General features: G+C 62.2%; 52 protein-coding genes (1 of these 52 running past the window's edge). 30 read left to right on the top strand and 22 right to left on the bottom strand.

What is annotated here, in order from left to right:
• Both ACFPTO_RS02045 and hrpA read right to left on the bottom strand, forming a co-directional pair.
• On the bottom strand, positions 1-115 hold the 5' end (the start) of the coding sequence (locus ACFPTO_RS02045; RefSeq protein ID WP_377709111.1) for a YVTN family beta-propeller repeat protein. Its footprint begins 899 nt before the window's first position; 115 of the gene's 1014 nt are visible here — the first part of the coding sequence; the start codon lies at positions 113-115; its stop codon lies beyond the left edge, outside the window.
• A gap of 160 nt (positions 116-275) precedes the next feature.
• Entirely contained in the window at positions 276-5039 is a 4764-nt protein-coding gene (hrpA, locus tag ACFPTO_RS02040; protein WP_377709109.1) for an ATP-dependent RNA helicase HrpA, read from the bottom strand.
• Positions 5040-5062: 23 nt separating this feature from the next.
• Here hrpA and argA point away from each other — a divergent pair, with 23 nt between their 5' ends.
• Entirely contained in the window at positions 5063-6442 is a 1380-nt protein-coding gene (gene argA / locus ACFPTO_RS02035; RefSeq protein ID WP_377709108.1) for an amino-acid N-acetyltransferase, read from the top strand.
• 63 nt (positions 6443-6505) lie between these two features.
• Complete coding sequence (locus tag ACFPTO_RS02030) at positions 6506-6781, top strand: oxidative damage protection protein (RefSeq protein ID WP_293034265.1); 276 nt, start codon at positions 6506-6508, stop codon at positions 6779-6781.
• 119 nt (positions 6782-6900) lie between these two features.
• Here the strand turns inward: ACFPTO_RS02030 and ACFPTO_RS02025 are convergent, their stop codons facing one another.
• The 5 genes from ACFPTO_RS02025 to ACFPTO_RS02005 all read right to left on the bottom strand — a co-directional run bounded on the left by ACFPTO_RS02025 (position 6901) and on the right by ACFPTO_RS02005 (position 10207).
• A complete protein-coding gene (locus ACFPTO_RS02025; RefSeq protein ID WP_377709106.1) occupies positions 6901-7380 on the bottom strand; it encodes a metallophosphoesterase family protein in 480 nt (159 codons plus the stop codon).
• 112 nt (positions 7381-7492) lie between these two features.
• Positions 7493-7867, bottom strand: coding sequence for a cupin domain-containing protein (locus ACFPTO_RS02020; RefSeq protein ID WP_377709105.1), 375 nt, complete (start codon positions 7865-7867; stop codon positions 7493-7495).
• Positions 7864-9249 (bottom strand): FAD-containing oxidoreductase, encoded by a 1386-nt coding sequence (locus ACFPTO_RS02015; protein WP_377709103.1) that lies wholly within the window; start codon positions 9247-9249, stop codon positions 7864-7866. Before ACFPTO_RS02015 ends, ACFPTO_RS02020 begins: the two co-directional genes overlap by 4 nt.
• Before the next feature lie 271 nt (positions 9250-9520).
• A complete protein-coding gene (locus ACFPTO_RS02010; RefSeq protein WP_377709101.1) occupies positions 9521-9715 on the bottom strand; it encodes a hypothetical protein in 195 nt (64 codons plus the stop codon).
• 357 nt (positions 9716-10072) lie between these two features.
• Positions 10073-10207: a hypothetical protein gene (locus ACFPTO_RS02005; RefSeq protein WP_377709099.1), complete on the bottom strand. Its 135-nt coding sequence runs from the start codon at positions 10205-10207 to the stop codon at positions 10073-10075.
• 381 nt (positions 10208-10588) lie between these two features.
• Between ACFPTO_RS02005 and ACFPTO_RS02000 the strand changes: the two genes are divergently transcribed.
• The 12 genes from ACFPTO_RS02000 (at position 10589) to ACFPTO_RS01945 (ending at position 24671) form a co-directional block, all read left to right on the top strand.
• Positions 10589-10861 (top strand): hypothetical protein, encoded by a 273-nt coding sequence (locus ACFPTO_RS02000; protein ID WP_293034270.1) that lies wholly within the window; start codon positions 10589-10591, stop codon positions 10859-10861.
• A 1308-nt stretch (positions 10862-12169) separates the two neighbouring features.
• On the top strand, positions 12170-13243 hold the full coding sequence (locus tag ACFPTO_RS01995) for a substrate-binding domain-containing protein (protein ID WP_377709097.1): 1074 nt from the start codon (positions 12170-12172) through the stop codon (positions 13241-13243).
• 105 nt (positions 13244-13348) lie between these two features.
• Positions 13349-14458, top strand: a complete 1110-nt coding sequence (locus ACFPTO_RS01990) for an ABC transporter substrate-binding protein (RefSeq protein ID WP_377709095.1) — start codon at positions 13349-13351, stop codon at positions 14456-14458.
• A 39-nt stretch (positions 14459-14497) separates the two neighbouring features.
• Positions 14498-15322 carry an ABC transporter permease gene (locus ACFPTO_RS01985; protein WP_377709093.1) on the top strand — a complete coding sequence of 275 codons (825 nt, stop codon included), beginning with the start codon at positions 14498-14500 and terminating at the stop codon, positions 15320-15322.
• Between the two features lie 20 nt (positions 15323-15342).
• Positions 15343-16233 (top strand): ABC transporter permease, encoded by an 891-nt coding sequence (locus tag ACFPTO_RS01980; protein ID WP_377709092.1) that lies wholly within the window; start codon positions 15343-15345, stop codon positions 16231-16233.
• A complete protein-coding gene (locus ACFPTO_RS01975) occupies positions 16230-17270 on the top strand; it encodes an ABC transporter ATP-binding protein (RefSeq protein WP_377709090.1) in 1041 nt (346 codons plus the stop codon). The genes ACFPTO_RS01980 and ACFPTO_RS01975 overlap by 4 nt, the downstream gene beginning before the upstream one ends.
• Positions 17271-17324: 54 nt before the next feature.
• Complete coding sequence (locus ACFPTO_RS01970) at positions 17325-18152, top strand: phosphodiesterase (protein WP_377709089.1); 828 nt, start codon at positions 17325-17327, stop codon at positions 18150-18152.
• A 174-nt stretch (positions 18153-18326) separates the two neighbouring features.
• Positions 18327-19538 (top strand): MFS transporter, encoded by a 1212-nt coding sequence (locus tag ACFPTO_RS01965; protein ID WP_377709088.1) that lies wholly within the window; start codon positions 18327-18329, stop codon positions 19536-19538.
• A 78-nt stretch (positions 19539-19616) separates the two neighbouring features.
• The gene (locus tag ACFPTO_RS01960; protein WP_377709086.1) at positions 19617-19754 is read left to right on the top strand and encodes an entericidin A/B family lipoprotein; all 138 of its coding nucleotides are present in this window, start codon (positions 19617-19619) and stop codon (positions 19752-19754) included.
• Positions 19755-20247: 493 nt separating this feature from the next.
• The gene (gene thiC / locus ACFPTO_RS01955) at positions 20248-22179 is read left to right on the top strand and encodes a phosphomethylpyrimidine synthase ThiC (protein WP_377709084.1); all 1932 of its coding nucleotides are present in this window, start codon (positions 20248-20250) and stop codon (positions 22177-22179) included.
• Positions 22180-22397: 218 nt separating this feature from the next.
• Positions 22398-22619 carry a glycine zipper 2TM domain-containing protein gene (locus tag ACFPTO_RS01950; RefSeq protein ID WP_377709082.1) on the top strand — a complete coding sequence of 74 codons (222 nt, stop codon included), beginning with the start codon at positions 22398-22400 and terminating at the stop codon, positions 22617-22619.
• A gap of 450 nt (positions 22620-23069) precedes the next feature.
• Positions 23070-24671 (top strand): L-lactate permease, encoded by a 1602-nt coding sequence (locus tag ACFPTO_RS01945; RefSeq protein ID WP_377709081.1) that lies wholly within the window; start codon positions 23070-23072, stop codon positions 24669-24671.
• 91 nt (positions 24672-24762) lie between these two features.
• Here ACFPTO_RS01945 and bamC read toward each other — a convergent pair whose 3' ends face one another.
• The 8 genes from bamC to xylA all read right to left on the bottom strand — a co-directional run bounded on the left by bamC (position 24763) and on the right by xylA (position 33939).
• Positions 24763-26022: an outer membrane protein assembly factor BamC gene (bamC, locus tag ACFPTO_RS01940; protein ID WP_377709080.1), complete on the bottom strand. Its 1260-nt coding sequence runs from the start codon at positions 26020-26022 to the stop codon at positions 24763-24765.
• Between the two features lie 118 nt (positions 26023-26140).
• Positions 26141-26311, bottom strand: a complete 171-nt coding sequence (locus tag ACFPTO_RS01935) for a hypothetical protein (RefSeq protein WP_377709078.1) — start codon at positions 26309-26311, stop codon at positions 26141-26143.
• A gap of 75 nt (positions 26312-26386) precedes the next feature.
• Positions 26387-26905: a hypothetical protein gene (locus tag ACFPTO_RS01930; RefSeq protein WP_377709076.1), complete on the bottom strand. Its 519-nt coding sequence runs from the start codon at positions 26903-26905 to the stop codon at positions 26387-26389.
• A gap of 151 nt (positions 26906-27056) precedes the next feature.
• On the bottom strand, positions 27057-28256 hold the full coding sequence (locus tag ACFPTO_RS01925; RefSeq protein ID WP_377709074.1) for a sugar ABC transporter permease: 1200 nt from the start codon (positions 28254-28256) through the stop codon (positions 27057-27059).
• On the bottom strand, positions 28253-29806 hold the full coding sequence (gene xylG / locus ACFPTO_RS01920) for a D-xylose ABC transporter ATP-binding protein (RefSeq protein WP_417629188.1): 1554 nt from the start codon (positions 29804-29806) through the stop codon (positions 28253-28255). The genes ACFPTO_RS01925 and xylG overlap by 4 nt, the downstream gene beginning before the upstream one ends.
• An 80-nt stretch (positions 29807-29886) precedes the next feature.
• The gene (gene xylF, locus ACFPTO_RS01915) at positions 29887-30915 is read right to left on the bottom strand and encodes a D-xylose ABC transporter substrate-binding protein (RefSeq protein WP_377709070.1); all 1029 of its coding nucleotides are present in this window, start codon (positions 30913-30915) and stop codon (positions 29887-29889) included.
• Positions 30916-31096: 181 nt separating this feature from the next.
• Complete coding sequence (gene xylB / locus ACFPTO_RS01910; RefSeq protein WP_377709069.1) at positions 31097-32587, bottom strand: xylulokinase; 1491 nt, start codon at positions 32585-32587, stop codon at positions 31097-31099.
• Between the two features lie 29 nt (positions 32588-32616).
• Complete coding sequence (gene xylA, locus ACFPTO_RS01905) at positions 32617-33939, bottom strand: xylose isomerase (RefSeq protein ID WP_377709067.1); 1323 nt, start codon at positions 33937-33939, stop codon at positions 32617-32619.
• Positions 33940-34267: 328 nt separating this feature from the next.
• Here xylA and ACFPTO_RS01900 point away from each other — a divergent pair, with 328 nt between their 5' ends.
• Together ACFPTO_RS01900 and ACFPTO_RS01895 are read left to right on the top strand one after the other, a co-directional pair.
• Positions 34268-35509 carry a XylR family transcriptional regulator gene (locus ACFPTO_RS01900; RefSeq protein ID WP_377709066.1) on the top strand — a complete coding sequence of 414 codons (1242 nt, stop codon included), beginning with the start codon at positions 34268-34270 and terminating at the stop codon, positions 35507-35509.
• Positions 35510-35529: 20 nt separating this feature from the next.
• On the top strand, positions 35530-36609 hold the full coding sequence (locus ACFPTO_RS01895; protein ID WP_377709064.1) for an aldose epimerase family protein: 1080 nt from the start codon (positions 35530-35532) through the stop codon (positions 36607-36609).
• A gap of 26 nt (positions 36610-36635) precedes the next feature.
• On the opposite strand, the gene ACFPTO_RS01890 is transcribed toward ACFPTO_RS01895, so the two are convergent.
• The 4 genes from ACFPTO_RS01890 to ACFPTO_RS01875 all read right to left on the bottom strand — a co-directional run bounded on the left by ACFPTO_RS01890 (position 36636) and on the right by ACFPTO_RS01875 (position 41143).
• Entirely contained in the window at positions 36636-37490 is an 855-nt protein-coding gene (locus ACFPTO_RS01890) for a 3-hydroxybutyryl-CoA dehydrogenase (RefSeq protein WP_377709063.1), read from the bottom strand.
• A 255-nt stretch (positions 37491-37745) separates the two neighbouring features.
• Complete coding sequence (locus tag ACFPTO_RS01885; protein WP_377709061.1) at positions 37746-38312, bottom strand: acyloxyacyl hydrolase; 567 nt, start codon at positions 38310-38312, stop codon at positions 37746-37748.
• 940 nt (positions 38313-39252) lie between these two features.
• Positions 39253-40191, bottom strand: coding sequence for a DMT family transporter (locus ACFPTO_RS01880; RefSeq protein WP_377709060.1), 939 nt, complete (start codon positions 40189-40191; stop codon positions 39253-39255).
• Between the two features lie 466 nt (positions 40192-40657).
• The gene (locus ACFPTO_RS01875) at positions 40658-41143 is read right to left on the bottom strand and encodes a hypothetical protein (protein WP_377709059.1); all 486 of its coding nucleotides are present in this window, start codon (positions 41141-41143) and stop codon (positions 40658-40660) included.
• Between the two features lie 903 nt (positions 41144-42046).
• Here ACFPTO_RS01875 and ACFPTO_RS01870 point away from each other — a divergent pair.
• Together ACFPTO_RS01870 and ACFPTO_RS01865 are read left to right on the top strand one after the other, a co-directional pair.
• Positions 42047-42709, top strand: a complete 663-nt coding sequence (locus ACFPTO_RS01870) for a recombinase family protein (RefSeq protein ID WP_377709058.1) — start codon at positions 42047-42049, stop codon at positions 42707-42709.
• A 239-nt stretch (positions 42710-42948) separates the two neighbouring features.
• Positions 42949-43512, top strand: coding sequence for a hypothetical protein (locus ACFPTO_RS01865; protein ID WP_377709057.1), 564 nt, complete (start codon positions 42949-42951; stop codon positions 43510-43512).
• On the opposite strand, the gene ACFPTO_RS01860 is transcribed toward ACFPTO_RS01865, so the two are convergent.
• Positions 43506-43838 carry a hypothetical protein gene (locus ACFPTO_RS01860; RefSeq protein ID WP_377709055.1) on the bottom strand — a complete coding sequence of 111 codons (333 nt, stop codon included), beginning with the start codon at positions 43836-43838 and terminating at the stop codon, positions 43506-43508. The genes ACFPTO_RS01865 and ACFPTO_RS01860 overlap by 7 nt on opposite strands.
• A 200-nt stretch (positions 43839-44038) precedes the next feature.
• Here ACFPTO_RS01860 and ACFPTO_RS01855 point away from each other — a divergent pair, with 200 nt between their 5' ends.
• The 3 genes from ACFPTO_RS01855 to ACFPTO_RS01845 all read left to right on the top strand — a co-directional run bounded on the left by ACFPTO_RS01855 (position 44039) and on the right by ACFPTO_RS01845 (position 45616).
• Complete coding sequence (locus ACFPTO_RS01855; RefSeq protein ID WP_377709053.1) at positions 44039-44293, top strand: hypothetical protein; 255 nt, start codon at positions 44039-44041, stop codon at positions 44291-44293.
• On the top strand, positions 44290-44568 hold the full coding sequence (locus ACFPTO_RS01850) for a hypothetical protein (protein WP_377709051.1): 279 nt from the start codon (positions 44290-44292) through the stop codon (positions 44566-44568). The genes ACFPTO_RS01855 and ACFPTO_RS01850 overlap by 4 nt, the downstream gene beginning before the upstream one ends.
• Before the next feature lie 142 nt (positions 44569-44710).
• On the top strand, positions 44711-45616 hold the full coding sequence (locus ACFPTO_RS01845; RefSeq protein ID WP_377709050.1) for a hypothetical protein: 906 nt from the start codon (positions 44711-44713) through the stop codon (positions 45614-45616).
• 112 nt (positions 45617-45728) lie between these two features.
• Here the strand turns inward: ACFPTO_RS01845 and ACFPTO_RS01840 are convergent, their stop codons facing one another.
• Positions 45729-47144: a DUF6538 domain-containing protein gene (locus ACFPTO_RS01840; protein ID WP_377709049.1), complete on the bottom strand. Its 1416-nt coding sequence runs from the start codon at positions 47142-47144 to the stop codon at positions 45729-45731.
• A gap of 336 nt (positions 47145-47480) precedes the next feature.
• Between ACFPTO_RS01840 and ACFPTO_RS01835 the strand changes: the two genes are divergently transcribed.
• Positions 47481-48914 (top strand): tyrosine-type recombinase/integrase, encoded by a 1434-nt coding sequence (locus ACFPTO_RS01835; RefSeq protein ID WP_377709048.1) that lies wholly within the window; start codon positions 47481-47483, stop codon positions 48912-48914.
• A 113-nt stretch (positions 48915-49027) separates the two neighbouring features.
• On the opposite strand, the gene ACFPTO_RS01830 is transcribed toward ACFPTO_RS01835, so the two are convergent.
• Entirely contained in the window at positions 49028-49924 is an 897-nt protein-coding gene (locus ACFPTO_RS01830) for a hypothetical protein (RefSeq protein WP_377709046.1), read from the bottom strand.
• A gap of 321 nt (positions 49925-50245) precedes the next feature.
• On the opposite strand from ACFPTO_RS01830, the gene ACFPTO_RS01825 reads away from it, so the two are divergent.
• The 8 genes from ACFPTO_RS01825 to ACFPTO_RS01790 all read left to right on the top strand — a co-directional run.
• Entirely contained in the window at positions 50246-50431 is a 186-nt protein-coding gene (locus ACFPTO_RS01825) for a helix-turn-helix transcriptional regulator (protein ID WP_377709045.1), read from the top strand.
• A 436-nt stretch (positions 50432-50867) separates the two neighbouring features.
• On the top strand, positions 50868-51497 hold the full coding sequence (locus tag ACFPTO_RS01820; protein ID WP_377709043.1) for a hypothetical protein: 630 nt from the start codon (positions 50868-50870) through the stop codon (positions 51495-51497).
• A gap of 174 nt (positions 51498-51671) precedes the next feature.
• The gene (locus ACFPTO_RS01815) at positions 51672-51860 is read left to right on the top strand and encodes a topoisomerase DNA-binding C4 zinc finger domain-containing protein (RefSeq protein WP_377709042.1); all 189 of its coding nucleotides are present in this window, start codon (positions 51672-51674) and stop codon (positions 51858-51860) included.
• 954 nt (positions 51861-52814) lie between these two features.
• Positions 52815-53549, top strand: coding sequence for a hypothetical protein (locus ACFPTO_RS01810; RefSeq protein WP_377709041.1), 735 nt, complete (start codon positions 52815-52817; stop codon positions 53547-53549).
• A gap of 498 nt (positions 53550-54047) precedes the next feature.
• Entirely contained in the window at positions 54048-54779 is a 732-nt protein-coding gene (locus tag ACFPTO_RS01805) for a hypothetical protein (RefSeq protein ID WP_377709039.1), read from the top strand.
• 116 nt (positions 54780-54895) lie between these two features.
• A complete protein-coding gene (locus ACFPTO_RS01800; RefSeq protein ID WP_377709037.1) occupies positions 54896-55672 on the top strand; it encodes an FRG domain-containing protein in 777 nt (258 codons plus the stop codon).
• A gap of 438 nt (positions 55673-56110) precedes the next feature.
• The gene (locus ACFPTO_RS01795; protein ID WP_377709035.1) at positions 56111-57274 is read left to right on the top strand and encodes a DUF4238 domain-containing protein; all 1164 of its coding nucleotides are present in this window, start codon (positions 56111-56113) and stop codon (positions 57272-57274) included.
• 174 nt (positions 57275-57448) lie between these two features.
• Positions 57449-57671, top strand: a 223-nt coding sequence (locus tag ACFPTO_RS01790; RefSeq protein ID WP_377709033.1) for a hypothetical protein, incomplete at its 3' end; no start/stop codon positions are given.

Raw genomic sequence — 57671 nt, 5'->3', positions numbered from 1 at the left:
AATTGAGCACGATGATGTTGTTCGCATGCGCGGCCAGCGAGACGAACGATGCGCAGACCAATGCGCCCGCAGCGGCAAGACGGCCGGCGGCGCGGCGAAATTCGGAGTTACGCATGGGAATTCACGAGGCGGGAGGAGCGTGATTGTAGAACGGCCGGTTTGTCGCAGGATGGCCGCGCTACGGTGAAACGCACCTTATGCGGCAAACCGTCGCGCGTCCGCGACACGGACGTTCTTACCCCCATTGAACATCCGCCCCGCGCACGCGCTCGTCATCAGCGCTGCATCGATTCCCAGACCTTGTAGAGCCGCTTGACCGACACGGGCATCGGCGTGCGCAGCTCCTGCGCGAAGAGCGAAATGCGCAGTTCCTCCAGCAGCCAGCGGAACTCCGAAAGACGCGGATCGAACACGCCGCCGCGCTGCGACAGCGCGCGCTGATACTGCTGCATGAGCGGCTGGAATTCGGCGAACTGGCGGGCGTCGCGTACGGCGTCGGCGCGCAGCTTGTCGATGCGCAGCGCAATACCCTTCAGATAGCGCGGAAAGTGCACAAGCTGCGCATAAGGCGTATCGACGATAAAGCGCTTGCCGGTCAGCGCATCGAGCTGGGCCTGCATGTCGGCGGCGGCCTGGCCGAACGCCTTGGCCTGCACGAGTTTCTTCGCCACGCTCGCGTATTCGGCAAGAATCTGGCCCACGAGCCGCGCGATCTCCTGCGCGAGCAGCGAGAGGCGTCCGCGGCCCTCGTCGCGGCGCGCGTGGAAAGCCGCGTCGTCAGCGGGAAGCGGATCCTGAAGGCAGGCACGGTCGAGCGCGAGTTCGATCAATTGATCGCGTAACTCTTCCTGCGTCGCGCGCGCCATGAAGTGCATCGCCATCTCGCGCAGTCCGGGCAGGTTCTTCTCCAGATAGCGGATCGGCTCGCGTAGCTGAAGCGCGAAAAGACGTCGCAAGCCCGCGCGATGAATGCGCGCCGCTTCCTCGGGCGAATCGAACACCTCCACGTCGCAATGCGTGCCGCGATCCACGAGCGCCGGATAGCCGAACAGCGTCTGTCCGCCCCGGCGGATTTCCAGCAGTTCAGGCAGCTTGCCGAAATTCCAGGTCGTGAGGTTCTCGTAGAGCGCCGTGGCCGTGGCCACCGGTTCCGCCGCATCGGACGGCGCGCTCGTGCGCGGCGCCGCGCCCAGCTGCACGCGTGGCTCGGGCGGGCTCTCACCTGGCTGCGCAACCTGGGCCGTTGCGCTCGCAGCCAGTTTCTGGAACTGCTGCTGTGCCTGCGCGCCCAGTTCGGCGCGCAGTTGCGCGAGATTGCGGCCCATCGCGAGCTGGCGCCCGTGCTCGTCGATCACCTTGAAGTTCATGAACAGGTGCGCGGGCAACGTTTCCAGCTTGAAGTCCGCGAGCTTCAGCGCGATCTGCTTCTGCTCGCGCACATCCTCGATTAGCGCTTCCAGCAGACCGCGTGCGCCGAAGCGCTCGCCTGACACGCGCTCGGCGAAACCCGCCGCGTAGTCGGGCAGCGGCACGCAATGGCGGCGCAATTTCTGCGGCAGCGACTTCAGCAGCAGTTGGGCCTTCTCCTTGAGCATGCCCTGCACGAGCCACTCGCAACGCCGCGCATCGACCTGATTGAGCGCGTAGAGCGGCACCGCGAGCGTCACGCCGTCGCGCGGCGAGCCCGGCTCGAAGTGATACGTGAGCGCCATGGCGACGCCCGACATCGTCATGCGCTTCGGGAACAGATCGGTCGTGACGCCCGCCGCCTCGTGGCGCATGAGGTCGTCGCGCGAGAGATACAGCAGGCGCTGCTTGTCTTCGGGCTGGCCGCTCTTTTTGACTTCATCGCGATACCAGCGCTCGAACGATGCGCCCGAATAGATGCCTTCGGGAATCGCCTGATCGTAGAAGCCGTAGATCAGTTCGTCGTCCACCAGCACGTCCTGGCGGCGCGACTTGTGCTCGAGTTGCTCGATATCGGCGAGCAGCTTGCGGTTGTGCGCAAAGAACGCGAGCTTCGTGTCGAACTCGCCTTCCACGAGCGCGCCGCGAATAAAGAGTTCGCGCGCGCGGGCCGGATCCTGCCTGCCGAACGCCACGCGACGGCGCTGATACACGGACAGGCCGTAAAGCACGCCGCGCTCGAAGGCGCTCACCTGGGCCGCGCGTTTTTCCCAATGCGGCTCGGAAAGCGATTTCTTCAGCAGATGCGCGCCGACCTTTTCGAGCCATTCGGGCTCGATCTTCGCGATACAGCGCGCGTAGAGGCGGCTCGTTTCGACGAGTTCGGCGGCGACCACCCAGCGCCCCGCCTTCTTCACGAGCGCCGAGCCCGGCCACAGATGGAACTTGATGCCGCGCGCGCCGAGGAAATGCGGCTCGTCGTCGGCTTTCAGGCCGATATTGCCGAGCAGGCCCGTCAGCAGCGCGTGGTGGATCTGCTCGTAAGTCGCCACCGATTCGTTGATCCGCCAGCCATGCTCGCGTACGACCGTCAGCAGTTGTGAGTGAACGTCGCGCCATTCGCGCAGCCGCAAATGCGAGAGGAAGTTCGCACGGCACGCATCGATCAGTTGCCGGTTCGACTTCTTGTGCGCGACGGCCTCCTCGAACCAGGCCCAGATCTTGAGCCACTGCAGGAATTCGGAGCGCTCGTCGGCGAAACGGCGGTGCGCCTGGTCGGCCTGCTCCTGCGCTTCGATTGGCCGGTCGCGCGGATCCTGCACCGATAGCGCGCTCGCGATGATGAGGACTTCGCGCAGCGACTGCTCGTCGCGCGCGCCGAGAATCATGCGGCCCACGCGCGGATCGAGCGGCAGGCGCGCGAGTTCGCGCCCGAGCGGCGTCAGCGCGTTGTCGTCGTCGACGGCGCCGAGTTCGCCCAGCAGCTGATAGCCATCCGCAATCGCGCGGCCCGGCGGCGGCTCGATGAACGGAAAGGTTTCGATCGCCGTGAGATGCAGCGATTTCATGCGCAGGATCACCGCCGCGAGCGACGAACGCAAAATTTCCGGATCGGAAAATTTTGGACGCGAAAGGAAATCCTGTTCTTCGTACAGGCGGATGCAGATACCGTCCGCGACGCGGCCGCAGCGGCCCGCGCGCTGGTTGGCGGCCGCCTGCGCAATCGATTCGATCTGAAGCTGCTCGACCTTGTTGCGGTACGAGTAGCGCTTCACGCGCGCGAGCCCCGTATCGACCACATAACGGATGCCCGGCACCGTGAGCGACGTTTCCGCGACGTTGGTGGCGAGCACGATGCGGCGCGCGTTCGACGGCTTGAATACGCGCTCCTGCTCCTGGGCCGAAAGCCGCGCGAAGAGCGGCAGGATTTCCGTGTGCGGCGGATGATGCTTGCGCAGCGCCTCGGCGGCGTCGCGAATTTCGCGCTCGCCCGGCAGGAACACGAGCACGTCGCCCGAACCTTCGCGGCACAGTTCGTCGACGGCGTCGACAATCGCGTCCATCAGATCGCGGTCGCGCGCCGAGTCGCGCTGCGGCCTGCCTTTTTCGCGCCCCGTCGTGCCCTGGGCGGCCTTCACCGCCGGACTGTCCTCGACCACGGGCCGGTAGCGCACCTCGACCGGATACAGCCGCCCGCTCACCTCGATCACGGGCGCGGGCGTCTCCTCGCCGCCGAAATGGCGCGCAAAACGGTCGGCGTCGATGGTCGCCGACGTCACGATGAGCTTCAGGTCCGGCCTGCGCGGCAAGATCTCTTTCAGATAGCCGAGCAGGAAGTCGATGTTGAGACTGCGCTCGTGCGCCTCGTCGATGATGATCGTGTCGTAGGCCTTGAGCAGCGGATCGGTCTGCGTCTCGGCGAGCAGGATGCCGTCGGTCATCAGCTTGACCGAGGCGCCCGGCGAGAGGTTGTCCGTGAAGCGCACCTTGTAGCCCACCACCTCGCCGAATGGCGTGGCGAGTTCGTCGGCGATCCGGCGCGCCGTGGCCGACGCCGCGATCCGGCGCGGCTGCGTGTGGCCGATGAGCCCCGTGCCGCCCGCGCCCAGGCCGCGCCCGAGCGCCAGCGCGATCTTCGGCAACTGCGTGGTCTTGCCCGAGCCGGTCTCGCCGCTCACGATCACGACCTGGTTTTCGGCGATGGCGCGCGCGATTTCCTCGCGGCGGCCGCTGACCGGCAGCGCCTCGGGGAATGTGATCGGCGGAATAGGATTTGGCTCGACGACGCGGCGTGCGGGGCGCTCGGTGCGCTCCTTGTGTTCTTTGCGCTCCTTGCTTTCCCTGCGTTCGCCGTTTGCGGCGGGCGCAGGCACAGGGATGTCCGCCTGTGGCTGTGCTTCGCGCGCACCGCGCGCTTCGGCCGGTTTAGGCGCGCGCGCTGCCGTGTCCTGCGGCTGGCGAGGCCTGGCGTCGCGCGATCCTGGCGAAGACGCGCGCGGCGCCTGCTGTTGCGCGCGCGGTGCGGCTGGCCGGTCGCCCGACGGCTTCAGCGGCTGCGCGTCGCGCCGCTCGGTGTGCGCTCCGCGTGCGGGCGACGGATTGTCGTTACGCGGCTTCGCGGATTGCTCGCGACGCGGTTTATGTTGTTGAGGCTGTGACTGCGGTTTTGATTGCGGTTGCGACTGCGGCTGCGGCTGCGGCTGCGGCTGCGGCTGCGGTTGTGACTGCGACTGCGGCTGGGATTTCGCCTGCGCATCGCCCTGTTGCCGCGCCTGCCGCTCGCGCGGGTGCGCCGGTTGCACGCGCTCGCTTACGGATTTCGCTTGCGGCTGCATTTGGCGCTGCGTTTCAGGCTGCTTTTCGCCCGTCGCGGGCTGCTTCTCGCGCGCCGCAGGCTGCGGCTGCGACTCCGGCTGACCAAGCGGTTTATCCGCCCGCTTTTGCTGGTTGCGCGCGCCGCCAGGCGGTCCGCCACGCACGAGTTCCGCGAGCCGTTGCGCCGACGCGGGCTTCGGCGCCTCGGCATAGCGCTGCGCGCCGCGTTTTTCGTGCGCACCATCGCGCGCCGCGCCGGTCTCGTCGCGGCTGTTGCCGCCCTGCCCGCCGACAGGTCTTTTGGGTACATTCGACATGGGGGCGCATTATAATCCCGGGCATGAATTCCCAAACCGACCTCGTCCCCGCGTCCGCAGGCTCGCCGGCTTCCTCCGGCGCCGCGGAGTCCATCTCGCAGCACGCGCAGTTCGTCGACTGGATGCGATCGGTCGCACCCTACATTCACGCGTTCCATAACAAGACGTTCGTCGTCGGTTTTGGCGGCGAGGTCGTGCACCAGAATCTGCTCAACGCGCTCGTCGCCGACATTGCGCTGTTGCAGGCCATGGGCATCCAGATCGTGCTCGTGCACGGTTCGCGTCCGCAGGTCGAGGAGCAGATGAGCCTGCACGGCGTCGAATCGGAGTTCTCGCACGGCATGCGCATTACCGACGCGCGGGCGCTCGAATCGGCGAAGGAAGCCGCGGGCGAAGTGCGTCTCGACATCGAGGCCGCGATCAGCCAGGGTCTGCCGAACACGCCGATGGCGCACGCGCACATCAGCGTCGTCTCGGGCAATTTCGTGACGGCACGGCCCGTGGGCATTCTCGACGGGGTCGACTTCCAGCACACGGGGCTCGTGCGCAAGATCGACGCCGATTCGATCAGACATTCGCTGGCGAGCCGCAAGCTCGTGCTGCTCTCGCCGCTCGGTTTCTCGCCGACCGGCGAGGCGTTCAATCTGTCGATGGAAGATGTTGCCTCGGCTGCGGCCATCGGGCTGCGCGCCGACAAGATTATTTTCCTTACGGAAACACCGGGCCTCATCGACGCGGAAGGCGAGCTGATCCGCGAATTGTCGCTCGACGACGCCTACAAGCTGCACGAAAGCGGCACCGTGCTCGGCGACGCGGCCTTCTATCTGAAGCACTCGATTCGCGCGTGCCGCGGCGGCGTCGGCCGTGCGCACATCATTCCATACGCGCTCGACGGCAGTGTCCTGCTCGAACTGTTCCTGCACGACGGCGTGGGCACCATGATCTCGTACGAGAACCTGGAGAGCCTGCGCGAAGCGACGCCCGACGACGTCGGCGGCATTCTCACGCTGATCGAGCCGCTCGAAATGGACGGCACCCTCGTGCGCCGCGGCCGTCACCAGATCGAGCGCGACATCGACCATTTCTCGGTGATCGAGCACGACGGCGTGCTGTTCGGCTGCGCGGCGCTGTATGCCTACCCGCAGGAGCGCATCGGCGAGATGGCGTGCCTGACCGTGTCGCCCGAGGCGCAAGGCGTGGGCGACGGCGAGCGCCTCCTGCGCCGCATCGAGCAGCGCGCGCGGGCGCGCGGCCTCACGCGCATCTTCGTGCTGACGACGCGCACCGAACACTGGTTCCTCAAACGCGGCTTCGTGAAGGCAACGGTCGACGACCTGCCCGAAGATCGCCGCCGGCTCTACAACTGGCAGCGCAAGTCGCTCGTGCTGATGAAACAGCTTTGAGCGTCCTCATCTACCGATGAAGCGCGACACCCCCCACACAAACGACTACAGGAGTAGCACAGCATGGCCCGTATGATCCAATGCGCAAAGCTCGGCAAGGAAGCCGAGGGTCTCGACTTTCCGCCGCTGCCCGGCGAACTCGGCAAGCGCATCTATGAGAGCGTTTCGAAGGAAGCCTGGCAGATGTGGCTCAAGCACCAGACCATGCTGATCAACGAAAACCGCCTGAACATGGCCGACCCGCGCGCGCGTCAGTACCTGATCAAGCAGACCGAGAAGTTCTTCTTCGGCGACGGCGCCGACCAGGCAGCGGGCTACGTGCCGCCGACCGAGGGCTGATCCGCGCCTCGGCCTCGCGCAATCGCGACAAGCCGCCCACCGGCATGAAGCAATCCGCGCCCCCGAGCGCGGATTTTTATTTGTGCACTCTTATTGCACTGGTTTGCGGCGGTAGCGCGTTACGCGACCAGCCGCGCATGCTCGACGCTCAGTTCGCCCGATTTTCCGATGGTCAACATCGCAGCCGTAACGGGCAATCTGAAACGGCGTGGCCCCGCGCTGCCGGGATTCACATAGAGCACGCCGTCGCGAGCCTCTAGCGAAGGCTTGTGCGAATGACCGCTCACGACCACCGCAATACCGCTGCTCGCAGGGTCGTCACGCAGATCAGGTAATTCGTGCACGACCGCGATCTTCACCCCGCCGACTTCCAGCACCGTTTGCACCGGTAGCGCTTCGGCCCATTCGCCGCGATCGTTGTTGCCGCACACGGCGGTCAGCGGTGCAATCGCGCCGAGTGCCGCAAGCACGGACGAATCGCAAATGTCCCCTGCGTGAACGATCGCATCACAGCCGGCAAGAAAACGCAGCAGTTCGGGCCGCACCAGATTGTGCGTATCGGAAACCAGGGCGACGCGAAGCGTGTTTTGTGCGGGCATGGGTAGCGCAGAGGCGGTCTGGCACGCGAAGCGCGCGCAAATAGGGCTCAGGCGCGATTATCGTCGACGGTGTTCCGCGCCTGGGTACGATCGGAAACCCGCGGCCCCGGTTTCAGGCCTCACCCTCAGCCTCGCCCTCATCCGCACTGAAGTAAACGGTGAGCCAGACAGTCGGCACCGTCTCATCGGTCCACGCCACGCGATGCCGGCAATGCGCCGGAATATGCACGTAGTCGCCCGGCAGCAACTGCCGCCGCACGGGCACGTCGGCTTCGAATTGCAGGGCCGCGGCGCCAGTCAGCACCACCACCCATTCGTCGCGCGGATCGTCGTACCAGAATCCATCCGGGCTCGCCTGACCTGTCGATATGATCCGTTCGATCACCAAACCGCGCCGCGTCACCAGCCGGTCGAGGCGCTCGCCTGTCGCTTCGTGGTCGATGCCCACAAACAGGTTGCCGGACCCACCCGGCGAGATCGCGCTCATTTCAGTGGCCTCAGCCCGTCGAGCAGCGTCGGCACCAGTTCGCTCACGGTCGGGTGGATATGCATTGCAAACTGCAGCGTCGTGTACGGCGCATCGGCGGTCATGATGTCGATGAACGTGTGGATCGCTTCGTCGCCCTCGATGCCGAAGATCGACGCACCCAGTATTCGCTTCGTCTGCGCATCCACCAGCGCCTTCATGAAACCATCCGTCTCGCCGCGCTCGCGGGCTCGGCCCACGCGCGACATCGGCATGGTCGAAACAAGCGCAGGCCGCCCGCTCTCGCGCACCGCGCGTTCGCTCATGCCCACGCGTGCGAGCGGCGGATCGACGAACACCGCATAGGCCGGAATACGCGCGTCGGCGCTGCGATTGCCGCCATCGAGCAGATTGGCCGCGATGATCTGGTAGTCGTCGTACGAGCTATGTGTAAACGCGCCACGCCCGTTCACGTCGCCCAGCGCCCAGACGCCTTCGACCTTCGTGCGCAACTGCCCGTCGACCGGAATGATGCCGTGCGCGTCGCGTGCGATGCCCGCCGCGTCCAGCCCCAGATCATCCGTGTTCGGGATGCGCCCCGTCGCGAACAGCAGGTGCGAGACGTCGAGCACCCCATCGTCGAGGGCAATGCGTGTGCCGCCGTCACCGAGCGGCTCAACGGCGTGCGGGGCCGTTCCGAAGCGAAACTCGACGCCCTCGCGCACCATCACCTCCTGTACCGCAAGGGCGACGTCTTCGTCTTCGCGCGCGAGCACGCGCGCACCGCGCACGAGCACCGTGACGCGACTGCCGAAACGCCGGAAAATCTGCGCGAATTCGAGCGCGATATAGCTGCCGCCGACGATCGCCAGATGCGACGGCAGTGCCTCGAGCGCAAGGATCGAGGAATTGGTTTCGTATCGGATACGTTCGAGGCCGGGAATCGACGGCACCGAGGCGCGCGTGCCGGTATTGAGGAAAATTTCCGGGGCGTCGAGCGCGAGCGACTCCCCTCCGGCTACCTCGACGCTCACCGCATGCGGCCCCGTGAAGCGCGCGTGTCCCTGAAACACGGTGACGTTCGGCGTCGCACGCAGCCAGCGCTCGACGCCATCGCGTGAAGCACCGATGATGCGGTCCTTGCGCGCCTTCACGAAAGCGAGATCGACGCGCACATCACCGTCCACCTGCACACCAAAGTCCGCTGCATGGCGTGCGACATGCGCGGCGCGCGCGCACGCGACATAAGCCTTGGTCGGCGTACATCCGACGTTCACACAGGTGCCGCCGAACGCAGCGCGCTCGACCACCGCGGTCTTGCGGCCGCTCTTGCCGAGGCACACGGCAAGCGCAGGCCCGCTCTGCCCCGTGCCGATCACGATTGCGTCGAAATGTTGTGACATGCCGCCTCTCCTTCGTGAGTTTGCGAGAACGCAGTGCCCTGACCGCAGTGCCCTAACGACTCGCGGCATCTTACGCCTGTCGTTTTAACGGCGGCGCCCGAGCGTACATGCACCGCCAGGCGGTATCCAGAGGCGCATTTTCCGTAAGGAAATCAACAAAAAAAGAGCCGCCGCGCAGCGCGGGACGGCTCGCGGACTCACGCTACGACACTGAACAAACAGTGCCGGCGCGTGTCGGGGGATCGGGGTTTCGTATCGGCAATCCGGAGCTTTAGTGAACGCACTCGCCGTGCGCGGCGCACAACAGTTTGCGCGAACGTTGCAGCGCGGCACGCGCACTGCGCGTGGCGACGATCAACCCGACCTGGCTCAGATTGAAGTCGGTCGAAACCATCATCTGCATCAGGTCCACCATGGGTAAAACCAGTGCAGGTTGAAATAGCTGGCGTTCGATAAAGGATTTCATGATGGCTCCCGCTTCGCCATCGCCTCCTGCGGGATGCCATGGCCTTTCCATGTGTGCCATTCTAGAAACCCGCCATTCCCCGATAAATGGGCCGTATACGAAGTCACTTGTCGAGCAAGACGAACAATCGACGCAGAACAGCCGCTCGTGTCCGGCAGCACAACGTTTTCCCGAACCAGATTCCCTTTCGCATGCAGCAAACGTAAATTCGTTTGCTGACGTTCTACGTGATGCGATGCAGCGTACGGCTTCACCAAACGCCACCACATTGTCGTGACAACAGCACGTCGCGTCACTCAGCGCGCAGCGGTGAAGCGGTCACAAACCCGGCCCGACGAAGCATGAGTATGCGCACGCTCAGCAACGTTTTTCGTGCAGCACCTGCTGCACCGCATCACCACAAAACACGTCAATTCGGGCGATGAATTCCTGAGTCGCACGAGCAGCACCGGGAAACGGAATCTGGCGGCGGGCATTCGACGTCCGCGTCATGATCGTCTTCGCACTTCGTCTCGCGAACCGCGCCGTGACACGTGTGCAGACTCACGAAGGCGGCTCGCACAAGGTCTCACGGACCTCGGCGCGCGCAGCCACGGCGGACTCTTCAGTTCGTCCTACCTGGTTTCCAGGTCGGCGCCAGATCGGCAACCGTGTCGCTCACAACCAATCTGCCGCGCTGTCCCGGTTGCAAACGCAACCGTTATCACCCGGTTGATAACGTTCGGCACGTGACTCTGCGGGCTGATTGACACAGAGTCACAGAGTCGTCGCAATGCGGCGCAGCATGAGTGCGGCACATCGCGTCATCCCGATTCTTTTGGGTTGCAATCACTGCCATGACGCGGCGACAATGCACCGGTATCTGGAGGATCTATGAGAGGACTCGTCCTGCTAGCCGGAGTCAGCGTGCTGGCAGCGTGCACATCGGTAACCGATGTGCACTCGCAACAAGATGGGCATTTGATCGTGACGAGCCGCGCACGCTGGAACATCGTGTCCTGGAATCGCGTGCGCAACGCCGGCATCGGCGAGGCACAGGCCTACTGCAAAAAATTCAGGAAGGAAATGCACACCGTCGAAATGCACACCGAGGGGCTGCGCGACGTAACGGCGCAGTCGGTTGTATTGATCTTCGACTGCATCTGAACCGGTACGTCCACTGCCTGGCGCTGCGGGTCGCCAGGTTCGGCTGGCCGAGCATGCCATCCGATCCGCAACCCTTTCCGATCGCGACATCTTTCTCATTATCGAAATAAATTATTGTCGTTCTCCCTAATATTCAGACAGCATTCCTGGGATACACTGGCGACACATTTCGTTACGCCTCGTCGCAGGTGGTTACATGGTGACCGCATTTCTGATTGTGTGTCCGATCGGGATTCTTGCCCTGTTTGGTTTCGCCCGGATGATCGATCCGCGCACGGGTCGATTCCGACACCGATAATCCCTGCCGCTTCAGCCGTTGTTCGCATCAGCCTCCCGAATCCTCGGCCACATCGGTCATTCGGCACGACGCGATCAACCGGGTTCGCCGCATCGGGTTCGCCGCATCGCCGCGGCGGAAACCTTCGCGCGGCAGCGCCCGTCTCCTTCCCCGTAGTTGCACGCAAGCGCAATGCGCTCGGCCCGTTGGCCCGCTCGCGCTGGAGCAGCTGCCATGGGCTGCGCGCCCTTCCCGACGTAACTCTCGCGCGAGCGGCACCGGTACAGCACCGGCTTTGTCCTCCGCACAACCCGCACCGTCCATCTGAATCTCACAGGTCGCCTCTTGCGATCTGTGTCCTCAACATGCACCTGAGTAGCGCTCGATACCCGCCGCAAACAATAAATTTGCATCACTAATGATTTGACTGACACTTAAACGAAGCACGTCTTGAACCGGTCGCTGAAAAAGCAAAACCCGCGAAGCCTCGGGCTTTCGCGGGTTTGCTGGATCTCCCCGATCGGGCGGGAGAATTCGGTGGTGCCGGGGACCGGACTTGAACCGGCAAGCCGTAAGGCGGCGGATTTTCGTCACACCACGTCTTTCGACGCCGCGCGCATCGCTTTGCGCGCGTTCGTGCGCTGGACTATGCCTTCGCCCTAGCCACGCACAGCGTCTTGCACGCTGCGCACCGCCTTAGGCGCCCCCCGTCTAGTCTCTACACCTTCCGCGCCGCCGCGCATGCGCGGCAACCGGCTTGGCTCGGCGTTGCCTCGGTGCCGTTCGCGCTCTCGCGCCGTACGGCCCAGGGGGTTCGCCGAATTTGAGGGGTTCTGCACCGGCCGTTTCTGGCCGGGCACTCAAATTTCATTTAAGTCCGCTATGTTTACCAATTTCATCACCCCGGCAAGGGCGGACGCGATTCTACCATTGCCCCACGCCGCCCCCAAACTCGGCGCGTCATCTGCACGTCACACGCCATTTCCATAATCCACCTCACTGAAAACGTTTACAACGTCCGGACCGCACCCATGACGTCAACCATCAAGGATGTCGCCGCACATGCGGGATTTTCAATCGCCACCGTTTCGCGAGCGATCAACGCCCCTCACACCGTCAATCCGGTCACGCTCGCCAAGGTGCGCGAGGCCATCCAGGCGCTGAAGTTTCATCCGAGCCCGCTCGGCCGCCAGTTGCGCGGCGAGCGCACGCGCCTGATCGGCATCGTGCTGCCCACGCTCGCGAACCCCGTGTTCGCCGAGTGCCTGCAGGGCATCGACGAACTCGCCGCCGAGCAGGGCTTCCGGCTCATGCTGATGACCACGCAGTATGACGAACAGCGCGAGCGCCATGCGATCGAGACGTTGCGCGCACAACGCGTCGAGGGCCTCATTCTGACTGTCGCCGACGCGGACACGCATCCCCTGCTCGACGAACTCGACGCCGACGGTCCGCTCTACGTGCTGATGCACAACGACACGAAGCGACGCCCGTCGGTATCGGTCGACAATCATCGGGCCGCCAGCGACGGCGTGCGCATGCTGATCGCGCACGGCCATCGCCGCATCCTGATGCTCGCCGGCACGCTCGCAGCATCCGACCGCGCACGCCAGCGCCATGCGGGCTACACGCACGCGATGCAACAGGCCGGCCTCACGCCCGCGCCCGCACTGGAAATCGACTTCAACGCCGACGAACTCGCGCCCGAGGTGCTCGCGCACCTGACGGACGTCCAGCAGTCTCCCACCGCCCTCTTCTGCAGCAACGATTTGCTTGCCATGGTCGTGATGCGCGGTCTACGCGGTGCACGCATGCGCGTGCCGCAGGACGTGTCGATCCTCGGCTTCGACGGTCTCTCGATGGGCGAACTGCTGGCGCCAGCGCTCGCGAGCATCGGAACGCCGAACCGCGAGATCGGCCGGGCGGCATGGCAGAAGCTGATGGCGCGCATCGTCGGCGAATACGCCGACGCGCCGCTCGCCCTCACGTTGCCGCATACGCTGCGCGAGGGCGGCACGATCGCCGCCATCGCGAACACGCCACTCGCCCGCGCCGGTCAGGCGCCGCACGCATCGCGCGAAAGCGACGGCGCGCTGCTTCCCTGATGCTCCCCTGATCCTTTCGCCGTGCCGTGTTGCGCGCAGCCCGGCGGCACAGTGCCAGCAACACGCAGTACCAACAACGTTTCTCACCCGACCCGGACATCCGACATGACTCGCCGATCCGCCTCAGCTATTTCGTTATCCTGTTTTTCTGTGCGCGCAGCCGTCCATGCACTTGCCGCGCCGCTCAAGCGCGCTTCACGCGCACTTCCGGCCGCAGCCGCCGCTGCATCGATCGCCCTCGCCGCAGGCATCGCGACGAGCGGCGCCGCCCACGCCGAGCCAACCGCGATCTGCTACAACTGCCCGCCCGAATGGGCCGACTGGGCGAGCCAGATCAAGGCGATCCAGAAGGAAACCGGCATCCGCGTGCCGTTCGACAACAAGAACTCCGGCCAGGCCATCGCGCAGCTGATGGCCGAAGCAAAGAGCCCGGTTGCGGACGTGGTGTATCTGGGCATCTCGTCGGCAGTCCAGGCGAAGGACAAGGGTCTGGTCGCGCCGTACAAGCCCGCGCACTGGGACGATATCCCGGCGAACCAGAAGGATCCGCAGGGCTACTGGTTCGCGATCCATTCCGGCACGCTCGGTTTTCTCGTGAACAAGGACGCACTCGAAGGCAAGCCGGTCCCGGCTTCGTGGGGCGATCTGCTCAAGCCCGAATACAAAGGCATGATCGGCTACCTCGATCCGTCGAGTGCGTTCGTGGGCTATGCGGGCGCAGTGGCCGTGAATCTCGCGCTGGGCGGCACGCTCGACAATTTCCAGCCCGCTTTCGACTGGTTCGGCAAGCTCAAGGCCAACCAGCCCATCGTGCCGAAGCAAACGGCCTACGCGCGCGTGCTCTCCGGCGAGATTCCAATCCTGCTCGCCTACGATTTCGACGCCTATCGCGCGAAGTACAAGGATCACGCGAACGTCGAATTCGTGATCCCGAAGGAAGGCACGATTTCGGTGCCGTACGTGATGAGCCTCGTGAAGAACGGCCCGCATGCCGACAACGGCAAGAAAGTGCTCGATTTCGTGCTCTCCGACGAAGGCCAGAAGCTGTGGGCCAATGCCTATTTGCGTCCGGTGCGCGCGAGCGCGATGTCGCCGCAGATCGCCGCGAAATTCCTGCCCGCGAGCGAGTACGCACGCGCAAAACCGGTTGACTTCGCAAAGATGGCGGCACAACAGCAGGCGTTCGGCGAGCGTTATCTGCAGCTCACGCACTGATCCCGCCACGCATCGATACGCACCGATACGCCCACAGACATGCACGACATCACCTTTCCCCTGCGCTGGCGCGCGGCGCTCGTCGCACCGGCGCTCGTGATCTTCCTCGCGTTCTGGCTGCTGCCGATGGCCGCGCTCGTCCAGGTGAGCGCGGACGGTCATTTCGTCGAGACTTATCGCGCGCTTCTCACGAATAGCCGCTACATGGAAAGTCTCGCCGCGACGATCGCGCTGTCCGCAGCCGTCACGGCGGCAACGCTCGTGCTCTCGACGATCTGCGGCATGCTGCTCGTGCGGCACCAGTTTCCGGGGCGCCCCGCGCTCGTGGCATTGCTCACGTTTCCGCTCGCGTTTCCGGGCGTCGTCGTGGGCTTCATGGTGATCATGCTCGCGGGACGTCAGGGGCTGATCGGTGCGCTCACATTGCGTCTCACCGGCGAGCGCTGGGTATTCGCCTATTCGATGGCCGGGCTCTTCGCGGGTTATCTGTACTTTTCGATCCCGCGCGTGATCGTGACGGTGATGGCCTGCGCGACGAAGCTCGATACGTCGCTCGAAGAAGCCGCGCGCTCGCTCGGCGCCACGCCGTGGCACATCGTGCGCGACGTGATCCTGCCCGCGCTCGCGCCGGGCCTGATCGCGGCGGGCGCCGTGTGCTTCGCGACGGCCATGGGCGCATTCGGCACGGCGTTCACACTCGCCACCGACATCAACGTCCTGCCGATGACCATCTACACCGCGTTCACCCTCAACGCGAACATGGTGACGGCCGCGGGCCTGTCGATCCTGCTCGGGCTGGTGACCTGGGCCGTGCTCACCGTCGCGCGCAGCCTGACCGGCTCGGCTGTCGCGGCCACCGCATAAGCGATATCGGGGAACCGCACATGAACTCAGTCGTCACGCCTGCCGCAGCCGCCGCACGGAGGCGGCTCGCGCCGCCCTCCGCCCGCACATGGCTCGCGTTCGCGCAATGGTGCGTCACGCTCGCCACCTGTGCATTTCTGATCGTGCCCGTCGTGATGTCGATCGTCGCTGGCCTCACGGTCAACTACTTTCGCGGCATCTCAAGCGGCTTCACCTTGCGCTGGCTCGATCAGGTCTGGACGCAGTATCACGAGTCGGTGTTCCTCTCGCTCGAAATCGCCGCCGCGACGCTCGTCATCACGCTCCTGGCAGGCGTGCCCGCCGGCTACGCGCTCGCGCGCAGCCGCACGCGCCTCTCGCGGCTGATCGAGGAACTGCTCGTCATGCCCATCGCACTGCCGGGCCTCGCCTCGGCGCTCGCGCTGCTCGTGGTGTACGGCAGCTTCACCGCGTTTCGTTCGAGCACCGCGTTTATCGTGGTCGGCCACGTGGTGTTCACGCTGCCGTTCATGGTGCGGCCCGTCGCGGCCGTGTGCGCTTCGGCGGACCTGCGCACGCTCGAAGAAGGCGCCGCAAGCCTCGGCGCAACTTTCATCCAGCGCTTTGTCACGATCGTGCTGCCCAATGCGCGGGCCGGCATCGTTGCGGGTGCGCTCGCCGTGCTCACGCTCTCGATCGGCGAATTCAATCTCACCTGGATGCTGCACACGCCCGACACAAGGACGCTGCCGGTCGGTCTCGCCGACGCCTACGCATCGCTGCGCATCGAAGTGGGCAGCGCCTACACGATCCTCTTCCTCATGATGACGCTGCCGTTGCTCGTGGCCATGCAATGGCTCGGCGTGGACGCATCGGGCGGCCAGATCAACCGCAAAGCCCGCAAGCACCGCACCAACAAGGATTCCCGATGAAACTCGATTCCATACCGATCACCCTCACGCGTTGCGCGAAGACGTTTCGCGGCGCGCGCGTGCTGGAGCCGCTCGATCTGGCGATCGGCGCGGGCGAAACGCTCGTGCTGCTCGGGCCCTCCGGCTGCGGCAAAACGACGACGCTGCGCCTGATCGCGGGACTCGAATCGCCCGACGCGGGCGGCAGCGTATATTTCGGCGACGACGACGTAACAGCCCTGCCCATCGAGCGCCGCAAGGTCGGCATGGTGTTCCAGAACTACGCGCTCTTTCCGAATCTCACGGTGCGCGAGAACATTGGTTACGGCCTCAAGATCCAGAAAGTTCCGACCCATACCGCACGCGAGCGCGTAGACGAACTGCTTTCAATGATGCGTCTCGAAACGCACGCCGATAAAAACATCGGCCAGCTTTCGGGTGGTCAGCGCCAGCGCGTCGCGCTCGCCCGTGCGCTCGCGCCGCGTCCGCGCGTGCTGCTGCTCGACGAACCGCTCACGGCCCTCGATGCGCGCCTGCGCGATGCGCTGCGCAGCGACATGAACGCGCTGCTGCGCGAACTCGGCGTGACGACCGTCTACGTTACGCACGATCAGGCCGAAGCGATGGAGCTTGGCGACCGCATCGTCGTGATGAGCGCGGGCCGCATCGAGCAGATCGGCACGCCGCGCGACATCTACTATCGTCCGGCGAGCCGCGCGGTCGCGCAGTTTGTCGGCACGCTTAACCGGCTCGCGGGACAATGGCAGGACGGCCTGCTGCGCACGACCGGCGGCGCCGTGCCGGCCGCCGCGCCGCACATGGCGGGTGCGAGCGAGCTGTATTTCCGCCCCGAGGATGCCACGCTCGCCGATCCCGCCACCGCGCACCTGCGGGGCGTGATCGGGCGCACGACGTTTCTCGGTGAACGCACCCGCCTGACGATCGAGGGCGCGACGCACGACGCGCTCGTCATCGACGTCGCCGGGCGCGTCGAACTCGCTCCCGGTACGCCGGTCGGACTTTCAATCGCAGCCGACGCACTGATCGCGCTCGCATAAATTCTGGCGACAATTGCATTTACGACAATTGCGCCGTACCCGGAGAGAACACCCATGCTGCTCGCCCAGATCAGCGACCTTCATATCAAGCAACCCGGCGCACTGGCCTACCGGCGCGTCGATACAGCCGCGGGCCTCTCGCGCACGATCGCGCGGCTGAACGCACTCGCGCCGCGCCCGGACGCGGTCGTCATAACCGGCGACCTTGTCGACCGCGGCTCGACCGAAGAGTACCTGCACCTCAAGGCGCTGCTCGCCCCGCTGGAAATACCGTACTGGCTCATGGTCGGCAACCACGACGCTCGCGAGGCGCTGCGCGAAGTCTTTCCCGAGCGCGCCGAACTGCGTGCGGGCGGCGAATTCGTGCAATACGCCGCCGACATCGGCGAGATGCGCCTGATCGCGCTCGATTCCATGCAGCCCGGGCAAAGCGCGGGCACGCTGTGCGCACAGCGGCTCGCATGGCTCGCGGAGCAGCTCGACGCCGCGCGCGAGCGTCCCGTGATCGTCGCACTGCATCACCCCCCGTTCGATTGCGGCATCGGCCACATGGACGCGATCCGGCTCGATGACGCAGCGGCGCAGGCACTGGAAGCGCTGATCGCGCAGCATCCGAACGTCGAGCGCGTGATCTGCGGCCACGTCCATCGGCCGATGTTCGTGCGTTTCGGCGGCACGATCGCTTCGACCGTGCCCGCACCCGCGCATCAGGTGACACTCGATCTCGCACCCGGCGCGCCCTCCTCGTTCACGCTCGAACCATCCGCGTTCGCACTGCATCGCTACGATCCGCGCGGCGGCGTCGTTACCCACCACGCGTACGTCGATGAATCTGAGGGTCCTTATCCGTTTTACGAACCCTCGGGCGGCCTGATCCCCTGAGCGCAGCGCGCGGGATGCACGCGGGTATGTACAACCGGTGCGCCTCCCGCGTGCAACCCGCCGGTATCCGCGCCGGTATCAGCTATTCACCGGCGCGATCCTGCTCGCTCCGGTATGATCGGCACCCTTGATTCCAGCCTTTCGTTTCGCCGGGTGCCGCCCGCTCCTGACCCCATGTCCACTTCCGTTTCCGCACCCGCTGGCGACAACCCGTCATTGCGCAGCCTCCTGCTCCTGCTGGCGACCATCGCGGGCGTCTCGGTCGCGAGCATTTACTACAACCAGCCGCTGCTCGACGACTTCCGCCGATCCTTCCCCGAGAGTTCCAGCTGGATTGGCGCAGTGCCCGCCGCGACGCAGCTCGGCTATGCCGGCGGGATGCTGCTGCTCGCGCCGCTTGGCGACCGCTTCGACCGCCGCCGCCTGATCCTGCTGCAGATTGCGGGCGTCTGCATCGCGCTGCTCGTCGCGGCGACGGCGCCGAACCTTGCCGTGCTGATCGGCGCGAGCCTCGCAATCGGTGTGCTCGCAACCATTGCGCAACAGGCCGTCCCCTTCGCCGCCGAACTCGCGCCGCCCGAGGCGCGCGGCCACGCCGTGGGCACCGTCATGAGCGGCCTGTTGATCGGCATCCTGCTCGCGCGCACGGTGGCAGGCTTCGTCGGCCAGTATTTCGGCTGGCGCGCCATGTTCGGCGTTTCCGTCGTCATGCTGCTTGCGCTCGCGGTTGTCGTCGTTCTGAAGCTGCCGCGCAGCCAGCCCACGTCCACGCTCGGCTACGGCAAGCTGCTCGCCTCGATGTGGCATCTCACCGTCGAATTGCGCGGACTGCGCGAAGCCGCCACCACGGGCGCGTTCCTGTTCGGCGCATTCAGCATGTTCTGGCCCGTGCTCACGCTGCTGCTCGCGGGCGAGCCGTTCCACCTCGGGCCGGAGGCGGCCGGACTCTTCGGCGTGGTCGGCGCGGCAGGCGCCATGGCCGCGCCGGTTGCGGGCCGCTTCGCCGACAAGCGCGGCTCGCGCGCGATCATCACGATGTCGCTCTGGCTCATGGCGCTCGCCTTCGTGATCTTCGCGTTTTCCGGCAAGAGCCTCCTCGGGCTCGTGATCGGCGTAATCGTGCTCGACATCGGCGTGCAGGCCGCACAGATTTCGAACCAGTCGCGCGTCTACGCGCTGCGCCCCGAAGCGCGCAGCCGGGTCAATACGGTCTACATGGTCGCGTACTTCATCGGCGGCGCAGCCGGATCCGCGGTCGGCGTGACGACCTGGCACCTGTTCGGCTGGGTCGGTGTGTGCATCGCCGGGCTCGTGTTCACGGCGCTCGCGGGCTGGGTTCACATGGCCATGCGCCCTCGCCCCGGGCAACGCGCCCAGGCGTCGTGACGAGCCGGGATTCGAGCGCCCGGGCACGCCGCATGCTGCACAGCGCGTGACCTGATCTGATGCGCCGGAGGAACGCTCATGAAACGCCTGATTGCATTGATACTCATCGCCGCCTCGGCGGGCACGATCGCCGCCTGCAATACGGTTGCGGGTGCCGGGCAGGACTTGTCCGCAGGCGGCCACGCCATCACGAACAGCGCGGAAAAGGCGAAATAACCGGAGAAGTAACCGCCGACGTCCCGGAAAATCGCGCAAAAGCGATCGCGACCTGTTTCGGCCCGCAGCATCCGGCACAATTCACTTTGCCAGCGCGCCGCCATCGGCACCACGGACAGGGGCAAGCGTCACTTGCCAGATTGTCGCAACGCGGTGTATCGTTTGCCCTGCTTACGCGGGGGTCCTGCGTCATGCGCCGTGACGAACGAAAGTCGAGCGGCGTATTGCGCGGGTGAGAAATACCCTTTGAACCTGATCTGGATAATGCCAGCGCAGGGATGCGTCCGGATTTCGCAGCAGCACCGGCCTCACCTCTTCATCGCGAAATTCGTCCACGTTCCGTCTCGCCTCCTGCTAAGCCGTAGTTTTCACATCGCTTTGCATGAGACCAGCGTAAGGCGCTACAGCGCCGACTCTGGTCGACCGCCGTACCGGCATGGGACCAGAGCAAGGCGCTAAAGCGCCAACTCTGGTCGACACAGGAGAGAGAGTCATGAACGCGAACCCGAAGTTCGTTTCCGCCAACGCGCACGTCGACGAAGCCGCGGTAGCCCCGCTGCCCAATTCCCGCAAAATCTACGTGACTGGTTCGCAGCCGGACATTCGCGTGCCGATGCGCGAGATCACGCAGTCGGATACGCCCACCGCCTTCGGCGGCGAGAAAAACCCGCCGATCTATGTCTACGACACCTCAGGTCCTTACACCGATCCCGAAGCCAGAATCGACATTCGCACCGGCCTGCCCGCACTGCGAGAGCGCTGGATCGAGTCGCGCGGCGACACCGAAGCGCTGCCGGGCCTGACTTCGGAATACGGCCGCGAGCGCGCCGCCGATGCGGCCACCGCCGAACTGCGCTTCCCCGGCCTGCACCGCACGCCGCGCCGCGCAAAGGCCGGCAAGAACGTCTCGCAGATGCACTACGCGCGCCAGGGCATCGTCACCCCGGAAATGGAGTTCGTCGCGATCCGCGAGAACCAGCGCCGCGCCGAATACCTTGAAAGCCTCAAGGCGAGCGGCACGAACGGCGCGAAGCTCGCCGCGATGATGGGCCGCCAGCACGCGGGCCAGGCGTTCGGCGCAGCCGCATACGGCGCCAACCCGCTGCAGGAAATCACGCCCGAATTCGTGCGCGAGGAAATCGCGCGCGGCCGCGCGATCATCCCGTCGAACATCAACCACCCGGAAAGCGAGCCGATGATCATCGGCCGCAACTTCCTCGTGAAGATCAATGCGAACATCGGCAATTCGGCCGTGACGTCGTCGATCGGCGAGGAAGTCGACAAGATGACGTGGTCGATCCGCTGGGGCGGCGACACGGTCATGGATCTGTCCACGGGCAAGCACATTCACGAAACGCGCGAGTGGATCATCCGCAATTCGCCGGTGCCGATCGGCACGGTGCCGATCTATCAGGCGCTCGAAAAGGTCGACGGCAAAGCCGAAGACCTCACGTGGGAGATCTTCCGCGACACGCTGATCGAGCAGGCCGAGCAAGGCGTCGACTACTTCACGATCCACGCGGGCGTGCTCCTGCGGTACGTGCCGCTCACCGCCAACCGCATGACGGGCATCGTCTCGCGCGGCGGGTCGATCATGGCCAAGTGGTGCCTCGCCCATCACAAGGAATCCTTCCTGTACGAGCACTTCGAAGAGATCTGCGAAATCATGAAGGCCTACGACGTCGCCTTCTCGCTCGGTGACGGCCTGCGTCCGGGCTCGATCTACGACGCCAACGACGAAGCGCAGCTCGGCGAACTGAAGACGCTCGGCGAACTCACGCAGATCGCGTGGAAGCACGACGTGCAGGTCATGATCGAAGGTCCGGGCCACGTGCCGATGCAGCTCATCAAGGAGAACATGGACCTGCAGCTCGACTGGTGCGACGAAGCGCCGTTCTACACGCTCGGGCCGCTCACGACCGACATCGCGCCGGGCTACGACCACATCACCTCGGGCATCGGTGCCGCGATGATCGGCTGGTTCGGCACCGCGATGCTCTGCTACGTGACGCCGAAGGAGCACCTTGGCCTGCCGAACAAGAACGACGTGAAGGAAGGCATCATCACGTACAAGCTCGCGGCGCACGCGGCCGATCTCGCGAAGGGTCATCCGGGCGCGCAGGTGCGCGACAACGCGCTTTCGAAGGCGCGTTTCGAGTTCCGCTGGGAGGATCAGTTCAACATCGGCCTCGACCCGGACAAGGCACGCGAATTCCACGACGAGACGCTGCCGAAGGACTCGGCGAAGGTCGCGCATTTCTGCTCGATGTGCGGTCCGCATTTCTGCTCGATGAAGATCACGCAGGACGTGCGCGATTTCGCGGCCAAGCAGGGCGTGAGCGACGAAGAAGCCCTGAAGAAAGGCATGGAAGTGAAGGCAGTCGAGTTCATCAAGCAAGGCGGCGAGATCTATCGGCGCCAGTAACGGCTGAAACGCGCTCGAAGCCCCGGCAGACTCGGCACACCCGGCAAAAGGGCGGGCCTGCCGGGGCTTAAATGCGCGAAACACTCTTTTACGACTCCAACGGCTCTCTGACAAACGCGCACATCCAGATACGGGTTCGCTGGATACGATGGGTGTAGTAGCCGCGCAGCCTGCGTCCCACACACGCCGCGCCGCTCGAAACTACCCCGGAGTCAATCATGAAAACCCTTGGACGCGCACGCACCCTTCTCACCCTCACCGCGCTCGTGACGGCCATCTCCAGCCTTTCCGCCTGTGACAACATGTCAAGACGCGACCGGGACACCATAATCGGTGCGGGCGTTGGCGGCGTGGCCGGTGCGGCGCTCGCAGGCGGCGCGCTCGCGACAGTCGGCGGTGCGGCGGTCGGCGGCATCATCGGCAACCAGGTCGGCAAGTAAGCGCACGCACGCTGGCACAGCGAACGGCAAAACATCACAACCAGACGCACCTATAACGACAGGCAAAAACGCAAAGATCAGAGAGGCTGAGCGGCGCATTCCCGGTTCACGGGATGCGCCGCTTCTCTTTTCGGGCACGGCAACCGCGCGAAACGCTCCTGCGCGTTTCGTCCGCTCCACCTTCGCAAACACGTAGCGCGCGCCCCGCGCCCCGCGTCGAATCGCCGTCCGTGCCCGGCCGCAACGTCGTTGCGTCCGCAAATATGCCGCACCCCGATCGGGGCTTGACGGTAGTTTCCCTGCTTGACGCCGGTTCCGGCTTTTATATGCTGCTAGGGGGCATCGGGGAGTGAAGCAATATCTTAATTACACACCCGTCTTCACCAGCGCCCCCGCGTACCGGAGAGCATCTTTCGCGCCGAATCGAAGACGCATAAAACAGGAGACGTCATGTTCCACCAGTTGTTAACTCCAATCGGCAACTCGCTATTCCTGTCCTTCTTAATCGCAGCCTTGCCGATCATCACCGTGCTCGCCCTGCTGGGCTGGGCGCGCCGACCCGCGTGGCAGGCTTCGCTCGCCGGCCTGATCGTCGGCCTGCTCGTCGCGATCCTCGGCTGGCAATTCCCGGTCGGGCTCGCGTTCAATTCCGTCTTCGCGGGTGCCGTGTTCGCGCTGTGGCCTGTCATGTGGATCGTCGTCACGGCAATTCTGCTTTACAACATCGCGCTGCGCTCAGGCCGGTTCGCCGCGTTTCGCATGTGGCTGCTCGATCACCTGCCGAACGACCGGCGCATCGTGCTCGTCGTGGTCGGCTTTTCGTTCGGCGCGCTGTTCGAAGGCATTTCCGGCTTCGGCACGCCGATCGCGATCACGAGCTCGCTGCTGATCATGCTCGGCTTCCCGGCACTCGAAGCACTGACGTTCACGCTGATCTTCAACACCGCGCCGGTGGCATTCGGTGCGCTCGGCGTGCCGATCACCGTGCTTGGCGCCGTCACCCACCTGCCCGCCGAAGCGCTCGGTAAAATGGTCGGCCGCCAGCTGCCGTTCTTCGCGCTGGCACTGCCGTTCTACGTAATCGGCATCTACGCGGGCTTTCGCAACATGCTGCGCGTGTGGCCGGTCCTGCTCGTCGCGGGCGGCAGCTTCGCGCTCACGCAGTTCGTCACCGCGAACTTCATTAACTACAGCCTGACCGACGTTCTCTCGTCGCTCGTTTCGCTGATCCTCACGATTGCATTCGTGCACGTGTGGAAACCCGCTCCCGATCCGAAGTTCGAGATCAAGGTCGACCGCTCGAAGGAAGTGCGCGCCGACGTGCCGGGCGTGCAAGGCTGGTATCCGTGGCTGATCGTCTCCGTGGTCGTGATTCTCTGGACGATCCTGAAGGTGTTCACGCACGGCGAGGCGAAGATCCCCTGGCCGGGCCTCGACAAGGCCGTGTTCATCACGCTCTATAACACGCCCTATGGCGCGATCTGGGACTTCCAGCCGCTCGCCACCGGTACGGCCATTCTCGTCGCCGCGCTGATCACAGCGTTCATCGTGCGTCTGAAGTTCTCGGACTTCTGCTGCGCGATCTCCGACACGTGGGTCCAGACGCGCATCGCCATCCTGACCGTGGCGACCATCGTCGGTCTCGCCTATCTGATGAACTACTCGGGGCTCACCTACACGCTCGGTCTCGGCGCGGCTTCGGTGGGTGCGTTCTTCCCGCTCGTCTCGGCATTCCTCGGCTGGGTGGCGGTGTTCCTCTCGGGCAGCGACACCTCGGGCAACGCGCTCTTCGGCAACCTGCAGGTGGTCGCCGCGAAGCAGCTGAACCTGAACCCCGTGCTGATGGCGGCAACCAATTCGTCGGGCGGCGTGATGGGCAAGATGATTTCGCCGCAGAACATCTCGACCGGCGTCGCCACCACCGACCTCAAGGGCAAGGAAGGTCACGTGTTCGCGAAGACCTTCAAGCACTCGATCCTGCTGACCATCCTGCTCGGCATCCTCGTGTGGCTGCAGCAAAACGTGTTCACATGGATGATTCCTCCGCACTGAGCGCCGTTGCGCACAGCGTAAAAAAAACCCGCCTGCGTGTTGCGCCAGGCGGGTTTTTTAATGGAGGCCCGGCGTGCGGGCCGCAAATGCGTTACTGCAGTTGCGAGACGACGAGGTTCATGATCTCGCGAGCCGGGGCCGACGTGTCGATCTTGCCCGCGTCGTCGACGATCGCCACGCGCGTCTGGGTCTCGGTAATGGCGCGGACGTTCAGCTTGTACAGCTTCGCGACCTTCTCCTTGCGGCCATGGAACACCTGGTCCCAGAAGCCCTGCGAGTCGGAAGTCATGTCCTTCGGGTCGACGTAGCGCACGTAGTAGATACCCTTCGTGCGGTCGCGCTCGTCCACGGTGAAGCTCGCGCGGTCGAGCGCGATGCCCACACGCAGCCATGCGCGGTCATACGACTCGCCGAGCGTGAGTTCCGTCGACGTGTACTGGCCGCCCGACGGCGACACGCCGCTTCCCGACTGCTGCGCGGAAGCAGCGGCGTTCTGCGCAGCGAAGTTGGCGTTCTGCGCGGCGACGGCAGCAGCAGCCGGGTCCGCCTTCGACTTCGCCTTGTCGGCCTTGGCATCCGGCTTCGCGTCCGCCTCGGCGACGGCCTGCACGTCGGGCACGCCCGGCTTCGCATTCGCAAGCGTCACCATCAGGCGCTTCAGGTATTCGGTTTCGAGCGCGGGATCGTTGGGCTTCGGCGCCCACTTCGTGCTGTCGTTGTTGACGCCACCAACCTGCTCGCTCAAACCCTTCTGGCTGATGAAGATATAGGTGCCGCCGGCCGGCGACGTTTCGAGACGTGTGCGGTACTTGTTGCGCTCGGCCCCGACGTACGAATTGCCCATCGCCCACGACAGCGTGTTGCGGATCAGGCCGTCGCTGATCTTCTGGTGCGTTTCGTTCCAGTCGGTCTCCATGACGCCCTTGTCGCGCTGGTCGACCACCAGCAGGAAACCCTGCTCCTGCCAGAAGCGGCGCACCTGCGGCCAGACCTCGTCGGGCTTCCTGTTGTCGATGACGAGCCAGCTTTCCGTACCGTCACGCTGGATATGCATGCCCGCCACCTGCGGGAGCACGCGCGTATCGTCGGCCGACGACGGCGGCGCTGCGGTCTCGACGCGCTGGAGCGCGGAGAGCGAAGTCTCGCCGCCCACCGGCGGCAGCGAACGCTGGTCGGACGTTTCGTCGAGCATGTTCGGCGGAATCGCCAGCGTCGACTCCTTGGCCTTCGTTTTGATGTCGCTGCGGTAATCGATCTTGGGAGCCGACGGCGAGCTGCAGCCGGCGACCAGCCCGCCTGCCATCAGGAACGCGACAGCACGGATGGCAAGACGTTGATGAAAATCACTCATGTTCGGGTAATCCCTCGGCTACGCCACGGCCAGTTTGCGTGGATCAACCAATTATTTTACCGGTCCAGGGAGTCCCTGTGCAAAATCCGCGCCCCGTCACTGATCGACGCACCGGCAATTACGCCGCTGTCGCGTTCTTCTTGATGCCTGAGCAGGTTCGCGCGAAACCCGAAATCCGGATTTTTACTTTGCTATCAACGCACTGGCGATCGCTTTTGCGTCCGGATGCGATCTGCGCGTCATGGTCGCGGCCGTCCGATGCGAGTCCGCGAAACACGCCGTTGACCATAAAAAGGTTCGGAGCGCTTTATGGGCACGCGCAAATCGGGACGGAAGCCGCCTCGCGTGGTTCGTCCGTGCGGTGTCAGTCGGACGGGGCGCCCGGGTCGGGCGTGGTCTTCGCGAGCGACGCCGGCGCGAGCCAGCGAAACGACTTGAGGCCCGACTCGTCGAACGTGCATTCGGCGGCGGCGGGCGTTTGCCGCGGCTTTTTGATGCCGAGTTTCTGCGTCAGCACGTCGACCGGCGTAGTGGGTTTGGTTTCGGCCTTGGTCGCCGAAGCCTCTACTGCCGCCGATTCCTCTACAACCGCCGAAGCCTCCGAGGGCCCCGAGGCCGCAAGCGCCGCCTTTGCGTCCGAAGCGCCAGAAGCGGCGTCCGCAACGGCGTGATGCGTCGCTTCGAGGTGACCTTCGACCACGACGCGGCTACCGCGATACGCGACTGAAGTGTGCGCGACAGAAAGCTTGCCGTGCGACGCATCTGCGAGGCGGCTGCGCATTTCCTGTTGGCACGCGCTGGAATTGCGGTACTGCGCCGCGCATCCTGCAAGCAAGGTGGCAGTGGCCGCGAGGCCGACGAGACATGCTTTCCGAGTAATCATTGCTGCTCCATTTTCAGGCTGCAGCAAGTGTAGCTTAAGACCCCATACGCCTTTCGGGGCGCCCGCACGGAGCGTGCGGGCTTGCCGTCTTCCCATCCGGCTATTGGACGAAATTTCACGGCAGGAGGACGGCGCGTTTGCGATCTTGGCGTCAACGGCGATTCGACCCTGACACGACATCGATCCACACGGCGAGCACGAGAATGCCGCCCTTTACGATCATCTGCCAATAGGCATCGACATCGAGCATCGACATGCCGTTATCGAGGCTCGCCATCACGAGCGCGCCGATCAGTGCGCCATACACGGTGCCGGAGCCGCCGCGCATCGACGTGCCGCCGATGAAGCACGCCGCAATCGCATCGAGTTCGCCCATCGTGCCCGCCGAGGGCGAGCCCGCCGCGAGACGCGCCGAATTGACGATGCCGCCGAACGCGCACATGAGGCCCATCAGCGCGAAGATCGCGAGCTTCACGCGGTTCGTGTTGACGCCCGAAAGGCGCGTCGCTTCGAGATTCGAGCCCACGGCATAGATGCGCCTGCCGAACACCGTCTGCGTCGCGATCCACGTGAAGATGCCGACCAGCGCAAGCAGAAGCAGCACGGGCACGGGAATGCCGCCATAGCTGTCGAGCATGACGACAAACGCCAGCACGAGTGCGCCTGCGCCGACGATCTTCACGCCGTCCTGCCACAGCGGCGCGACCGGCAACTGGTAGCGCCGCCGGTTCGCCCGCTGGCGCACGGTCAGCAGCGCGAGGAGAGCAAACAGCACGAGCGCGAGCGCGTCGCCCGCGAGCCGCGGCAGATAACCCTGGCCGATGAACACGAAGTGGTCCGAGACCGGCGCGATCGTGGACCCGCCAGTAATGCCGAGCAGGACGCCGCGATACGCGAGCATGCCGCCGAGCCCGACGATGAACGACGGCACGCGCCGGTACGTGGACCACCAGCCGTTCAGGAGCCCGACGAGCACGCCGAGCGCGAGCACCACAGGCACTGTCGCGACGATGGGCCAGCCGCGGTTCACGTCCAGAATCGCGGCCACGCCGCCGAGCAGGCCGAGCAGCGAGCCCACCGACAAATCGATCTCGCCCGCGATGATGACGAACACCATGCCGCACGCGAGCATGCCGGTGATCGACATCTGCCGCAGCAGGTTCGAGACGTTGCGCGGCGTGATGAACGCGCCGTGCGTGAGGGCCGAGAAAAACGCCCAGATCGCAGCGACCGCGAGCAGCAACGCGAGGATCTTGTAGCGCGCGAATAGCTGCTGGAAGCGCATGCCGAAGCTGCTGCCGCCATGCTCGGCGTCGTCGCGCACACTTTGGGAGGTGACGTCAGGGGTCATGCTGCACTCGCTCTTTCAGTTTGACCGAGGGATGGGCTGCGCCGGCTCTGGATCGCCGCGCCGAGAATATGTTCCTGCGTGAGACCGCGGTTGACGAAGTCGCCGCGCAACTCACCCTCGCCGATGACGAGAACGCGGTCGCTGATGCCCAGCACTTCGGGCAACTCGGAGGACACCACAACGATCGCCACACCGCGCTTCGCAAGCTCGAAGATGAGCTTGTAGATCTCGTACTTCGCGCCGACGTCGACGCCGCGCGTGGGCTCGTCGAGAATCAGCACCTTCGGGTCGGTCAGCAGCATTTTCGTCAGCACGGCCTTTTGCTGGTTGCCGCCCGAAAGGCTCGCAATCGAGAGCATGGGATTGGCCGCGCGCACGGACAGCCGCTGCATTTCGGTGCGAATGGTGCCGAGTTCGGCGGCGGCATCGATGCGTCCGCCCTTCGAGAAACGTTCGAGCACGGCGAGCGTGATGTTGTGGCCCACGCCCAGTTGCGGCACGATGCCGTGACGCTTGCGGTCTTCGGGGACCATCGCGATGCCGGCCTCGATCGCATCGAGCGGCGAGCGGATCTTCAACGGCTTGCCGTCGAGCAGCACGCTCGCCGTGCACGCGCCCGGATATGCCCCGAAAATAGCCTGCATCGTCTCCGTGCGCCCGGCGCCCACGAGTCCGGCCACGCCCAGAATCTCGCCGCGCCGCACCGCAAACGACACATCGTCCACGCGCTTGCGGCGCGGGTTCGTCACATCGAAGCAGGTCACATTGCGCGCTTCGAATACAACGTCGCCAATCTCGTGCGGCTCGCGCGGATAGAGGTTGCGGATCTCGCGGCCCACCATCATCGCGATGATGCGATCGGTCGTGAGCGACTGCATGGACTCCGTCGCGACGTGCTTGCCGTCGCGGATCACCGTGACCGTGTCGCACACCGCCGCGACTTCGTCGAGCTTGTGCGAAATGTAGACGCACGCCACGCCGCGCCGCTTCAGATCGCGCACGATATCGAGCAGGATCTTCGTTTCGGCGGCGGTGAGCGACGACGACGGCTCGTCGAGAATCAGCAGCTTCGCGCGCTTGTTGAGCGCCTTCGCGATCTCGATGAGCTGCTGATGGCCGCCGCCGTAGTTCATCACAGGCTGCGCGACGTTGATCGCTGCGATGTTCAGTTCGCGCAGCAGTTCGTCGGCGCGGCGGTACATCGCCGCGTAATTCATGCGGCCGCCCGGCAGCGTAATCTCGTTGCCGAGGAAAATATTTTCGGCAACGGAAAGCTCCGGCACGAGCATCAATTCCTGATGGATGATGACGATGCCCGCGCGCTCCGTGTCGCGCACGTTCGCGGCTTTCAGCGGCTCGCCTTCCCAGCGGATCTCGCCGCTCCACGTGCCGTGCGGATAGACGCCCGACAGCACCTTCATGAGCGTCGATTTGCCCGCGCCGTTTTCGCCGCACAAACCCACGCATTCGCCGGGCCGCACGGTGAGGTCGATGCCGTCGAGCGCTTTCACGCCCGCAAAGGATTTGACGATGCCGCGCATCGTCAGCAATGGTTGGGTCATACGCTTTGCACCTCGCTGCAACGGGCCGCGCGCGACGCCACACGAAGCGGCGCGCGCTGCGCGTGCCGTTACTGGCTCGCCAGTTGTGCCTGCGTGTAGAAACCGTCCTTGACCACGACGTCCACATTGCTCTTCGTGAGCAGCGTCGGCTGCAGCAGGACCGTATCGACCTTCTTCCTGCCGTTGTCGTACTGCGCGTTGTACGCGGGCTTGTCGCCCTTCGCGAGATCGACAGCGAGCCTGGCCGCCTGGCTCGCAATCAGCTTGAGCGGCTTGTAGACCGTCATGGTCTGCGTGCCCGCGATCACGCGCCTCACTGCCGCGAGGTCCGCGTCCTGGCCCGAAACGGGCACTTTGCCTGCGAGATGCTGGGTCGCCAGCGCCTGGATCGCACCGCCCGCCGTGCCGTCGTTCGAAGCGACGACCGCATCGATCTTGTTGCTGTTCGCGGTCAACGCATCCTCCACGATGCGCAGCGCCGTCGAAGCGCTCCATTCCGGCACCCACTGCTGGCCGACCACCTTGATGTCGCCGCGATCGATGGCGGGCTTGAGCACCTTCATCTGGCCTGCGCGCAGCATCTTCGCGTTGTTGTCGGTGGGCGCGCCGCCCAGCAGGAAGTAGTTGCCCTTCGGCTGCGCGTTGAAGACGCCCTGTGCCTGCAGTTCGCCTACCTTCTCGTTGTCGAACGAGATGTATGCGTCCACATCGGCGTCGAGGATCAGGCGGTCATACGAAACCACCTTGATCCCGGCCTTTTTCGCTTCGGCCACTACGTTGCCGAGCGTCTTCGAATTGAACGGCACGATCACGATCACATCCACGCCGCGCGAGATGAGATTTTCGATCTGGGAAATCTGGCGCTCTTCGCTCGCATCGGCCGATTGCACCGAAACCTTCGCACCGAGTTTTTCGGCGGCTGCAACGAAGTAGTCGCGATCACGCGACCAGCGCTCGACGCGCAGATCGTCGATGCAAAAGCCGATCTCGGGATGAGCCTTGCTTGCATGCGCGAGCGGCGCGGCAAGCGAGAGGCTCGCGAGCACTGCCCCGCAAACGAGCGAACCAAGAACCGAACGACGTTTGGCAAAATTCATGTCTCCAACTCCTTTTCCTTTTTGTTGGCCCGAAACCGTCCCGCCGATGCGCGGATCCGGTGCGCCAATGTTTGCAAGACGCACGCGCCCGCGAGAGGACACGGCGGCATTACGACAGGACTACTTATCTTCCTGCACGGCTACTCCGGCCGGGCAGCTTTCTGCCTCCCCGACGCCGTAATCAGGCTCCGGTTGCAAAAACAGGTTCGAGCGCGCGATAGAGCGCGCGGAACGTCGGTCGACGCGCCTCGCGATACCAGGCATGGCGTGCAGCGTCGGGTTCGCGCACGGCCAGCACAGGCGGTTGCGGACACACCGATTCCAGCGTCGCGCCCGGTTCCAGCGCGAGGTGCGCGAGGCGTGCTGCGCCGAGCGCCGGCCCTACTTCGCCGCCCGCGCGCAGCGTCAGTGCGCGGCCGCTGATATCCGCGAGCATCTGCGTCCACCAGGCGCTGCGCGAACCGCCGCCAATCACCGTGATCGAATCGGGCACGAGGCCGGCGGCGTGCAACGCGTCCATGCCGTCGAGCAGCGCGAAGCCCACGCCTTCGAGCGTTGCATTCGTGAGATCGGCGCGCGTGGTCTGCGCCGTCATGCCGTAAAAAACGCCCTTCGCGTTGACGTTGTTATGCGGCGTGCGCTCGCCGCTCAGATAAGGGAGAAACCACGGGCGGCGCGCATCGGTTTGCGTGTTCGAGTGCGCTTCGGCATCGGCGAGCAAGGCCGCCACGCTCTCATAACCCGTGCATTGCGCCGTGAAATCGATGCAACTGGCGGCATTGAGCATCACCGACATCAGATGCCAGATTTGCGGCAGCGCGTGGCAGAAGCTGTGGACAGCGGATTCGGGATTCGCGCGAAAACCGTCCGATACCGCAAAATAAACGCCGGATGTGCCGAGCGACAGCATCGCATCGCCGGGGCGCACAATGCCGACGCCGACCGCGCCCGCCGCGTTGTCGCCGCCGCCCGCGACCACGGGTATCTCTCGCAGCCCGAATTCGCGCGCCAGTTCCGGACGCAGCGTGCCTGTGATCCGGTTGCCCTCGAAGACCGCGGGCATCTGCTCGCGCGCAAGCCCGCATGCGGCCAGCAACGCATCGCTGTAGTCGCGCTTCGCGATGTCGAGCCACAGCGTGCCGGAAGCGTCCGATGCATCCGTTGCGAACACACCGGTCAGCAGATAGCGCAGATAATCCTTCGGCAGCAGAACATGCGCGATGCGCGCGAACACTTCGGGTTCATGCTTGCGTACCCACAGCAGCTTGGGCGCCGTAAAACCCGGCATCGCCAGATTACCCGCGATGGCATGCAACTCCGGCATCGCGCGCTCCAGTTCGAGACATTCGACATCGGAACGGCCATCGTTCCACAGGATCGCGGGACGCAGCACGTCACCGCCTGCATCGAGCAGCGTCGCGCCATGCATCTGGCCGGTCAGGCCAAGTGCCTCGATACGCGCAGGCTCGACGCCCGCAGTCGCGGCCTGCGCGAGTAACGCGCGCAGCGCTGTCTGCGTGGCGCGCCACCAGTCCTGCGGCGCCTGCTCGGACCAGCGCGGCTGCGGCCGGCTTGCCGCGAGCGGCGCGCTCGCGCTGCCGAGCACGTCGCCCGCGCGGTCCAGCAGCACGGCCTTCACGCCCGACGTCCCGAGATCGATTCCGATGAACATGTCTCTATCCTCGTCGGTCTCGCCAGCGGCTAGCGCAGCCCGTAAATCGCCTGATTGACGATGTTTTCGAGCCGCTCCTGCTGGCCGCTCGCATGCTGCGGATTCATGCCGTGCGCGGTGGCGTCGGCGGCGAGCGAATACAGCGAATAACCGCCCGCGAGGATCTTGCGACCGAACTCCGTATCCCAGCCCGCGTAACGTTGCTGGCGAAACTGTTCGAGACGGTCGTGTTCGATGAGCACCGCGGCGCGCTCCAGCGCGATTGCGAGCACGTCCATGGCGCCGACGTGGCCATAGAACAGATCTTCGGCATCGCTGCTCTGGCGGCGCACCTTCGCGTCGAAATTCATGCCGCCGGTCGAAAATCCGCCATGACGCAGGATTTCGTAAAACGCGAGCGTGAGTTCCTCGACGCTATTCGGGAACTGATCCGTGTCCCAGCCGTTTTGCTGATCGCCTCGATTCGCATCGACGCTTCCGAACACGCCGAGGGCGAAGGCCATGGCGATTTCGTGATGGAACGAGTGGCCCGCGAGCGTCGCGTGATTGGCCTCGATATTGACGCGGATTTCGTTTTGCAGGCCGTATTGCGCGAGAAAACCGTAGACGGTCGCGACGTCGTAATCGTATTGATGCTTGGTCGGCTCCTGCGGCTTCGGCTCGATCAGCAGCGTGCCCTTGAAACCGGTGCGGTGCTTGTGCTCGACCACCATCGAAAGGAAGCGCGCAAACTGCTCGCGCTCGCGCATGAGGTCGGTGTTGAGCAGCGTGTCGTAGCCTTCGCGGCCGCCCCACAGCACATAGTTCTCGCCGCCGAGCTTGCGCGTGGCATCGAGCGCGTGGCACACCTGCGTCGCGGCATACGCGAACACTTCGGGATTCGGACTCGTCGCTGCTCCGCCTGCATAACGCGGGTTCGAAAAGAGATTCGCCGTGCCCCACAACAGCTTCACACCGCTCGCCTGCTGACGCTCGCCGATGTAGTCGACCATGCGCGCGAAATTCTCGGTGTAGTCCTTCAGGTCCTTGCCCTCGGGCGCGACATCGGTGTCATGGAACGTATAGAACGGCGCGCCGAGCTTCGAGAAAAACTCGAACGCGGTATCGGCCTTCTGGCGCGCGCGCTCCATGGCGTCGCCCGGCTGCTGCCACGGACGATGAAACGTGCCCTGCCCGAAAATATCGACACCTGGCCACACGAACGTGTGCCAATAGCACACGGCGACGCGCAGATGCTCCTCAAGGGTTTTGCCGAGGATTTTCCTCGAGCGGTCGTAATGGTGAAAAGCGAGCGGATTGTCCGACTGCGGGCCCTCGTAGCGGATCGCGGGAATATGGTCGAAATACTGCATGGCGACTCCTCTCATGTTGCGGCGCAACGGCACGCGCCCGTCTGTATGAGAGCCATACTGCCCGCGCCGCGCGACGAGGAGCAATTGCGAAATTGCGGGAGCCGGATAACGTTTCCTGCCAGCCGCACGTGTGCCGCCCACGCGCCGCGAAATGTCGGCCTAAAATAACTGCACGCTTAATAACCGAAACCCGGGCCGAAGCCAGAGCCGAGACAGCGCCGCGCGAACAGCACACACGCTGCGCCCAGACAAGGAACAAGGAGACGATGGCGTCGACAACCCCGCGCCCGCCAGCCACGGCCCGCCGCGATGTCGCGCCCGACATGCCATGAACCGCGCCCCCGCTTCCCAGACGCCGCACCGCATCGCGCTGCTCTTCAACGCGAACAAGGTCTATGACCGCGAGATCATTGCGGGAATCGGCCATTACCTGCGCTCGACGCGCGTCGCGTGGGACCTGTTTCTCGAAGAGGATTTCCGCTGCCGCCTCGCGGGCATCGAGCGCTTCGACGGCGACGGCATCATCGCCGACTTCGACGACCCCGCCGTGGCCGAAGCGCTGATCGGCTGCCGCCTGCCCGTGGTCGCAGTCGGCTCCTCGTTCGAAGACCCCGCGCACTACCCGCCCGAGCTGCCGTATATCGCCACGGACAACGCCAAGCTCGTCTCGCTCGCGTGGACGCATCTGATCGGCGCCGGACTGCCGCATCTCGCGATGTACAGCCTGCCGGTCGCACAGGAGAACCGCTGGGCGCAGGAGCGCGAACTCGCCTTCCAGAAGCTCGCGCGGGACGAAGGCGTCGCCGCGCCCGTCTACCGCGGACTCGCGACGAGCGCGCCGGCCTGGAACCAGGCCATCGAGCAGTTGAGCGAATGGCTGCACAGCCTGCCCAAGCCGGTCGGCGTCATCGCCGTCACCGACGCGCGCGCGCGGCATCTGCTGCAGGCATGCCTGATCCACGGCATCGCGGTGCCCGAACAGGTCGCGATCATCGGCATCGACAACGACCCGCTCACACGCACGCTCACGCGCATTCCGCTGTCGTCGGTGATCCAGGGCACAGAGGAAATGGGCAAGACGGCGGCGCACCTGCTGCACCAGATGCTGAGCGGCGCGCGTTTTCCCGGACGGCGCATTCTGGTTCCGCCGGTCGGCATCAACGTGCTCGAATCGACGAAACACGAACCGCTCTCAAGCCCGCACGTCATGCGTGCACGCCACTTCATCCGGCAATACGCATGCCAGGGCATCAAGACCGAACAGGTCGCGGATTACGTCGGCATCTCTCGATCGTCGCTGGAAGAGTATTTCCGGCGGGAACGCCAGTGCACCGTGCACCAGGAAATCCTGCGTCACAAGCTCGACGCCGCCAAGGCGATGCTCGCATCGCGCGACGCGGCGAGCGCCGAAGTCGCGATCCGTTGCGGGTTCACGTCGCTTCAGTACATGTATGCCGTGTTCAAACGCGAACTCGGTTGCACGCCGCGCGAGTATCAGGACAGCGTTGCGCTTGAAGCGACGCGTTCCCCAACGTCCGCGCGTCCGGACTCCGGCCACGGCCGCCAATAAATATCTCCGACTCCAGCCCCATGAACAGCTTCGCCCATCTGCCCGCCGAACCCTGGGGCACCCTGCCCGGCGGCGATCCCGTCCGGCTCTACACGCTGCGCAACGCGCAGGGCATGAAGCTGACGATCAGCGATCTCGGCGCAACGCTCGTCTCATGGCTCGCGCCCGACCGCGCCGGGCGCCTCGCCGATATCCTGCTCGGCCACGACACGCCCGCCCAATACTACGCAGCGAGCACCTACATGGGCGGCCTCGTCGGGCGCTGGGCGAATCGCATCGGCGGCGCGCGCTTCACGCTCGACGGCATCGAATACACGCTCGACCGCAACGAGAACGGCAATTTGCTGCACGGCGGCGCAAACGGCTTTCATCGCGCGATGTGGCAAGTCGAAGACGATCGCGGCGCGCTGGTGCTGCGGCTCGACTCGCCGGAAGGCGACGCCGGATTTCCCGGCAACGTGAGCGTGCAGGTACGCTACACGCTCGACGACGAAGGCACGCTCACGATCGACTACGAAGCCGTGAGCGACGCGCCGACGCCGCTCAATCTCACGAGTCATCCGTACTTCAATCTCACCGGCGAACCCGGCTCGGATATTCGCGGACACGTTCTCACGATCGACGCCGATGCGTTTTTCGAAGTCGATCCGCAGTTGATCCCGGTCGGCATCGCCGACGTGTCGGGCAGCGCCTTCGATTTCCGGCACGGCGCGCCGCTGGGCGCGCGACTCGACTGGCCGAACGCCCAGCTCGCGCGCACACGCGGCTTCGATCATTGCTACGTGCTGCGCAAACCTGTCGCCGAACCGGGCACGGCGTGCGCGGTGCGCAGCGTTGCGTGCGTCTACGATCCGTGCAGCGGGCGCGAACTGAGCGTCGCGACCGACCAGTACGGCCTGCAGTGCTATACGGGGAACTATCTGGACGGCATGCCGGGCCGCCATGGCGCGACGTACGTGCGCCATGCGGGCCTGTGCCTCGAAGCGGGCGGCTTCCCGAACCAGATCAACATGGAAGCCCCCGAGCGCGACGCCGTGGTGCTACGCCCCGGCGCCACGTATCGTCAGGTCACACAGTACCGCGTAGGCGTGCGCACCTGAACCGGCTTTGCGCGATCACCGCGCGATTACTTGTCGTAGCGATACACGCCTTGCCCGGTCTTGCGGCCGAGCTGGCCCGCCGCGACCTTCTCGCGCAGCAGCGGACAGGCACGATACTTCGAGTCCCCGAAGTCTTTCAGGAAGACGTCCATCACGGAGAGGCACACGTCAAGGCCGATCAGGTCCGCCAGTGCGAGCGGCCCAATCGGATGATTGGCGCCGAGCTTCATGCCGGCGTCGATCTCCTCGGCGCTCGCCGTGCCTTCCGCGAGCACGAAGAACGCTTCGTTGATCATCGGCACGAGAATGCGGTTCACGACGAAGCCCGGCGAATTCTTCACGTCGATCGGCGTCTTGTCGAGCCGCTTCGCGAGTTCATGGACGTCCTGCGCGATCTGCGCACGCGTCTGCAGACCGCGGATCACTTCCACCAGCGGCATCATCGGCACCGGATTGAAAAAATGCATGCCGATAAAGCGCGATGGATCGGCCAGCGTCGTCGCGAGCGCCGTGATCGAAATCGACGACGTGTTCGACGCGATGATCGCATCCGGCCGCGCAGCGGCTTCGATCTGCTTGAGAATGCGCGTCTTGAGTTCGGCGTTCTCGGTGGCGGCCTCGATCACGAGATCCACGCCCGCGAGACGCTGGTAATCGGTGGAAATCTCGATGTGCGTGAGCGCCGCGTCGCGCACGTCCGCGGCAAGCTTGCCCTTCGAAACGAGCCGCTCGAGGCTGTGCGTGAGCGTCGCCACGCCTTTTGCGAGCGCCGCGTCGGTCACGTCGATCATCACCGCTTTCAGGCCCGCAACGGCGACCGCCTGCGCGATGCCGTTGCCCATCGTGCCCGCGCCCACAATCCCCACCGATTCGATAGCCATGCCTCGTCCTCACTCTTCTGTCTGCGACGCCGGCGCATCGCGTGTAAGAAATGCCGGCGATGCGGCGCACGTGGTGCACCGCATCAATGCTCGACAGTTTAGCGGGTGTGGGAAATGGCCGGTATCGGCGTGTGCGGCGGGCAGCAGGCGCTCAGTCGGCGCCGAAACGGCCGACATGGACGAACTGGCGCGGTGTGCTTCTAGCGTGCGCCGAGCGGCTGTGGTTACAGCAACGCCTGTGCCGGTTGCGACACGCTAGAAGTTGTACTGCAAATAGATCTGGGTGAAGTTGATGCCCGGATTCGGCCTCTTGATGCCCGCATTGGACAGGTGCTGGAAGCGGACACCGGCCTGATAGTTCTGGCGCTCGCCGAATTGCGCGCCGACGCCAAACGTCTCGGAGAACTGGAAGGCAGTCGACACAGTTCGGCCAGGCGCCACATAGACCGTTGACAGCAACCGCACCCCAGGGCCCGCCTCGAAGAACGGACGGAACCATCCCGTGTCCTTGATGATGCGGAACATCGGCGTGATTCCGAACTCCCAGACGCCTGAAGCCGACGCATTGGAAGGAGTCGCGTGCCAGTACGCGACGTGGCCCTCGCCGACCACGGTGAAATGAAAACCGCCGACATGCCACCATTGCCAGCCGGGATCCCAGACGAGGCCCAGATCCAACTTCTTGAGGTCGTGGTCACCGATCCCCGCGCCGAACTGGACGCCGAACCGATCCGCGTGCGCGCCTGCGGACCCAAGACCGAGCAGCGCGGCAAGCACCCCGCGCACACAATAGCCCTGCCAGGGCAATTTTTTTACTTTCATGGAAGTCCCGATGCGAACGTCAATCTAACGACGCCGGAGCGAAGTCCGCCGGAGCGCGAGCGTCGCGCAACCGCCCTGGCGCCTGGGCGGTTGCGGCAGCCGTCGTCGCCCGGGGCCGCAAAGCGACCCGCCGTGCGTCAAATCAGCCTGAACCGGCTTGCGCCGCGCGCCGGACGATCCCCCCGTCCCGCACGCGGCGAACCTAAAACCAGCGGATCCGCAATGATGGAGAAACCTTGAAAATAGCGATTCATCGTTGCGTATTCGGCACAGGCTCAATAAGGGCCACTCAACCAAAACCATATCATTGCTTTGTTGGCAAAGCCATTAAGCGAAAACACTGTATTGATTCGTCGACACCACAATCGCACCATTGCCGAAGAATGGCGCCAGTCTAGACTTCTATTGATAATCGTGCGTCTATCGTGTCTCGACCGCTTTTGCACCGCACAATATTGTGGGTCTTACGCTGTCATAGCATCAGCGTCGGTGACTGGGGGCTTTCGATACGTACCACAGAAGCGCCTACTACGTATTCGTTACCTCACTTATCGGCAAATTATTCGGAAGGATTAAATCCGTCATATTTTTATATGCCAGTTTGGTTTAAATATCAAAAAATTACAGAAAGCCGACAAACACTATCTGACTGACAATGCCAAATCATGCTTTATTGCGTCGGAATGAATAAACGCATCCGTTCAATTGGGAATTAGCGCGCATGGATATGCGGCATCCGATATTGCCGTGAAATTCGATGGACACGCGGGAGTCACGAGCTATGTTGGCAGCTTCTGCTCGAAGCGATGCCAGCCGTCCTGGCCGGCTACCCGGCGTTCTTCTTGAGCGGCAAGCCCTCAGGTGGCGCATAAAGCAGTCGTTGCGCATGCATCAAATGCATGCGCAACGAAGCCGAAACGCGGCACCCAACGCCGAAGATTCACTGCTTCGCGCCAGCCCCACCCTGCTGCGCGCGAAGACCCGGCAGGCGCTTCACAAAACCCGTTGCCAGCGCCGTACCGACGAGAATCGTTGCGCACGCCCCGACCATGCCCGCCGACACACGCTCGCCAAGAAAGAGCGCGCCCCACAAGATGCCGAAGACCGGAATCACGAACGTGACGGTAATCGTGCGCGCGGGACCGATGGCGGCGATGAGCCGGAAGAACAGCAGATACGCGATGCCCGTGCAGGCGATGCCGAGTCCGAGCACGGCGCCCCACGCGTGCAGCGAGATGGGCGTCGACGGCCAGGTCGCAACGGCGAACGGCACGAGCACGATCGTCGCGCCCATCATCGTGCCAGCGGCGACCGTGAGCGGATCAGCACCGGTCAGATGGCGCTTCGTATAGCTCGCGGCAATGCCGTAGAGCAGCGTCGCGCCGAGCGTCGCTGCTGCCGCGAGCGCGGTGGCGGACGACGAAGCCCCGTCACCCGCATGCGTCAGGATCTGGTCGCCAACGAGCGCGAGCACACCGGCAAAGCCGATCACGAGCCCGACAATGCGCATCCCGCTCAGCCGGTCCTTGAGCCACAGATACGCGACGACGGCGCCCCATAGCGGGGTCGTCGCATTGATCACCGACGTCACGCCCGCGGAAAGCGTCAGCTCGGCCCAGGCGAAGAGACAGAACGGCGCGGCTGAGTTGAGGATGCCGACGACAAACAGCGGCCAGGCCCGCTCTCGCAGCGTACCGACCGCCTCACGCGCGGGACGGCGCAAGAACAGCACGAGCAGCAGGAACAGCGCGCCGATGCCGACGCGCAACGCCATCAACGGCGCGACGCCGAAATCGGCCACGCCGATGCGGATAAACAGGAACGATCCGCCCCACACGGCGGCGAGAAACAGGAGTTGAGCGAGCTCTATTGGGTCCATGACGGGCACTCGTGTAAAAACCGGCTGGTTATGTGCACGCGCCGGCGGCCAAAACATGACCTGATCGTAAATCGCGCGGCGCGCGGTTCATAGCGAGGGATTCTCACCGATATGTGAGGAAAATTAACAGCCGAATCTTGCTCACTCATTCGGGCAACCGCCGCGATCATACCGGCTGCGGCGGCGCGCTCACTTCGCAGCGGGCGGCGAGTGCGCGGCGGGCGGCGTCGCGTGTCATTTTCCCGGTGCCCGATTCCCCTGGCGTTTCACCCCGACGACGGTATCCTGAATCCGACAGCAATAGAGTGCCGAGTCTAAATGGTTGTTGATGCATCAATCGGTCGGCGGCGGTTTAATCCGTGTCGCGACCTCACCTCGCCATTCCAGCGCCTCCCGTCCGGGCAAACCGCCAACGGCTACACGGCACTGCCGACCAGTCAAAGCGGGCCGACGCACCATAGCAACTTTACGCGGCAATATTGGAGTTAGCCGATACCCGAGCAACCGTACTGAGGTGGTAACCAATACGCCAGAACATGAAAATGTTGACGACGCCCGCACATGCCGTGGAAAGCCAGCCAACAACCGTTTGCCCATAATCCGCAAAGCATGCGTCAATTAGCCAGTTCAACGCATACAGGAACACGACGCACTTCCATCCGACGGTGACCGATAGCGGAAAATAGCGCGACATGAAGCGAGTACCGCCACGGTTTCTGCCGAAGAGGTACACAACGCCCGCTATCGTCACTCCGAAAGTAGCCCACGCGTTGGCGAGCATCCACGGTTCAACTTTCGGACTCGGCGTGGCCGCGATGAGCGAGAACTGCAGCCAGTCGAAAGTCGTGATGGCGAGGAAATAGGCGAAGACCGCCCGTTCCGAAAGCGAGCGTTCGATCAGCTTCTTCCTGACGTATGGCGTGCTCCAGCAAAGGCGATGATCTACGGACATGCGAACGAATCTCAGAGATGGGTCCTGGGAAACTTCAGGCAGAGAAATTTTCCGTTAGGGCTCCTCAAATATCGGCATAGACCTCTCCGCGCTACCTACGGTGTTTTGCTTCGGGTCGTTATGTGCGATTCATGAGGGCACGACGTTCCGCAGCATAACACCCGCTGCGGTGGTCACGCGCCTCGATACGAGGCACCGCTACCAAGGGTGCATCGGTCGCAGTAAGACCCAGGGCCCGCGTCGTTGTTCTGGCGTCGGCAATTCCACTGCAGATCGAACGTCTGTCGGTACTTGTCGCGGGCGATGTTCATCGCGCGCTCCGGGTTGCAGATCCTGCATCCTTGCGCGGCCCCACAAGCTCCCGCCAGGCCCCAAAATCGCAAGGTGGCCCCAGAGTGACCCTATTCCACACAGGAAATAAAAAAGGACCTACGGCTTTCACCGTAAGTCCTTGATTTTCCTGGTCGGGGCGAGAGGATTTGAACCTCGTAAACACACCGAATAATCAAGCACTTAGCACTGTCACACAGCCCACGTGGAGGCAGTTTGTGTAGCAGTCGCCATTCTAGCAGCGCCCCAAACTGGCAGGCCTAAATTTGATAGGGATTTCTGCGCGACCCTACAGCCCCTGCCGCGCTACCGTGTGCCCCCTTTGCGCCCGATTTGGCTTCTGATAAGACGCGTGCAGGCGCACACGCACGCGAATGCTCCTCAGTTGGCGCATTGCGCGCTTCCGCTGTGGCGCGCCGAGAGCGCGAGTCAATATGTCACGAACTTATAAGATGCTGACGATTGGCCGATAGGCTTCGAGGTGCCATGCTGTGATGTCAGGAAGATACAGTTGACGCATTGGTGGCTGTCAACTATGATAGCTGTATCTTCTCGACACATGGAGCGTGCAGCATGTCGCAGCATTGGGCGTACTACCGGGTTAGCTCGAAGGACCAGAGCATTGAAGCGCAGCGTGACGTTCTCACGGACAAGGGAGCCATCAAGTTCGATGTAGAGCGCAAGGATGAGGGCGTGAGCGGGCTTGTGCCTGCTGCGAAGCGTCCGGGCCTTGGATCGATTCTAGAATTCATCCGCAAGGGTGATGTGCTGCATGTCTTCGCTATTGATCGACTAGGCCGCGACGCTATCGACGTGCAAAGCACGGTGCGCGACCTGATCGACCGGGGCGTGCGCTTGAATGTGCATGGCCTTGGCGAGATAGCGCCGGATGCGTTCGGCCGGCTCGTCGTCGGCATTCTGGCTCAGGTGGCGGACATGCAGCGCGCCAAGATTGAAGAGAACACCGCGAACGGGCGGGAGACGGCACGGCGGCACTTCGAGGCGACCGGCAAGACTCACAAGGGCAAGGACTCGCTAGGCCGCAAGCCCAGCATTGCGCACGAGACGCTTGTGCAGGCGTTCAAGTTGCTGGCCGATTCAGGCAACGTGGCGCAGACGGCGAAGGCGCTAGGGATCAACCGGACTACCCTGATTGCCGCACGAGACAGCGGCGCACCGTGGGCGGTGCAGGCGCGAGCTGAGGCCGGGTATGCGGTGACAGCGTGTCGTGGCTGACGAGCAGTAGCCGCCCTATGCAGCAGGCAGGATTGAGGCCAGCCCGCGTGCAGCGCTGGTTTGTCCACTGCCGTTTACTGTCCCAAGTATTTGATTTGTAGGCAATTGTTGACGCCGGTTTACAGGTGACTGTAAACTTCGGGCCGCTGTGTGTGTGAGCAGAGAACCACCGCCTCAGACACGGAGAGGGACCGACATGCCGCAGACAGGCGGACAAGACATTAATAAGGACTACAGAAATGAATACGGCAGCGAATGCAGTAACCGAGGTGACTGAGATCGCAATGGACATGATCTATGAAGCGCACGAAGAGGGCGCGTTCTTCGCGGAGACAGACTGGCAATGGGCCCGGAAAGATACGCGGGTGCCCGCTCGCGTGATGCCGGTAGCGCCGGGTTACTCCAGCATGGCGGACCATTGCGAACGCTCGTGGGAGTTCATCCGCCAGCAGGTATGCCCTGAGTGGGACAGGCCGGATGTGCGGCTGGCGTTCTTCCTTGGTTACGAGGAAGCCGCGAAGTTATTGGCCGCTACTGGCGAAGCGGGATATGAGACGTTAGCCGAAGCCGGAACCGTTGAGGAAACCGAGGGCTGGGTGCTGCGCTCCGCGCCGTGGGTGGAGACGCCTGATAGCGCAGAGAGAGCGACGCGTGCAATGCGCGCCGCTGACGCCGGGGTCGCTGGCTGGGCCGAGCTTGCTGCGAGCGGCAGCGTGGGCGTGTGGCGAGCCGAGGAAGCCGCACTGCGGGCTGCGGAGTTGGCCGAGGCTATCGCTGGCGCGGGTGTACTAGGAGTTCACTGATACTGAGCTGCCAGACGGGCCGGGTTCTGCATGCATTCGGCTGTCTCCATGACCGCCACGGTCAGCGCTGGTTTGTTCGCGTAGCGCGGATTGTCCAGTATGGCCTGATTCATTGCCATCATGCGGTAGTACTTCCGCTTGCCTAGCGCATCGGCTAGGCCATCGTACAACTGCTCCAGCGTCATGTGCTTCTCGTGGACCGCCTCCCACATGTCACCCACGCCGACGCCGTACAGGGTGCAGGTGTCACGCATTGAGGCGTCGGTGGCGGCGTGTGCTGCTGAACAGGCGATTGCGAGCGCAACGACGGGGATAACACGGTGCATGCGGGCCTCCTTGGTGTGGTTGTGAGCGCATTGTAAGGCGTGCCGTGCTGTGAGTCCTGCCCGGTGCCAACACCATCATCGGCTCGGCAATCGCCAACGAGCTTAATCAGTAAGCAGTACATCTTAGAACCCGCTCAGCCTTGCTGGGCGGAGGACTCCAATTTCATGTCCCAACCAAGACACACTTAACAGGAGCCACAATGGCAGCAGACTATCTTGTACCGTGGCTGAAGGCGTCAGGGCAGGATGGCCTGCCGGGCACTCATCGGGGGACTATGACCATTACTGAGCAGCATCCGCTGGAACACAACGCCGAGGCGCGTAACTACTTCGAACGTTTGGAGGCGCGGGCATCAAAGGGGCCGCTCGCCGTTTGGCGTGAAGCGGTGGAGGTGTGTACTGGCGGACTCCCGAGCTGGGCAGCGCGCAAGTACAGAGCGCGGGCGAAGGCATGAGCGCGGAACGCATTGAGCAGGTGCGTCCCGCATGGCTGGAGGTTGCGCTAGTACGGGAGGTAGCGCGGGCATTGCCGCCTGAACCGGACGTAATCGAGCAGGCGTGCCGACTGCGGGGCATGGACCGCGCCAACCTCGCGGTATCCGCGACTATGCGCGGCGTCAGCATCGAAGATTACACACGCGAGGTCGTCGCCAAGTCTAAGAAGCCTGCGCCGGTGATCGACAGGCAGTACATCGAGCGTGCGCGGCGTGGCTATCGCGTGCGGCGTTGAGCGCCAGTAGCATGAGGCCGTGCTTCGCGGGCGGTCGTACGTGGGAGCCCATCTATTCTCCATTCTGGAGAAATCCTTGGCGCGGCGTGCATCAGGAGACAGGGTGCGCTAGAGCAACTCAAATAACGCGGAGGAGAACCTAATGGGGCAGTTCGCTACCATGATCGTCGGCGCGACCGCTGGAGTCATGAACGCCACGATCCAGAACGCACAGAACGCGGCGACGTACACGGCCCAGACCGCACAGACGGACGCCGCGAACGTGCTCTCGGAGGATCAGGCAGATAACAGCAACAGCATTCGGGAGTCGAACAACTCGTTCCTCGCGACGCAAGCCGCGCTCTCGAACGCTCAGCGGTCAATCACTAACCAGAACAAGGCCATCGCAATAGGGCAGCAGACGGACGCGCTCGCAGTGAATCAGTCGCGGGCGATGGAGGCCATGACGCGGGGTAATGTTGAGCAGCAGCTCAGCGCTGCGGCACAGCTCGGGGCGCTGCGCGTGGAGTCAGCAGCGAAGGGTGTGGGCGGTACGTCCGCCGATATCATGCGCTCAACGATGCAGGGCACTACCGCACGCCTCACCACGATGCAGGCTCAGAAGGGTTCGCAGATGACGTTCGATCAGGTGATGCAGATGTCGGGCATGCGCTCGAACCTAATCACGTCGCAGGACTACGGGCAGACCGTGGCAGCGATGGACTACGCGAAAGCGATCCCGCAGACGTTCATTGCGCCCATGCGTATGCCGGACGTGTCGATGGCGCAGGCCGCGCTACTCGGTGCGGCGGGTCAGGGACTCGGACAGTTCAGCCAGTCCAATGGCGGCAGCGGTACGACGGTGGGCTCCACGGGCGGCGTAGGCAGCACGCAGAACTACGCGTCACAGTCGATTATGTCCGGCGTGAACAGCATCGGCTCGTGGGGCAGCGACGCTGGCAACAGCTCGTACTCCGGTGGAGGTAACTCGTATGGCTTCTCGATGGGTGACAGCGGCAGCAGCTCGTCGGGCGGCATGAACAATTCCTTTAACTTCTCACTCAGCTAGGATGGGCTGAGGCGGCTCTATACCAGACACTCACGCACTGGTGCGCGGCGGTGCATCTGTTGCGCGCTCCCGTCAGGCGAGCCAGCGACAGCGAGGCGAGGAGCGCAAGCCGTCAGTCCGTGGACACCTTCGGATACGTCAGCGTGTTGAGCGCATCGAGCATGACCGCCAGTGTGATAGTCGTATAGCTGACCCGCCCGGACGATCCTTGTGCGGCATGGCCGGTAATGGCATCTGCTGTGGCGTCGCCTATGTTGCTGGCGGCAAGTGCGGACCTGATCCAATGCCGGAACTTGTGCGAGCCATGCAGTGCGCCGAGCGGCAATCTTGCGTCCTTGCGGAACCCGTTGAACCACTGCACCGCCGTATCACCGGGACCACGTGTACGCCCTGCCATGGTCGAGAATGCAGGATCGTCCGGGCGGCTACCGTCCATTACCGAGGCGAGCCACGCGCTAACCCATGGGTCCGCCAGCAAGTGCGCAGCGAGCGGGATCGTACGTTCGCTCTCTGCCGTCTTGACCGTGCCCGCCTCTGCCGTAATGTTGATCGTGGTCATGCCACGCTGCACCTGAAAATCGCGCCGCCGTAGCTGCGCTATCTCGCCAATGCGTGCGCCGGTATGCAGCAGGATCAGCAGCAAGGCGCGACCGTCCGAGGGCTGAACGTCCTGCCAGTGCTCGACGGATTCCATGCGATCCGAGAACAGCGCATGACCGAATATCTGCGATAGCTGCGCTTCCGTCCACGGTCCCCGCCTAGCAGCGCCGATGCTCTTGTCGAAAGACAGGTCCAGTGGGTTGCTGACGATCAGGGCATCCTTTTCGGCGACGTTGAGCAGCGCCGTGATACAGGCTGCGTGGTTCCCCGCCGTCTTGCGCCCGAAGCCGCGAGCTTCGCCGTCGAGCAGGAATCGTACAAACGCCGCGCCGTGCTCCTTCTTCAGATCGACCAAGGGAATGCGCCCCAAGGCTTCCTCGAACAGAGCTATCGCCTTCTCTGTCCTGCCTCTGGCGTTATCTTTCGGGGCATTACGAGCAATCCATGAGGGCACAACATCGCGGAGAGTCGGTGCCCCCTTCTCCGCCGCCTTGGCTATGGCTTGCTGTGCGGCGTGCTGGGCACGGTTGCGGGATGAGTCGCGGGCAGCGCGGATCGTGTCCGCCGCGTCGAGCACTGCGACCTGACGAGCTACGGCTTCTTCGAACTGCTGTGCGTCGTCGTCGCGGTCATCCGAGGAGTACGCGGCTTCGGCTTCGTCGTGAGCTTCTTCGGCTTCGCGGCTATCGAATGGCCCCCACTGACCGCGACACGTAACGTCCTCAGTCAGCGGCAATTCAGCGCGGAGCTTCGCCCACTCCTCATCCAGCCGGACATCTTCGAGACGGCAGCGCGCTTTAGCCTCGTCCCGGTCGCGGGTGCGCAGGCTCTTGCTGACTTCTGATTTACCGAGAACGGGAACTAGATCGATGGGAACACGGCGGCGGATGTAATAGACGTTTCCGCGCTTGTCCAGATGAGTGCACATGTCTTAAGTCCAATGGATCGCCCGATGATACACAGGCTTTGTGGGTCATCCACAGGGACTAGGACATGTGCTGAGAGCCTAAGAATCGAGTAAACAATTGATTCATAAGGATAATTCTGGTCGGGGCGAGAGGATTTGAACCTCCTACCACCTGCACCCCATGCATGTATAGACTAGATCGCCGTGGACACCAACGGACACACAAGCTCCAATAAATCCTTTAAATTACAATTATTTAAGTATGTTATCCTGTCCACAGCAGTCCATATCCATCCACTCCTAGCCATGCAATCCGGTGGGGTAAAAGTGGGGTAAAATTTCAAGCGAGTGTGCAGGATGAGCAAGATTACCGTCAAGGGGCTGGAAAGCCTTACACCGACAAACGACGGGCAGACCATTAGGGAAGATGGCGGTCTCGTCGGTCGTGTCCGCGCAGGGCAGCGCGGCGTTTCCGTGCTGTTCCGCTACGAATTCAAGCTCGACGGAGCCAAACGGGACTACGCTCTCGGCTCCTGGCCCAAGACGAGTCTCGCCGACATCCGGGCCGAGCGGGATCGCATCCGCGTTATCGTTGCTGAAGGCATTGATCCCGTCGCGGCGAAGAAAGTTGAGCGCATCGAAAAACAAAAAGCGGTGGAAGCCACACTTGCGCAAGCCGAGCAGGTCCGGATCGATGGTTCGACAGTGCAGGATCTTTTCGATGTGTGGGTTACTGATGGCGTAGCTCGCAAGGATGACAACAAGGAACTACGCCGACAGTTCGAGAAAGATGTTCTCCCTGCCATTGGTCGTATCGAATTGCGCAGACTGACAGATGCCGATATTCGCGCGATGCTACGGAAAATGATCGGCCGGGGAATCGTCCGCACGGCTATCATGGCGTTCAACGATCTTGGCCAGATGCTGCGCTGGGGCGAAAAGCGTCAGCCCTGGCGCGGATTGCTGGCCGACGGCAACCCTATCGATCTGGTGGAGATGGAAAAGCTCGTCCCCGATGATTACGAGGAAGAGCGGGACAGGATATTGCCGCCGAACGAAATTCAGGAACTGGCTCGTATCTTCCGGGACACTACGGCTGCATACGACACCGCAGAAGTGGGCACCCGGCACAAACAGGCCCGACCGTTGAAGCGGGAAAGCCAGCTTGCGCTGTGGATATGCCTTGGCACACTGTGCCGTATAGGCGAGTTGCTGATGGCGAAATCTGAACACGTCGATTTGGACGCCCGCACATGGTTTATCCCCCGCGCGAACGTCAAGGGGCGACGACAACAACGGCAAGAGCATATTGTTTTTCTGTCGGACTTCGCATACCGGCACTTCGCTGAACTGAAGAAACTCGCTGGCGACTCCGGGTGGCTGTTCCCGGCCCGCAACAAAGGCGAGGAAGAAACGCACATTTGCCTGAAATCGGTAAGTAAGCAGGTTGGCGACCGGCAAACTCGCTTCAAGAGCCGTAGCAAGCCACTCGCCAAGCGAAGGCATGACGATAGTCTAGTCCTGGGTCACGGAGCCAACGGAGCGTGGACGCCCCATGATCTGCGGCGGACTGGAGCAACGATGATGCAGGGATTGGGAATACCGTTGGATATCATCGATCGCTGCCAAAACCATGTCATTGCTGGCGCGAAAGTCCGCCGACACTACCTGCATCACGACTATGCCAACGAAAAAACGGTTGCGTGGCGCAAGCTGGGCGAGCGACTGGACGCCCTCCTCGCCGAAAGATGCGGCACGGGCCAGTCACACGCCGCTTTGGCGGACGCGTAGCCCCTTCTGTTATCTGCAGCGTCAGCGCTTGGCACCCTACGCACTCGGGCTGTTATCGGCAAGGCAGACGCCGCAATCCGCAAAAACAAGAAATAGATGCAAGACAGAACAAATCAAAACAGAGAAGTCTGTTGAACTGCATCGGTTTCGTCTGGCATGCCATATCTAGCAGCATGCTGGATTAATCTCTCTACGATAGCCACCATCGTCATTCGCTGCTGTTTGACCAGAAAATCCAACTGATGACGACTTTCATCCGACAACGCCAAATTTGTTTGCGATTTACCTTCCAGATTTTTTCTGGACTGTCGGCGCTTGAGCTCTTTCTTTATCTCCCCAATATGAAGCTGCCTTTTATCTGATGAAAAATTTGAGCTATCGAGAAAGGATAAAAGATCATCTAATTTTACAAATTTAGATACACTACGCATCAACCTCGGATATTTCTCACAATACCAATCCCATGCCACTTCACATTTCTGCTTTTCACTCCCCTCCTTGAACCATTTGTAATACTCATCCAGCCGCAAATGCTGCACCCAGTTGTCCCTCAGCCCATTCAACACGCGTTGCTTTTCCGATATAGGCTGTCTCCAGTAGTCGATCATCGCAATCAATCGCTCCCGCGAATTAAGCACCGACGGGTAGACTGGATCGTTCACTCTGTCTTCGCGGAATATCTGCTCGAATTCATTGACTAGCCAGGTTATCTGACGCCCATTTTTCTCGATCCAAGAAAGATCGTGCATCGGCAATATTTCAACTGTTCTTGCCTTGCTCAGGTCCTCAACGAGATAGCGATCTCCCAGTCGGTCGGCCATGGTGAGAAACATGGCTTTTGTCATGAACATGTCAGGAGCCAAGTCCCTTTCTTCCTCGTCCGTCAAGGGCGCACCACTCACCCTTAGCCACATCCATAGCCACGTCAAAGTGCGCGGATCAAGAATCCAGCCGGGGAGTTGAGCCTGAAGCGCTTCCACCCCAGATTCATTGTCATACGCTATTGCCATAACACACTCATCGCGAACTTTAATAAGAAATCCATATCAATTTCCAACAAAAATATCTTGAGAAATATCTAGGAAATTCATACGAAATACCATGCTCATGCAACGTCAATGCACGAGAAATACATCGGAAATATATTAATAGATCTCTTCTGGATAGCCGTCCATCATGGTGCCTAGACGCATGCCTGCCCTGCTCCTGCCATACGTCATCATGTTAGCACGACGCCCGAGGTGAAGGCCGCAGCAGGACGCGGATGCGTCCTGCTGTAAAAAACTACCGCTCCTCGGGATTGTCTGGACCAACCAGACAGGAGCGACACCATGCGCCTCATCCGACTCATCGACGTAACCAACATCACCGGCCTGCGCCGATCCACCATCTACAAGTACATCGCCGAAGGCAACTTCCCAAAGGCCGTTCCGCTTGGCGGCGGGCGCGTAGCGTGGGTTGAGCAAGAGGTTCAGGACTGGATCACTGAACGAATCGAGGCACGCGACGCCGCGTGACATGAGCACCGATATCACTGGTGATGGGGAATTCCCCATCACCAGTGGCTAGCCATTTTTCTATCCAAGTAGCTGACAGGAGCTTCCGCTCCCACGCGGTGGAAAGCCAGTGGAAATTCATGCACGGTCAGTTGCATATCTGGAGGAAGAAATAATTTTCAAAATACCAGCAAATCCTCAATGCCCGATAACGCATTCGCATTATTCAGACCTTATTTACCTCAATAAGAATTACAGCCCCTATGTAATAGATTTTATAATCCATGTCTTACAAAACAAATATTTCAACACGAAATACACAAAAACATCCACGAAATTAATTCATCAAAACAAACCAGATCAAGATGCCATCAAGGCATGTTTGACGATTGATATCTAATAAATACTTTTCTATTGAATGAGTTGATCCATTGGCATAACCCCAAGGAGGTCAACCATGTCAGACGGAACTAGTAAATATTGGCTCGGCAGAGACGATGATTCCAATACCCAGAGATGTAAGAAGCAGCGCTTCGATAGATGTCGCATCAGAAATCTGAATTTTGAGATTGAAATGTTTGATCGTCGTAAGAGCTATCAGATTCTCTTCATTACGATGAATATAAACAAATCCTTACGTGACGATGTCAACTTTGAAACAATGCAGAAATTTCGTCGGAAATTATTTCAGCGAATTAAGGATGCGACTCGTGGAATTCTCTCTGAGATTCATGGCCTGATATGGCGACAGGAGAGCGGTGGTAACGGCAATGAGAATCATCACCTCCATCTGGTCGTTTTCGTCTCTGCCAGTCGTCGTGACCACGTCACGGCCTGCGAGGAGTTGGGGGAGTATTGGGTAGCGCTTACTCGTCGCTGGGGCGACTTCGACAACGGTAATCGCCGTACGCCTTCCTACAGGAAGAAATGGGGCGTAGCGGTCGGCTACATCCATCGTAACGATGAGGAAAAGCGTGGTGCGCTTCGCAAGCTCATCGGCCTGTATATGGCGAAGGTCTCTCAAACTCCCGTAGATCGAGACGAGGATGACAAGCTGTCCGGCAGGAGGTTCTTCGGCGGCCAATAACCGGTCTTGAGTTCCCACCCGGGCAACAGGCGCGCGCTCATGGGAGTTGATCCAGACGCGCGCCTGTTCAATCGGCATCGACCAACAAGCCAGTGCGTGTGATCGGTGAATAAAAAAATATCACTGGCACCTATCTCATGGCAGTTGACCTCATCAATTTTTCAGGAGAGTTCCATGAGCGATCATCAAAACCCGCGTTCCCCAAAGATCTTCGCACCCGTGGGTGTCGTATGTCCGCAGTGCACAAGCCCCATGGTCCTCAGGGTTTCCAGGCAAGGCCCAACCCCCGGCGTACATTTTTTCGGGTGTGTGAAATTTCCCGTTTGCTACGGCACCCGCTCGATTGAAGATGTTAAGGGATGACCACGCGGATATTCGCGCGTCCGTGCCCATACGTGGCATGGGCGCACGTCCAGCACCTCCTGGCGCGGCTGATAGCTCGCATCTACTTGGAAGTTTTCGGGGGTCATATTACCCCTATCCGATGTTCACGAGCAGCTTATAGCGCGATCTGAGAGGTCGATTTTTCGCGAGCTGGTCCCGCTGCGCGAGAGAAGGCGTTTTTCAACACTATCGGCCACAACCGGTCATTCGACAACGTTGACTAATTCGTCGACAATTTCGAACAGTTTTCCGAATCGTGGTCAAAATCGGCTGGACAAGTGTTGGGCTCGTTCAAGGTCGCCGATAACGATACATAGGAAGCGCTATGCCAAATTTCTCCTGGGAGCCGTTGGATTTGATTGAGGCTCTCGATGTTGTGCCAATCGAGGAAGAACACGGAATTTCCTATAGGTACCTCGTCTCGAGAGCCCCCCTGTTCTTGGATCTAACGATATGGCCACTCAGCTGCGACGTAGAGCTGTTGCTCAGGATTGAAGGAATTGCAGAGCCATTGGTCCGACTCGATTTGCTGGATTGTCCTGGGGCACGGGTCGTGCGGGACGATTGTCGTTCGTATATCGAATTCTCTGCCGCGAAGTTATTCCACGGCCGTTACGATTGCGCGGACGCCGCGCCCTACGGATTCCGACTACAAATCCAGCCGTCTATCCAGGTGTCAACATTTTCCTACCCCACCTGATTGACTCCGAAAATCTGCAACGGGTGAACAACGCTCGATCACATAGAGCAGTACCGGCCATTTCCCGCCATTGACCGCGACGACGACGCGGTTGCCCGAACGTCGCATTCGCTGCGACCAACCGTCATTCGTGTGCAACGCGCATTGGCCGCGTCGAAGGCCGCGAACGTTCGCCAACGCGGCTCAAATATGGCACTCGGCACGGCTCGGATGAGTCGGACTTCGGTCTTACAATGCAGTTTCCACAAAAGGGGCATTCCGGCATGAGCCTTACGCAAGATCAGCATCGCCGCTGGGTGTCCAGCTTCTTCAATTCGAAGGTCAAGGAATTTGATTTTTGCTTGCGTTCAGTCATCGAGTGCTGCGATCAATCGATGCACAGGTTCCGCGGCGGGCAGCAGGGCAACGAACAAACAGAAAGTAAGATCGTTTACGCGTTCTCAGCGTTTAGCAACACCGTTCAAACTCTTAAGGATGCCGGCTCAACGTTTCTGAATCCGAAGATCACGTGGAGAGACATCGAAGTTCTGCGTCATGGAAAGTTCATTTGGCTTAGCAGAAATGCAGCTACTCACGATGGTAATCCCGTGATAAGCGCGTGGTCAGACGGGCGCTACTTCGTGCCAAACGACATCCACCGGTTTGGTCCAGCTGGCGACCTGATTGAGATTCCGGCGCCGACCGTGGACGCGGGCCAATTTTGTCTTGAGTTTGCGCAAGATTTCAGCGCCTTTCTTGCAACTCGTCTTAGCTCCCTCCGTCCCGTAGAAGGCCCGAAGCCGAACATTGCCGAGATCCAACAATTTCTGCATTCGCCCGTGGTACCGGACTTCGTTCGCCAGCTTTTCGATAAGCAGAAGGTTGAGATAGAGCGCGTGCTTGCCCAAGTGAAGACTGATCCGGTCGGGGACGCTGTCGCTTCATTGCGCGCGATCACGACGTTCCGCGAAGCTCGCCTTAACACCTGACCGGCATCGTGGATACGTCCATCAGGAATACCTCAAGAAGGGACGCGGAGAAGCGCCAATGTCGGTCGGCAGCTTCGGGTCGATCACTGCCGGCCGTATCGGACAATAGTCGGCCACAAGTCGCCGGTCGAGGTCGCCATCCAATTTGAATAGCCAAGGTCTCGTCCGCCCCCGCTCAATGGCCGGTTTCCGGCGAGCGAATTGTCGGTGGCACTGCTTCAACCCGGCCATGATGCGTCATTCGGCCAGCGCGATGCTCGGACGTTCTAACGGCTGCTCCGCGTTTGCCATGGGCCATTCGGATCACGCATCGAACCGTGGCGGACTGGAAATCTTTGTGCGTGAGCTGTCGGTTTCCGCCTCCAAATTGCTGGTGCTCTACCGAAACTCAAGCGGCGTCGGAAAAACTTTAGCCCCGTTACCCGCCGGCATATCGCAAAGTGCACGGTTCATCACACGTACAATTCAATCCGACCACCCCACCCTTTTGGATCGAACATGTCAGAAGAACGCGATGCGGCTCCGCCACTATTGTCAATGCGCTCGTACTTTTCGATCACCCACCTCGCTGCGGCGGCTCAGCACGCGCGAGCAGCCGGAATGATCGAAGCGTCGTACAAGCAGTTTGACGGTGCAGAAGCACTCGAACACAAGGGCTGCGTCACAGCCTCGTTGTTCATGAGCGTTGCTGCAGTTGAAGCCTTCATCAACGAGCTTTTTTTGGACTGCTCGGTCGGGTATACGCATCATCTCGCCGGACTTGATACCGCCACGATTGATCGGCTTGGGCGCACATGGACCTGCAACAACTCGCTGGTCGAGAGAGCAGGTATTCTCGAAAAATACGATATGGCGTGCCTGCTGGCCGACAAGACGCCTTACAGCCGCGGCAGCCGCGAGATACAGGATGTCGCCGTAGCGATCGCGGTTCGTAACGCCTTGATGCACTACAAACCGCAATCAATCGACCTGCCTACGGACGGCTCGCCCGGCACCATTCAGGGTAAAGGTGCGTGGGGCGGCCTCAGCAAGACATTGCTGGGCTATTCTCTCAAACCCAATCCCTATGCAACCGCTGCACAGCCGGAGTTCCCATATCGCATGCTCGCGCATGACTTCGCCGCACGTGCATTCGAGAGTACTCTCCACTTTCTTGAGCTGTTTGCCGGATATATGGGAATGACGAATCCGCCGTTCCGTAATATCGCACCGACGCTCAAGGCGCGTTAGTCAGGTGGGCGCAAGGGGAGCTCATCGACGACATCCGCGACCATGAATTCCGCCCTCTGTGTCCCGCGGCCAGCCTAGAGTCAGGCACGCAACCTTCTCAATGGAAAGCGCAGAACATGCACAAGAAGCGCTATGCGAAGCATCTCGGCGATGCCCGCAACCTCGCCGAGTTCCTCGCGGCGATCAATGGCAAACTCAATGGCGAAGTTCGCACGCTTTACCGCGGCCAGAGTGATGCCGGATGGTCGCTGAAGCCCGCGATCGCGCGCCTCGGACGTTCCGTTTCGCTGCGCGAAGAGACGAGCATGCTGGAAGAATTCAAACGCCGGGCGATCCCGTACCTGGATTCACCGCTCAGTGACATCGGCGACGCAGATTGGTTGGCGATTGCACAGCATCATGGCATGCCCACCCGTATGCTCGACTGGTCGGGCAGCGCGCTAACAGCGCTCTGGTTCGCCATTAAGCAGCCTGCGGAAACGCAGACGGCGGCAGCCGTGTGGATTCTCACCTACGAACCAGAGGATCTGATGCGTGACGCGGAGCGCAACTCACCACCGCTGGCGATAGCCCGTACTGTCGTTATCCGGCCGCGACACATTACCCGCCGCATTACTGCGCAGGACGGATGGTTCACCCTTCACCGTAACCACGACGGAAACAGAAAGTCGCCTGAGTTTGTATCATTGGAGACGAATCGTGACTACAAGAATCGGCTTTACTACGTCACGATCCCAGCGAGTGCTTTCGGTGAGATGCGGGTACAGCTTGCAAAGGCAGGCGTGAATCCCTCAGTGTTGTTTCCTGACCTGGGCGGCGTTGCAGATTTCGTAAAGTGGAGTCATCAGTACCCGAAGGACGAACTGCAAACGCGCGTGGAACCACTGCTCTGACAGCCGGAGCGTCACGCGCTCCGCATCGGAATCCGGCCGGAATGATGAAGCTGGCCTTCGGCAAGAGCAAAAGGGTGAGCGACCGCTGTACTTCGGACAAGAGACCTAGGGCGCACGCGGTGTGGGGAGGCCGTTAAGGGTCGGGAATACTCACTGCCAACTGGCCGCTTCCGGGAAGCGGAATTCTAGTGGCCGCTTTCCGGCAATGAATTTGAAGAGCGGACTGACGCAACCTGACCTATAGCAGACCTCCAACTCGCGTGATAGTAGCCTCTGGATTGGCACGTCACTGATGAACGATAATAGCCGTGGGCCGCGATAATCCGGTGTGGCATGCAATTCAGGAGATCCGACATCTGAGCAGAGTTGCAACCAGCAGCCGACAAGCGTCCATCGCCAGTAGCGTCGAAAGGTTGACAGCCAACATAAGGAGTGAATGTGGCTGAGAATAAGAAGCAACACTACGTCCCGCAATTCTATCTACGCAATTTTTCGTGGGGCGAAGACAGACTTCCGATCAAGTTGTTCACTATTAAACGAGGTGAGCATTTCACGGCTGGAAATCTGAAAGGGCAGTGTTACGAAGACTATTTTTACGGCAAGGACCTGACGATCGAGAAAATGTTCGGGACGCTCGAGGGCCGAGTCACCCCGATAGTTGATGGAATAGTGGCAAGCGGAGAAGCCCCTGTTCGCTACAGCACAGACCACGACGCTCTGTTGACGTTCGTTTTGCTGCAGTACGCGCGGACGAAGCACGCGGGCGAGGCGAATGACGAACAGGCAGAAAAGTTCGCCAAACTGCTATTGTCGAAAGACGAGACTATCGAGCCCGAGCATCTGGAAAAATTAAAAATTTCGCTCGAAAAACCTTTCAATAATAGCCTGAAGGCAATCGCTGAGTGCCTACCTCTAGCCCATGACCTGAGGATCAAAATTGCCATTAATCGCACGCCGATCCGGTTCGTCACAAGTGATCACCCCGTTGTATTCTCAAACCAATACGGCGAGGACCGCATAGCTAGCAGTAACATCGGGCTAGCTAGCAAGGGCCTTCAAATTTTTTACCCGGTCTCCCCTTGGCATATGGTAGTTCTCTATGACGAGGCTATCTATAAAATAGGAAACCGCAAGGGAACATCGGTGGATGTCACTTCCGTAGCTGATGTTCAGAAGTTGAATGACCTTCAATGGCTAAATGCGCTGGAAAACGTCTATTTTGACAATACGCAGCAACTTAGTGAAATCTATCGTGGCTACGAACGGAATGCCTCGCGTCGCAACGGTGAAAAGGCTGTTGTCCAGGAATTCATGCCGAAGGACCACGCCGACGGTATGTCATCGTCGATTATCAGGTTCGCAAAGCCGGAGATCAAGTTCGGGCTACGTCTCGACTTCCTCAAGTGTCTGAAGGCAATGCCCGATGAGGAGAAGCTGTTCGGAGGTCCTCTGGTGCGCGATCCTCAACGCGTCGCTGTCCACCGAGAGTTTCTGAAAGCGCGGGAAAAGGGCCGCTATAAGGCAAGCGAATTCGGAAAATTCGTGATGGAACAGTACGGCGGCCCGGCGCCAGCTAAACCCGATGGCACGGCCGCGCCATGAGATCTTCGGGAAAAAAAGAAGAAACATAGAGCCGTCCAGAGACCTTCGGGTCTCGGGTGGCTATGTCACACTTAACTAGCAGGGCGCAAGGTCCGGCTAAGACCCTAGCGAAGCTTGGGCCGGCGAATGCACCAAACAAGTCCCACGCATTCATACTGCCTCCGCGAGTTCTTAATGGTACCGAATGTCCTCAAACTGGATCGTGCGGAATGCCGGGAAGGTCAGCCAGATTCATTTCAAATGCGCGTCCGCAGCAGCGCGGGCCACATTGCTAACGATCCACATAGCGACGGCGACTGTCCGTTCTTGGGCCGATTGGGTGAGGCCGCCAACGTTAAGGGTTATTGGACGTCTGCCCTCAACCACATGGCCGTGAGTGTGCCGCGGCGCGTGTGGG

Source organism: Paraburkholderia denitrificans, assembly GCF_042655705.1.
Taxonomy (GTDB): domain Bacteria; phylum Pseudomonadota; class Gammaproteobacteria; order Burkholderiales; family Burkholderiaceae; genus Paraburkholderia; species Paraburkholderia denitrificans.
This window is presented reverse-complemented; position numbering and strand designations above follow the sequence as displayed.

Excerpts from the sequence above, each read along its gene's own strand:
- hrpA (WP_377709109.1), bottom strand. The coding sequence starts at position 5,039 with ATGTCGAATGTACCCAAAAGACCTGTCGGCGGGCAGGGCGGCAACAGC.
- argA (WP_377709108.1), top strand. The coding sequence starts at position 5,063 with ATGAATTCCCAAACCGACCTCGTCCCCGCGTCCGCAGGCTCGCCGGCT.
- ACFPTO_RS02030 (WP_293034265.1), top strand. The coding sequence starts at position 6,506 with ATGGCCCGTATGATCCAATGCGCAAAGCTCGGCAAGGAAGCCGAGGGT.
- ACFPTO_RS02025 (WP_377709106.1), bottom strand. The coding sequence starts at position 7,380 with ATGCCCGCACAAAACACGCTTCGCGTCGCCCTGGTTTCCGATACGCAC.
- ACFPTO_RS02020 (WP_377709105.1), bottom strand. The coding sequence starts at position 7,867 with ATGAGCGCGATCTCGCCGGGTGGGTCCGGCAACCTGTTTGTGGGCATC.
- ACFPTO_RS02015 (WP_377709103.1), bottom strand. The coding sequence starts at position 9,249 with ATGTCACAACATTTCGACGCAATCGTGATCGGCACGGGGCAGAGCGGG.
- ACFPTO_RS02010 (WP_377709101.1), bottom strand. The coding sequence starts at position 9,715 with ATGAAATCCTTTATCGAACGCCAGCTATTTCAACCTGCACTGGTTTTA.
- ACFPTO_RS02005 (WP_377709099.1), bottom strand. The coding sequence starts at position 10,207 with ATGACGCGGACGTCGAATGCCCGCCGCCAGATTCCGTTTCCCGGTGCT.
- ACFPTO_RS02000 (WP_293034270.1), top strand. The coding sequence starts at position 10,589 with ATGAGAGGACTCGTCCTGCTAGCCGGAGTCAGCGTGCTGGCAGCGTGC.
- ACFPTO_RS01995 (WP_377709097.1), top strand. The coding sequence starts at position 12,170 with ATGACGTCAACCATCAAGGATGTCGCCGCACATGCGGGATTTTCAATC.
- ACFPTO_RS01990 (WP_377709095.1), top strand. The coding sequence starts at position 13,349 with ATGACTCGCCGATCCGCCTCAGCTATTTCGTTATCCTGTTTTTCTGTG.
- ACFPTO_RS01985 (WP_377709093.1), top strand. The coding sequence starts at position 14,498 with ATGCACGACATCACCTTTCCCCTGCGCTGGCGCGCGGCGCTCGTCGCA.
- ACFPTO_RS01980 (WP_377709092.1), top strand. The coding sequence starts at position 15,343 with ATGAACTCAGTCGTCACGCCTGCCGCAGCCGCCGCACGGAGGCGGCTC.
- ACFPTO_RS01975 (WP_377709090.1), top strand. The coding sequence starts at position 16,230 with ATGAAACTCGATTCCATACCGATCACCCTCACGCGTTGCGCGAAGACG.
- ACFPTO_RS01970 (WP_377709089.1), top strand. The coding sequence starts at position 17,325 with ATGCTGCTCGCCCAGATCAGCGACCTTCATATCAAGCAACCCGGCGCA.
- ACFPTO_RS01965 (WP_377709088.1), top strand. The coding sequence starts at position 18,327 with ATGTCCACTTCCGTTTCCGCACCCGCTGGCGACAACCCGTCATTGCGC.
- ACFPTO_RS01960 (WP_377709086.1), top strand. The coding sequence starts at position 19,617 with ATGAAACGCCTGATTGCATTGATACTCATCGCCGCCTCGGCGGGCACG.
- thiC (WP_377709084.1), top strand. The coding sequence starts at position 20,248 with ATGAACGCGAACCCGAAGTTCGTTTCCGCCAACGCGCACGTCGACGAA.
- ACFPTO_RS01950 (WP_377709082.1), top strand. The coding sequence starts at position 22,398 with ATGAAAACCCTTGGACGCGCACGCACCCTTCTCACCCTCACCGCGCTC.
- ACFPTO_RS01945 (WP_377709081.1), top strand. The coding sequence starts at position 23,070 with ATGTTCCACCAGTTGTTAACTCCAATCGGCAACTCGCTATTCCTGTCC.
- bamC (WP_377709080.1), bottom strand. The coding sequence starts at position 26,022 with ATGAGTGATTTTCATCAACGTCTTGCCATCCGTGCTGTCGCGTTCCTG.
- ACFPTO_RS01935 (WP_377709078.1), bottom strand. The coding sequence starts at position 26,311 with ATGGTCAACGGCGTGTTTCGCGGACTCGCATCGGACGGCCGCGACCAT.
- ACFPTO_RS01930 (WP_377709076.1), bottom strand. The coding sequence starts at position 26,905 with ATGATTACTCGGAAAGCATGTCTCGTCGGCCTCGCGGCCACTGCCACC.
- ACFPTO_RS01925 (WP_377709074.1), bottom strand. The coding sequence starts at position 28,256 with ATGACCCCTGACGTCACCTCCCAAAGTGTGCGCGACGACGCCGAGCAT.
- xylF (WP_377709070.1), bottom strand. The coding sequence starts at position 30,915 with ATGAATTTTGCCAAACGTCGTTCGGTTCTTGGTTCGCTCGTTTGCGGG.
- xylB (WP_377709069.1), bottom strand. The coding sequence starts at position 32,587 with ATGTTCATCGGAATCGATCTCGGGACGTCGGGCGTGAAGGCCGTGCTG.
- xylA (WP_377709067.1), bottom strand. The coding sequence starts at position 33,939 with ATGCAGTATTTCGACCATATTCCCGCGATCCGCTACGAGGGCCCGCAG.
- ACFPTO_RS01900 (WP_377709066.1), top strand. The coding sequence starts at position 34,268 with ATGAACCGCGCCCCCGCTTCCCAGACGCCGCACCGCATCGCGCTGCTC.
- ACFPTO_RS01895 (WP_377709064.1), top strand. The coding sequence starts at position 35,530 with ATGAACAGCTTCGCCCATCTGCCCGCCGAACCCTGGGGCACCCTGCCC.
- ACFPTO_RS01890 (WP_377709063.1), bottom strand. The coding sequence starts at position 37,490 with ATGGCTATCGAATCGGTGGGGATTGTGGGCGCGGGCACGATGGGCAAC.
- ACFPTO_RS01885 (WP_377709061.1), bottom strand. The coding sequence starts at position 38,312 with ATGAAAGTAAAAAAATTGCCCTGGCAGGGCTATTGTGTGCGCGGGGTG.
- ACFPTO_RS01880 (WP_377709060.1), bottom strand. The coding sequence starts at position 40,191 with ATGGACCCAATAGAGCTCGCTCAACTCCTGTTTCTCGCCGCCGTGTGG.
- ACFPTO_RS01875 (WP_377709059.1), bottom strand. The coding sequence starts at position 41,143 with ATGTCCGTAGATCATCGCCTTTGCTGGAGCACGCCATACGTCAGGAAG.
- ACFPTO_RS01870 (WP_377709058.1), top strand. The coding sequence starts at position 42,047 with ATGTCGCAGCATTGGGCGTACTACCGGGTTAGCTCGAAGGACCAGAGC.
- ACFPTO_RS01865 (WP_377709057.1), top strand. The coding sequence starts at position 42,949 with ATGAATACGGCAGCGAATGCAGTAACCGAGGTGACTGAGATCGCAATG.
- ACFPTO_RS01860 (WP_377709055.1), bottom strand. The coding sequence starts at position 43,838 with ATGCACCGTGTTATCCCCGTCGTTGCGCTCGCAATCGCCTGTTCAGCA.
- ACFPTO_RS01855 (WP_377709053.1), top strand. The coding sequence starts at position 44,039 with ATGGCAGCAGACTATCTTGTACCGTGGCTGAAGGCGTCAGGGCAGGAT.
- ACFPTO_RS01850 (WP_377709051.1), top strand. The coding sequence starts at position 44,290 with ATGAGCGCGGAACGCATTGAGCAGGTGCGTCCCGCATGGCTGGAGGTT.
- ACFPTO_RS01845 (WP_377709050.1), top strand. The coding sequence starts at position 44,711 with ATGGGGCAGTTCGCTACCATGATCGTCGGCGCGACCGCTGGAGTCATG.
- ACFPTO_RS01840 (WP_377709049.1), bottom strand. The coding sequence starts at position 47,144 with ATGTGCACTCATCTGGACAAGCGCGGAAACGTCTATTACATCCGCCGC.
- ACFPTO_RS01835 (WP_377709048.1), top strand. The coding sequence starts at position 47,481 with ATGAGCAAGATTACCGTCAAGGGGCTGGAAAGCCTTACACCGACAAAC.
- ACFPTO_RS01830 (WP_377709046.1), bottom strand. The coding sequence starts at position 49,924 with ATGGCAATAGCGTATGACAATGAATCTGGGGTGGAAGCGCTTCAGGCT.
- ACFPTO_RS01825 (WP_377709045.1), top strand. The coding sequence starts at position 50,246 with ATGCGCCTCATCCGACTCATCGACGTAACCAACATCACCGGCCTGCGC.
- ACFPTO_RS01820 (WP_377709043.1), top strand. The coding sequence starts at position 50,868 with ATGTCAGACGGAACTAGTAAATATTGGCTCGGCAGAGACGATGATTCC.
- ACFPTO_RS01815 (WP_377709042.1), top strand. The coding sequence starts at position 51,672 with ATGAGCGATCATCAAAACCCGCGTTCCCCAAAGATCTTCGCACCCGTG.
- ACFPTO_RS01810 (WP_377709041.1), top strand. The coding sequence starts at position 52,815 with ATGCAGTTTCCACAAAAGGGGCATTCCGGCATGAGCCTTACGCAAGAT.
- ACFPTO_RS01805 (WP_377709039.1), top strand. The coding sequence starts at position 54,048 with ATGTCAGAAGAACGCGATGCGGCTCCGCCACTATTGTCAATGCGCTCG.
- ACFPTO_RS01800 (WP_377709037.1), top strand. The coding sequence starts at position 54,896 with ATGCACAAGAAGCGCTATGCGAAGCATCTCGGCGATGCCCGCAACCTC.